The following is a 56,145-nucleotide window of genomic DNA, read 5'->3' on the forward strand; positions in this document are numbered from 1 at the left end:
TAGCAGAAGCATAGGTCAGCGCCACGATCTGTCCTACCCCCGGGGTCGACATCAACAGCCTGGCGTTTGCATTCAAACACGACATCGCGCGCACCCTTTTCTCAAACGTGTGGAACTCACCCCCCGCACGAATTCTGGAGGAATGGATTCCGGGCCTGCGCCTTACGGCGCATCCCGGAATGCCGACGCGAGAGTGTCTGGATCGCTTCGTCGCATTCGCTCCTCGCGATGACGGAGAGGTCCGGCAATGACTGAAAGCTCAATCCACCGAAACGCCCGCAAACTCGACCACCTTGCGCCATTTCTCGGTCTCGTCGGCAATGAGCTTGCCGAATTGCTCCGGCGTCATCGGCTTCGGGATGCCGCCGATGGCCGAAAGCCGCTCGATCAGCTTGGGATCTTTCAGCGCTTCGGCGACGGCCTTGTTGAGCGTCTCCACGATCTCCGGCGGCGTGCCCTTCGGCGCGGAGATGCCGTAGAAGCCGACCGATTCGAATCCCGGCACGGTTTCCGCGATCGCGGGAATATCGGGCAGGCCGAGCCAGCGCTGCGGCGAGGTGACGCCGAGAGCGCGCACCGTGCCGGCGCGCGATTGCTCGAGCCCCGAGGGCATGTTGTCGAAGATCAGCTGTACCTTGTTCGAGATAATGTCGGGAAAGGCGATCGCCGATCCGCGATAGGGCACGTGGACCATGTTGCATCCGGTCATCGCCTTGAACAGCTCGGCCGACATGTGCACCGAAGTGCCGTTACCCGACGACGCGTAGGAGATCTTGCCCGGATTGGCTTTGCAGTAGTCGATGAACTCGGCAACGGTTTTCACCGGCATCGCGTTGGAGATCACCAGCAGGTTGGTCAACTGCATGATGCTGGCGACCGGTACGGTGTCGCGGATAAAATCGTAGGACAGATGTTTGTAGAGCGAGGTCGAGATCGCATTGTTGGGCGCGACAAACAGTATGGTGTAGCCGTCCGGCGGCGAGTTGATAGCGGCGGCGGCCGCGATATTGCCGCCGGAGCCCGCGCGGTTTTCGACGACGAATTGCTGGCCGAGACGCTCCGACAACCATTGGCTCATGATGCGCGCCACCACATCGACCGGGCCGCCGGCGGCAAAACCGATCAGCCAGTGCACCGGGCGGTTCGGATAATCGGCGGCGAAAGCGGGCATTCCATTGGTTGCGAGACCGAGAAGACCAGTCAGGCCGATGACCGCCGCACGCAACCCATTCATGACAGCCACTCCATTCCAACGCTCTCGGAGCTATGCTTTCATACAAAGCGGGATTTGCCTACATTGGCTTTTGACGCACCCTACCGCCGTCGGAGGACGACAAGATGAAAATGACGCTTATGACGTGTGCTGCCTTGCTGCTCGCAGGCGGTGCTGCGGCGCAAGAAAAAACGACACTCATCATGGGTACGGCGACGCAAGGCGGCGGCTTTCCGGTTTATGGAAACGCCTTTGCGGCAGTCATCGCGGAAGCCGATCCGACCTTGTCGATCGAGACGCGCAACACCATGGGCTCCAGCGAGAACATGCCGATGATGGAGAAAGGCCAGCTCGACCTTGGGCTCGTCGCCGGCGAGTCCTTCTATCAAGCCTTGCAAGGTATCGGACGGCCTCCGCTCAAGCTCAGGATTCTGACCGCGATCTACGGCACCGCCGGCATGTTCGCGGTGCGCGGCGACAGCCCCTATCACAGCATTCAGGATCTGGTCGGCAAGACGGTTGCCTTCGGCGCCAAGGGCTCGGGCATTCCGATCCTCGGCCGCTACATGCTCGACGGGATCGAATTGAAGCAGGACGGGGATTTCAAATCGATTCTGCTTGATCACGCCGGCGAAGGGCCGGAGATGGTGCTCGATGGACGGGCTGATGCGATCTGGGGCGCCGGCATCGGCTATCCGGGATTCTTCGAACTTGCGAAGGGTCCATCGGGCGTGCGGTTCATCGCGCCGACAGCGGAAGAGATCACGCGGATGAGCGCGAAATATACGCTTCTGAAGCCGATGACGATTCCGGCCGGAAGCTATCCGGGCCAGACCGCGCCGATCCAATCGCTCGGCTCATGGAGTTTCGTGCTGACGCGGCTCGATCTGCCCGACGATGTCGCCTATCGCCTGGCGAAGGCGCTGCACGGCGCGGAAGGCGCGTTCTGCAAGAAGCTGAAGCAGGCTTGCGAGACCACGGCGGCAAATACGGTCGCGGCCGTTCCCGATATTCAGCTGATTCATCCCGGCGTGATGAAATACTATCGCGAGATCGGCGTAGTGAAGTGACCGCGGGTGTCTCGTGCCCCGGACGCAACGCAGCGAGTTTAGCGTGCGTTGCTGAGCCGGGGCCTAGTTTGTGGGTCCCGGATCTGCATCGCATCATTGCGTGACGCGCCGCGTCCGGGACACGAGGCCGTCACTTCTTCACCATCGGACAGGCCGGGTCCGGCGGCCCGAACGCATCGTCGCCGGAAATGGTCGCCAGCACATTGTAATAATCCCACGCGTATTTGGACTCTTCCGGCGTCTTCACCTGCACCAGCATCAGGTCATGAACCATCAGATTGTCCTCGCGCAAACGGCCGTTGCGGGCGAAAAAATCCTCGACCGGCTTTTCGCGCATTTTCGCCGCGACAGTGAGCGGCTCGTCGGTGCGGCTGGCCTCGATCGCCTTCAGATAATTCATCACCGCCGAATAGACGCCGGCCTGCCACATCGTCGGCATGACTTCCATCTTGGCGAAATAGCGTTTCGACCAGTCGCGCGCCTTGTCGTCCATGTCCCAGTAGAACGACGTCGTCAGCAACAGGCCCTGGGCTGCGGGAAGACCGAGCGCATGAATATCGGTGATCAGCGCGAGCAGGCCGGCCATTTGCTGGCCGCCTTTGAGGATGCCGAATTCGCCGGCGGCCTTGATTTCGCTGATGTTGTTCGGCGGTCCGGCGGCAATCCCGATGATCTTGGCCTTCGAAGCCTGGGCTTGCAGGATGAACGACGACACATCGGCGGCGGCAAAAGGCAGGCGAACCGCGCCGAGCACCTTGCCGTGGTTCTTCGCGATCACGGAGGAAGCGTCTCTTTCCAGCGAGTGGCCGAAGGCAGAGTCGTCGGTCAGGAAAAACCAGCTATCGCCGCCGCGCTTGACCACTTCGTGTGCGGTGCCGGTCGCCAGCGCGCGGGTATCGAACACCCACTGGATCGCGTAGGGCGAACAGTATTTGCCGTGGAAATCGGACGTGCCGGTCGACTGCGTAATGAACAGCCGGTGTTTTTCATTGGCGACGTTCTGGACCGCGAGCCCGACGGCCGACACCGGCACGTCCACGATCAGGTCGACCTGTTCGACGTCGTACCAGCGTCGCGCCAGCGTGGCGCCGACGTCGGGCTTGTTCTGATGATCGGCGGAGATCAGGACGATCGGTTTGCCCGCGACCAGTTTGCCGAAATCGTCAATCGCTATTTGGGCTGCGATCAGAGAGCCCCTGCCGGTCGCCGCCGAAGCCGGACCGTTCATGTCGGTGAGAACGCCGATCTTGACGACGTCGTCCGAGACTTGCGCCGATGCGGGCGCCGCACTCACAACCGCAGCGGCGAGGATCATGCCGGCGAGAATCAAGCTCTTGGCGAACATTGCGTTGTTTCCTTCTCACTTGGCGGCTCGGCCAAAAGGCCTCGTTCACATCCCTTTGGCTTGCATTCATTCGACCATTCCGCCCGCGCCGTCAACGCGAAGCCGTTGCATTTGGAAAGGCAACCCGCATGATGAGGCCGGGCGCGGGGCAAGTGGAATTTGGCATGAGACGGAGCCAATGATGAGCAAGGTAAAACCAGGATGAAGGTTATCGGCGTAGCCGGGTGGAGCGGCGCGGGGAAGACGACCCTGATTTCGCGCGTCATTCCCTATCTGCGTGAGCAGGGATTGCGTGTCTCCGTGATCAAGCACGCTCACCACGATTTCGATGTCGACATGCCGGGCAAGGATTCCTGGGTGCATCGCCAATCGGGTGCCGAGGAGGTACTGGTGTCGTCGGCCAACCGCTGGGCGCTGATGCATGAGTTGCGCGGGGCGGCCGAGCCGCAGTTGGCGGAATTGCTCCGGAAGATGTGGCCGGTCGATCTCGTGGTGATCGAGGGTTTTAAATCGGATCCGCATCGCAAGATCGAGGTGCATCGCAAGGCCAGCGGCAAGCCGCCGTTATTCACCGACGATCCCGCCATCGCCGGCATTGCGACGGATGCGGCCATCAAAACCACGCTTCCCGTCGTCGATCTCGACGACATCCCAGCGGTGGCTGCGATGATGCGGAAGTATGCGATCGCGGTGGAAGACGTGTTCGCCGCAAGCCTCAACAGGGTCTAAAGAGGCGGCATGAAGGCGAACAAGCTCGATCTCACCGGCCTGAAATGCCCATTGACGGCGTTGATGACGGCAAAGGCGCTGAAGGCACTCTCGCCGGGCGAGGTGCTGGAGGTTCATTGCACCGATCCGCTTTCGGTGATCGATATCCCTCACCTGGTTCGTCAGACCGGCGACAAGGTCGAGATCACGGAGCGCAGCGAGCAGCGGATCACCTTCGTGATCGAAAAAACAAATCACTCGATTGAAGATGCCAATCTCCCGCAGGGTCGAGACAATTAATCGCACCTTTCGCGAGACAAAACGGTCTTGCGCGCGAACGGTCTCTACCTTTTTCCTATCGACATTGAGGCAAGCTTCTGCCCCAATCCTTTCGGAGAGCGTGTCATACTTTGGCGGCACACCGCAAAATTGTGCAAAGCACAACGGAAGGCTGGGTGTTTCGCGGGGTTTATAGGGCCAGCAGGAAAAGCGGACATGCCCGGCAAAAGGGCAGCTGCAGGGAGGTTTGAATGACGACAATCAGCAGCGCGGGAACGGCGCCGAGCAACGGATCGGGAATTCTCGATCGCGAGCATACGATCGCCAAGGCCGGCTTCAATCGCTGGATGGTGCCACCGGCTGCACTTTGCATTCATCTGTGCATCGGCATGGCGTATGGGTTTTCCGTGTTCTGGCTGCCGCTGTCGCGCGCCGTCGGTCTCACCGCGCCGAAAGCCTGCCCCGATATTTCGCTGTGGCAAGAACTGGTCACCACGACCTGCGACTGGAAGGTCGCAAGCCTTGGCTGGATGTTCACGCTGTTCTTCGTTGTGCTCGGCGTTTCAGCCGCGATCTGGGGCGGTTGGCTCGAACGTGCCGGTCCACGCAAGGCCGGCGTCGTCGCCGCATTGTGCTGGGGCGGCGGTTTGTTGATCGGCGCGTTCGGCATCTACGTGCACCAGCTCTGGATCATGTGGCTGGGCTCCGGCGTCATCGGCGGCATCGGCCTTGGCCTCGGTTACATCTCGCCGGTCTCCACGCTGATCAAATGGTTCCCGGACCGCCGCGGCATGGCGACCGGATTTGCGATTGCCGGTTTCGGCGGCGGAACGCTGATCGGCGCGCCGCTCGCGAACCTCTTGATCAACTACTTCAAGACCTCGACCGACGTCGGGGTCTGGCAAACCTTTGCTACCATGGGCGTGATCTATTTCACTTTCATGATGATCGGTGCCTTTGCCTATCGCGTGGCTCCCGCCGGATGGCGTCCGGATGGCTGGACGCCGCCGAGCGAAAAGAAGTCGATGATCTCCGAGCATCACGTCCACCTCGACAACGCACACAGGACGCCTCAGTTCTGGCTGATCTGGTGGGTGCTGTGCTTGAACGTGTCCGCGGGCATCGGCGTGATCGGCATGGCTTCGCCGATGTTGCAGGAAATCTTCGCGGGCAAGCTGATCGGATTGCCGGACGTCGGTTTCAATGCGCTGAGCGTCGAGCAGAAGACGATCATCGCAGGCATCGCCGCAGGTTTTGCCGGCCTGATCTCTCTGTTCAACATCGGTGGCCGCGTGTTCTGGGCGTCGCTGTCCGATTTTATCGGCCGCAAGAACACCTATTACTGCTTCTTCCTGCTCGGCATTGTACTATATGCGCTGGCGCCTACATTTGCCACGACTGGCTCGAAAATGTTGTTCGTTGCCGCGTTCTGCGTCATCCTGTCGATGTATGGCGGAGGGTTTGCCACGGTGCCTGCCTATCTCGCCGATATGTTCGGCACGCAGTTCGTCGGCGCGATTCACGGCCGGCTGCTGACGGCTTGGTCGACCGCGGGCATCATCGGTCCGGTGGTGGTCAACTACATCCGCGAATTCCAGCTTGCCGCCGGCGTGCCGCGCGATCAGCTCTACAACACCACCATGTACATCCTGTGCGCGATGCTGTTCGCCGGCTTGATCTGCAATTACCTGATCAGGCCCGTCGATTCGAAATGGCAAATGAGCGAAGCGGAAGTCGCGAAGCTGCAGGAAAAGAATGCCGCCACGGGCGCGACGACGCCTTCAGGTTCGTTCGGCATCGGCAAGGGCGGCCTCGACGCAAGGTCGGCGCTGTTCTGGCTGTTTGTCGGCGTTCCCCTGGCTTGGGGCGTGTGGAAGACGCTGGAAAGCGCGGCGAAAATATTCTGATCGCGTTGCTACTTAGGTCGCGGAACGCCCGTTGGCGTTTCGCGGCGCCTGTCCTCAATCAATAACCAAAGAATTCATCCAGGGGGATTTTCCCATGCTTCGTCTTGCCACCTGCCTCGTCGCAGCTTCTCTGGTCGTAGGCGGCGTTCATCACGCCTCGGCACAGGCCACCGATACCAAGCCTTCCAGGATGAAGCTCACGGTTCAAAAACTGAAAGAGATGAAAGCGAAATGGTTGGCGAACCGGCCGAAGCTCAGGGCGTGCCGCGCCGAGGTAAAGGCCAAGGGGCTGGCCGGCGACGATCGCTGGTTCTACATCGCAGACTGCATGGAGCGGAGTTAGGCTCCGCCATCCGTCGCGCCGTTGCCGGCAGAGGTCACGAGCCGCAGCAGCGGCTTGAGATAATCGACGAACCGGTTGCCCTGATTTTCGACATCGAGCTCGAACCGCTCTGACGGAAAGATCGTCGCGCAGCCCGCTTGCCGGCAAGCCCGTCGCACAAAGGCGAGCGCCGAGCTCTTGAACAGAAAGATGCCGCCGTGCTCGCCTTTGGCATCGCGGGCGAGCCAAAAGCCGTCGCGGTTGCGGCCGACGAAGAAAACCGGAATCGATGCGTTGATGACGGCAGGATCGAGCGGCTGAAAGCATGTCGGCGAAGCCGCGGGGTTTGCGGTCTGCGATTCTGAAAAGCTGACATAGGTAAGCGACATGGCGATCATGGCGTGACCGGTGGCTTGCACGTTCACGAGCGCAAATTAGCATCATGAACTGATGAGACTTCGTCGGAATGATGTGGCCCTGATGGCCGTAGGATTGCGAGAGAGGCGGAGGCAGCCTTTCATAAGAAAGGAATAAAGACCGCGGGTGTTGGTTGTGCGGACCAACGCCGTTCGCCGGCATTTATTGTCCGTCTATGAAAGCGCTCTTGCGTCGGTCTCGAATTCCTATGTGCTTTCCGCGCATGTTCGGTTTCTCACCCAGTTTCGGAGATCACGGAGCAACCGATGCGGCCATTTTCGTTTCTCGTTTCAGCTCTCGCCTCGCGCATCCGCAAGATCGCGGACGCGCTCGGCCCATGGGAAATCAGGAAGTACCGCCCGGAACGCTACTATATGCGTGGTCCCGGGCCGAAATGGCGCGAGAAGCATTCGTCTCGGTCGGTGTGAGGTCATCTTCTCCGATCGCTGTGATCGCGTCTGTAATTCTGGACTTCGCCTGATCCGATAATCCGACAAGAGGCAGGCGGGTGTCGGCACGGATCGCGCCGCGCAGGCTCAGCGCATATTTGATCGCGGCCGGGTTCTCTTCCGCAACAAGAATCGATAGCGGTAAAAGCCGTTGGTGCAGGCGTTGCGCGAACTGTAGTCGGCCCAGCGTGACACTTGAAAAGATGTCCCGGCACATCAAAGGATCGATGTTCGATACAATCGAGATGCAGCCGTCGCCGCCGCCTGTCAGGAAAGCGAGGGCAGTCACATCGTCCCCCGACATCAGGCGGAATGGCGCCGGCGCCATCGAGCGCAGACGCGGCAGACGCGAGAGGTCTGCCGTCGAATCCTTCAGTCCGATGAATTGAGGCTTCTCCGCAAGCTTCAAGAGCGTGTCGTCAGCCATTCCCCGGATCGTTCGTACGGGAATATCATGGAGTATGACGGGCAACGCCGTCGAATTGGCAATCGCGCGGAAGTGAGCGTCAATGCCAGTCTGCATCGGCTTGTTATAGTAGGGCACGACCGACAGGAGAGCATCGGCGCCGGCCAATTCTGCCCGCCGGGCCCGCTCGACCCCCTGACTAGTTGAGTTTGACCCCGCGCCCGCGATGACGCGAACGCGACCATGAGCGATTTCGGCTGCGGTCCGAACGACGGCGTCGCACTCGGCCGAGGTCAGGGTCGAAAATTCGCCGGCGGTCTCGCAGACGACAATTGCCGTGACGCCTGCCTGTATCTGCCGCTCGCAAAGCCAGGCAAAGGCCGTCAGGTCAACCGCGCCAGCCTCATCGAATGGCGTGGGGATATCCGGGATGTAGCCTGTGAGCCACGTCGTCGAATTTGCGAACGGCGTCATTGTACGTCACGCGGCGTTTTCGATCTGATTGAAGCCCTGCCGGCAGGCGGACAGCACGAGCCCCTGATGGCACCTCACGCCCGCCTCAATCCGAAACCCCATCTGTTGGAGTTTTGTGCGAACCTTGAGACTGGAACTGCTCTCGTAGGAATCGATGAGAACTGCAACGGTCGCGTTGGTGCAAAGAAAAGGCGAGAGCTCGGTCAGAGCCTTTTCAAGAGACGTCGGGTTGCGATCGGCGAGCAACCCGATGGCGTGCTGTTTTCGCGGAACCCAGCTCGTCGAAATGGTGGCCACTCGCATGAAGCCGCGGCGCCGAAGCCCAAGGTAAAGTTCCATTCCGCCACTGCCGGCGATGATCGCGCGCTGCAGATGGGAAAGACCCGTAAGCCCGATCATGGTGTCGAGGATTTGTGCCTGATCGGAAGCGGAATGAAGCTGAACCATATTGTTCTCCTGGAGGATGGTGGCCGACGCCTCGTGCGGGCTTTCAAGCCATCCGGCCCGCGCCGTTGGGGTCGAGCTCTATTTCGCGCGCCAGCTCGACAATCGTTTCGGGATGGTACCCGTTTTCGAAGAGAGCGTATTTGAATGCCTGGGCTCGATTGACGAATAGTCCGCCATAAAGGCCATGTTGTTCCTGGGCGACCCAGTTACCGCGACGGTTCTTGCCAATAAACGTAATAGTCGATGCAGAGTTGCACGAGGGAGGTTCGGCGAGTTTCACGTTGGTATTCCTTGTTCATGGTGAGGCAAGTTTGTTCCCGATTGCTTTTTCCGCTCACGCCACCGATGGGAGAAGAGCGTGGGATCAGCAACCGGGGACTGGCTCTACTCGTGCCTCGAATATCTGCGCGAGCGGGTATGAATTCGATTGAGGCAAGCCGGCTATCTCATAAGCGCAGCATAAGACCGGGTGAGGCTTCTCAACTTAGGACATGAAAGTCGAATGAAACGATCAGGCAGCACAAGGCCGCGTAGGCAATCGCCTCGTCCCAGTGATTAAGAACGGATCCAAGCGGTTGCTCGCGCTTAAGCGTTGCCAGCACCGCACTCAGGATGATGGACATCAGCAGCAATAGCATCAGGCTTTGATCAAACCTGATGCTGCTGAACGCCGCGAATACAAGAAGAGTGACCATCCGCAGCCAGAAGCGGACGATGACTCGGATTGTCTGCGCTTCACGCGTCAGATGCGCGTTTGGCTGCTGCGACACGCCGGGCACTTTTTGTGAAAACTTGTCGCGGCAGAACGGCAGGTGTTGAGCGCATCATGCGCGCGCCGGTCCGGATGGGAGAACGCTTGACTCATGCCACCAATATCTTCGGTGGCGGATATGAATTCGAGAGCGGCGAGCCCCCAATTTCATTTGAGCTTCATAAAGCCGCGCGAAGCCGCTTCAGCCGAATGATACGGGAGATTCAAACGTGCAGGCGAGGCAGCACAGCGCTGCAAAGGCCATCGCCTCGTCCCAGTGATTGAGGGCCGCATCCAGCGGCTCCTCGCGATCGAACGCCGCGATGACGCCAGCGAGGATGGTCGACATCCACAGCATCACGGTGAGGCCGCGTTCAAAGCCGATGCCGCCCAATGCCGCGAATGCAAGGACGGCGGTCATGCGCAGACCGAAGCGCAGCATCACTTGCGTCGATTTCGACGCGAGCGTCAGTTGGCGGGCGCGGCTTGCAACAAACGATAGCATGACTCGATTTTCCGAATAGGAGGTTCGCGAACGGTGATCTGGCTTGCAAGGCTCGGGCCAGATGCGAGCTTTCTGATGGCGCCGCCTCGCTACAAGCAGCGGCGGTTCGAATCTGGATAAAAGCTCATTGGAAAACGAGGTTGGCCGGCGGCCGAAAATATAAATTATTCATATACGAAAAAGGCGCTGTCATTCGTCCGCACGCATTGGGCGCGAGACGCGAGCTTCAACGAAACGGATTGGTTTCGGTCAGAATACGGATTTGACGGCTACGCCCGAAGCAAGCTGAAGATGGTTCGGATTGGCCGGATCACACCACAGGCGAAACGCCTGTCCGCGCCGTGGCGGTGGTCCTTGCCATGGCATCCGGTCGTGCAACGTCGTGGTATAGGGGGCGCCGTTTTGTGGCGTGATTTGGAGCGTCACCTTGACGAGCCAGCTGTCGATCGGCGCAAACGGCAACTCTTCGGAATAAACCACGCGCGCGGTGCAGGGCCGTAACGCCTCTCGTGCCCCTTGCGCATGCGCAGCGTCAGTTGCCGATGTCGCGCCCGCGATCACGATGGCCGCAGCAATAACAGACTTCATGGTCATTCCCACTTGCTTGTTCAGCGATCTGGCTTGTTCGTTGATGGGATCAGCGGTGGCATGGAAGCGAGATTGCGGGCGGTGCACGATAAAATCAAGTTACCGGATGCTTACGCAACCTGATTCCCGGACGTTCAGTTCCGGCGGCGGGTGCCGAGCGCGAGAAGAACAAAGCCTGCGATGATCGCAGCAACGATGATCATCCAGTATTGGCCTTCGAAGCCAAAAAAGGAAAAGTGCTCGACCAGAAAGTGCAACGCCCCCGCGCCCCCATTTTCCGCGCAAGACGGAAGATTAAGCGTTTCGGCTTTAAAAATATATTATTTTTATATTTTCATTCAGCCATGGAACAGCCTGTCGCGGCACGCGCCTCGCGCAGCATTCGCCGCAGGCTGAGTCCGCATCGGGATTTAAAGGCTTTGGCGTTGCGGCTCAGTCCGCGGCGATATCTTCGAAGCGGGCCTGAAGGCGGTAGCCGACACCGGATTCGGTCACCAGAAGACGCGGGCGGTTGGGGTCGCTTTCGATTTTCTGGCGCAGCTTGCGCACGAGGATGCGCAAATACTGGATGTTGTCCCGCTGATTGCCGCTCCAGATATCCTTCAATAACTGGTCGTGCGTCACCACAAGTCCGACATGGGTCGCCAGGATATGAAGCAGGCGATATTCTTTCCGGGTCAGCCGGATCGGATGCTTGTTCAACGACACCGTCCGGGTCACGAGGTCGACCGAGAGAGGACCCGCCACCACGACCGGATTTTCGGTGGCGCTCTTGAAATACCGGCGAAGCGCCGCCTCGCTCCGCGCCAGCAGCTCGGCCATCCCGAACGGCTTGACCACGTAATCGTCGGCACCGGCCTGTAGCAGCCGGACTTTCTCGTCCTCGCCCGACACGATCGACAGAATGATGACCGGGACATTCGACCACGAGCGGATCCGCTCAAGCACTTCGGCGCCGTGAATATCCGGGAGGTTCAGATCGAGAATGATGAGATCCGGGGCGCTGAAGGTCGCCGCTTTCAGGCCGTCGGTGGCGTTTTCCGCCTCGATCACCGAATAGCCCTGTAGTTCGAATCCCGCGCGCAGGAAGCGCCTTATCTTGGACTCGTCCTCGATCAGCAGCACATTGTTGGCGGGCCTATTCATGGGATGCGACCGTGATGTCGGATTGTTTCGCCGCGGAGCCGGGCAGGGTGATGGTTGCGGTTGCGCCCAGCCCCTGTCCTGGACTGGCTATGTCGATGCTGCCGCCGTTGGCTCCGACAAAAATGGATGCGATCCAGAAGCCGAGGCCCGATCCTGGGATCGTTGCCTGGTGACGCTGGCTGCGGAACAGCCGGCGGCCCAGTTGAGGCCGCTCGTCGGCGGTGATGCCGACGCCTTGATCGGAAATCGACAGGATGATGTCGTCTTGTTTGGATTTGACGCTGACCAGGATCGTCGAGCCCGAGGGAGAATATTTGGCGGCGTTTTCGAGCAGCTGTCCGCAGGACTCTTCGATCAGACCGGAATCGACATGGGCCAGCGGCAGGTCATCGGCGAATTCGGTTTCGATGTGGTGTGCCGCGAGCCGGCGCGAGCGCGCCTTGATCGCGGCATTGACGATGTCTCTCGGATCGGCCCATTCGAGATGCGGGGTTACGCCGCCGGCGGTGACGCGTGTGGCGTTAAGAAGATTCTGGATGAAACGGTCGAGCTCGGCGACCTCGTCGGATATCGCTTCCACCAGCGAGCGGGCGCGGCTGTCGTTCTGAACGAGCGGAATGGAATCGAGCACGCTGGCCGAGCCGCGAATCGTCGCGAGCGGCGTGCGCAGCTCATGCGACAGCGTGCCATGGAACGCATCCCTCAATAACTGCGCTTGCAGGCGCAGCCGCGCATCTTCCATCGCCTTCTCGATGTCGATCCGCTGCAATGTCAGCGACACTTCCTCAATGATCGCCTCGAGGCGGAGCGTCCTGGCCTCCAGCGTTTCCACTGAGCCCACACCGATATCGACAGCGACGAGCCCCAGGATCGCGGTTTCCGAACTGACCATCCTCAATAGCCAGACATCCTGCGTCGGGGCGTCGATCACGGAACGAACCGATTGGCCGGCTGCGGTGATGGCCAGGGTGGCATGTTCTTTCACCACCTTCGGCACGGATCCGGATCTCGGCGGCTCAAGCTGGCCGTCGTTTTTCGCGGCAAAGAAGACCGCCGGCTGACCGAGCGTTTGCGACAGATAGTTCTCGATCGCGGAGACCAGTTCCGAGACAGTGAAACAGGCGGCAAGACGCCGCGAAAAATCATAGAGGTTGTGAATGTCACGTTCACGCTGGCGCAGCGTCTCGGTTTCCTGGCGCAGGCGGGAGGCGAGATTGCTGCTGACGAGCGCCACCACGAGGAACAGCAACAGGTCGATAACTTCCTGCGGATCCTCAACCTGGAAGCTGAAGATGGGCGGAAAGAAAAAGAAATCCGCTTCCGCCATGCTGACGATGGAGGCGAGCGTCGCCGGCCAGATTCCCCACCGGGTAGCGGCGATGATGACGGGAACGAGATAGGCGATCGGGACGAGGCTGGCGGCGACCGTCTGCTCCAGCAGCAACAACAACGCCGTGACCAGACTGACGCCGCCGAGCGACAGCAACAACGGAACGACGTCTGTTTGCAGGAAGCTTCGCGGCGCCAGGTTGCTGCTCGAAGCGACCGCTATGCCCTGATGCTTGCCGTTGGAAAGCTCTGGCTTGGCGAGCTTGGATGTGATCGGCAGAGGTGAATGCACAAGCGCATGCCCTTGTAGAGGAGTACATCGGTCGATCGTCGCTTTGGCCCAAAGCCTTAAGCTCAAAGGAGCCATCAGCTTAAGGCCGCAGCAAAAATCGTGCCCGGCAGTGAATGATAGTGGTGGCGAAAAAAATCGGCTCGCGAGGTCAAACAATCTCAAGGTGTACGCGACCCGCCTAGGCTCACCGCCCTCAGATCAATTCCTTGCTCCAATGTCGCCAACTACCCAGCAGGTGCAGCATTCTTCATATCGGCGTATAAAATCTATGCCGTTTACCCAGTAAAGAGATATAAAAGTAATATATTTTTGAGAGTGGCCGGCCTGCCGCCGTAATATTGCGCTAAATACAGCTACATCGCCTCGAGATAGCCGATCGCCGTCTGGTTGCAGGCGGTTTCCTCGGTCGGAACGCTGGAAATATCGGCGTCATGGGCGTTTCGAGGCGGCGCAAGGGCCGCGACGGCGGCCGAGTTCAGGTATTTCGGCGGATACAAATAGAACTCGATCAAAGGTGTATGAGGGCCGCGCGCGTTGGCCTTGAGGATGGCCCGCGATCGGGAGGCTTCCCGCGGGTAGATGCTGCTCCAGCCGGCAAAACGGCTCGCCAGGATTTCGAGCGACAGAATTGCCGTCGCGATTTTTACAAAGCCCTCGTTTGATTTCTTGGCGCTTCGGCTGGTCGAAGCCTTCCGGAGCAGTTGTCGAAACTGCCAATGCGTCTCGATAAAGGGCCCGAGTCCCGCCTTCCACAATATATCCGGTAGGCACGGATAGCCATGGATGTCGTGGAAACTCTCGATCAGCACCTGGCATTGCGAGATCAGGCTCTTCGGCAGGAAGGCGAAATCGACCTGTGCGGCCTCGCCGCCATTCGGCGCATGGTCTTTGTCATCTGCGCGCTCTGCTTCAAGGTCCATTGCCGCGCCTCATCGTCAGCGAACAGGCTTTTGCCCAATGCGACGCAGCATAACGATGAGCGACATATATGTTCGATATAGAAGTTGATCGCTCGACATAGAGAAAAGATATCGAATAGCGGTATGTCGATTGACATATATTGCGAAAAAGCAACACAGCACGAAAAACTATTAAAAACGATTGCTGGATATTCGAAATCCTACGCAGATTCCTACGAATTCTGCCGACGATAGCAGCACTGCGCGAGGCATTTGATACGTCAGTGAGCAAATCGCGCGAAAACTGGAAATAGAGATATTATTTTTTAATGAAACGGTGCAGCAAACCCTATCGATTTCATTGTTCCCACAACGAAAGATCAACCCGAGCGCGAATGGTCTCGCAAGGACGCTGGAATGGCGCCCCTTAAACCAACAGCTTGGGGCAAAGAATATGAAAAGACTTCTTTTGGCGGGTGTCGCATTGGCCGCCATGGGTTGGGTCGGCAGTGCGTACGCAGCGGATGCGTCGCTACCGACCAAGACGCCGACCTGTCGGGGCGTCATCGATCCCTACAAGAACTACGCGTGTCTCGATGCCTATCTCGGCACGACCTTCGCCGAGCGCTTCCTGAACTACTATCGGCTCGAGTGGGGTCATGAAGCGCCGCCGTCCGATCCCAAGGCGCCGCCATCGCGCCGCGCCTACTGGCCGGCGACCCCCGAATCGACGCCGCCTTATCCGTTTACGGAGTGGCCCTATGGCGGCACGACCAGCCTCGGCGTGACGCGGCCGAGTTCGATCGATAGTCCTTTGATGGTAGCGCTCAGCAACACCTCCGTCGGTCAGTGGATGAGCGACAACCACCTCCAGGTTTACGGCTGGGTCGATCCGAGCGGAAACCTTTCGACCTCTACCGTCAAGGGCGGAAACTCGCCGGCGGCTTACGCTTACAATCCGAACACCATCCAGCTCGACCAGGCGGTCGTGTACATCGAGCGCCTCCCGGATACGGTTCAGAAGGATCACGTCGACTGGGGCTTCCGCATCGCACCGATCTACGGCGAGAACTATCGCTACACCACGGCCTACGGCTTGTTCTCCAGCCAGTTGTTGAACCAGAACGCCAACAACGGCTTCGACATTCCGATGGCCTACGGCGAAATCTTCATTCCACAGGTGATGGAAGGCCTGATGATCCGGATCGGGCGATACATCTCGATTCCCGATATCGAAGCGCAGCTGGCGCCGAACAACTACATGTCGTCGCACTCGATGACATATACGTTCGACAACTATACCAACACCGGCATCATCGCCAATTTGGCCGTCACCAAGAACTGGATCCTCCAGGCGGGCGTCACCGTCGGCACCGAAGCCATGCCCTGGCACGTCGGAACGACGCTCACCAACCTCGATCCCAACCCGCTATTCCCGGGCAGCACGTTCAAGCAGGATCCCGGCGCCCAGCCAACCGGTACACTGGGCGTGCGCTGGACCAGCGATTCCGGCAACGACGACATCAACGTCGTCGCCAACGGCATCAACAGCGGCACCTGGGGCTACAACAACCTCCAGTGGTTCGGCGGTACATATTACCACAAGTTCAACGACCAGTGGCACATCTCGTTCGAGACCTATAACGAGCATCAGAACAACGTGCCGAACCAGCTCAATCCTCAGGTCATCAACGCGGCCGGCACCGGCTTCTTCCAGCTCGGCGGCACGCCGTTCTCGCCGCAATACATGCCGTTCAACTCGCCTTTCCTGGCGCAGTGTAAGACTCCGACGGAATTGTCCTGTACGGCGTCCTATCAGACCTTCCTCACTTACGTGAACTACCGGGTCACGCCGCTCGATAACATTTCCTATCGCGTGGAATACGTGAACGACTATCAGGGTCAGCGCACCGGCACCAAGACGGCATATTTTGAAACCGGCATCGGCTGGCAGCACTGGTTCTCGCCGCAGATCGAATTCCGGCCCGAGGTCTCTTACTACAAGTCGCTCGATGCGTTCGCGTTCAACGGCAATGCCAACCTCGGCATCGCGCCGAACAGGAACTACGCGATTATCGCGCTATCGGACATCATCATTCACTTCTGAGGCGTGGAAATGCCGCGGCGACGTGTCGCCCGGCCTTTCATCCGAAAAATTCGACAGGGGTTAAAAATGAAACGGATACTTCTTTCCAAGGTCTCGCTCGGGGTGCTCAGCCTGGTGTCTCCGGCCTTCGCCGCCGATCTTCCCTACGCGAAGGCGCCGTCGGCCGCGACCACGGTATATGACTGGACCGGCGTCTATGTCGGTGCGTTCGGTGGTGGCGGTTTCGGCAACCACAACGTCAACAACGCCACCGGTCAGGCCGTGCCGTTCGCGGATTTCACGGCCAACTACTCTTCCACCGGCGGAATAGCCGGCGGCGAGATCGGCTACAACTGGCAGAGCGGCAGCTTCGTCGCCGGCGTCGAGGGCAACCTGTTCTGGTCCGGCATCAAGGGCAACGACGCCGCGCAATTCAACGCAGGCGCGTTTCCCGGAGTCGGCGCGGTGGATGCGGACAACCTTCGCTGGGGCGGGACGCTGCTGGCACGCGCCGGCTACGCTATCGATCGCTGGATGTTCTTCTTCGAAGGTGGTTACGCCTTCGGCAGCATCCAGCATACCAATACCCCGCCCGTCGGGCTTGTCGACAGGTTCAATGTCCAGGCGAACGGCCTGACCGGCGGTGGTGGCGTCGCTTACGCGATCACCAACAACGTCATCGGCAAGTTCGAATATCGCTATACCAACTTCAACGGCTACAGCCGTCCCAATCCTCCGAACGGCCAGATTCCCTACACCACCGAGACCACTTACTCGGTCGTCACGCTCGGGCTCGACTTCAAATTCGGAGTTCCGGTCGTTGCGAAATACTGACGTCACGCTTGAGCCGATGGCCGGAAGTTCGGGAAGCCGAACTCATCCGGTGCGAGGCAAAATCAGGAGGACGATATGGATCGCGTAGCGGTGAGGGGAACACGAATCGGCGCCATTGCGCTGTTGGCTCTCGCTCTCTCTGGTGCAGTCTGCCGGGCGAGCGCCGCAGAGGCCGGTGAACGCAGTCCAAATCCGCCGCATCAGACGGCGGCTCGCAGCCAAAGGCTGGCAACGCCGCCGGTATCGTCCGAGCAGCAGGCCCATCTTGGATCGATGCGCTACTACGGCGGGCCCAAGTCTCCGATGTGGCGCGCGGCGAATTAGGCATTCGCATTCTGCCATCCCCTGGATGACCCACGGCTTTGGCTTGCTGGCCAAGCGATCGAGGACACTTGTGCGTAAGAGTTTGGGAAAGACGATGAAAAGGATGCACCTTGCGGGCCTTTTTCTGATCGCCGGTGGAGTGGCCGATGTCGCATGGGCGGCGGATGCCCCAGTGGCAGGTGGCGCTGCGGCTTGCACCCGGCTGGTCGACCCCTATACGAATTATGCCTGTCTCGAACCCTGGCTCGGCATGAGTTTTGCTGAGCGTCTCTACAACTACTACCGACTCGAATGGGGTCGTGCGGCCGCTCCGGTCGACCCAAAGGCGCCCCCGGCCAGCAGGCCGGAGTGGCCGCCGACCCCGCAAAGCACGCCGCCGATGCCGTTCAGTGAATGGCCCTATGGCGGGACCACCAATCTCGGCGTGACGCGGCCGAGTTCGGTCGACAGCCCGCTGATGGCGGCGCTTAACAATACGACCGCCGGGCAGTGGATGAACGACAACCACATCCAGGTTTACGGCTGGCTCGATCCCGGCGGCAACCTGTCGACCAGTACCGTGAAGGGCGGCAATGCGCCGGCGGCCTACAGCTACAATCCCAACACGGTGCAACTCGATCAGGCGGTGATCTATATCGAGCGGCTGCCGGACACGGTTCAGAAAGATCATGTCGACTGGGGTTTTCGCGTCGCGCCGATTTACGGCGAGAACTACCGCTACACCACCGCTTACGGTCTGTTCTCCAGCCAGTTCCTGAACCAGAATCTCAACAACGGCTTCGACATTCCGATGGCCTATGGCGAGGTGTTCATTCCGCAGGTGATGGAAGGGCTGATGATCCGGTTCGGGCGTTACATCTCGATTCCCGACATCGAAGCGCAACTCGCACCGAACAATTACATGTACTCGCATTCGATGACGTACACGTATGACAACTACACCAACACCGGCATCGGATTGACGCTGGCCGCCTCCAAAAACTGGATCTTCCAGTTGGGGGTCTCGACCGGCACTGAAGCGCTGCCCTGGCACGTCGGCGTGAACATCGCCAATCCCGACCCGAATCCGCTTTATCCAGGCACGACCATGTTGAAAGATCCCGGCGCCACGCCAAGCCTGACCGCGGGCGTGCGCTGGACCTCCAACGATGGCAACGACGACGTCAATGTCGTGGCCAACGGCATCAATGCCGGCCAGTGGGGCTATAACAATCTGCAATGGTATGGCCTGACCTACTATCACAAGTTCAACGATGCCTGGCACATCTCGTTTGAGACCTACAACGAGCACCAGAACAACGTGCCGAACCTGCTTAATCCGCTTGTCACAAACGCGGCCGGCACCGGCTTCTTCAACCTCGGCGGCACACCGTTCTCGCCGCAATACATGCCGTTCAATGCGCCGAGCCTTGCGAATTGCGGCAACACCGCGGTTTTTAGTTGCACCGCCTCGTTCCAAACCTTCCTGTTATATCTCAACGACAAGATAACGCCGCTCGACAACCTCACCTGGCGTGCCGAATTCGTCGACGATTACCAGGGCCAGCGCACTGGCACCAAGACCCGTTACGTCGAAGCCGGCTTTGGCTGGCAGCACTGGTTCTCGCCCCAGATCGAAATCCGGCCCGAAGTCTCCTATTACAGGTCGCTGGATGCACCTGCATTCAACGGCAACGCCAATCTTGGGATAGCGCCCAACAAGAACTTCGCGATTATAGGCGCGGCCGATATGATTATTCACTTCTGAATCGCGGGAATCAGCTGCCGGGAGGTCGCATGGATCGCCGGTGCCGGCGAAATGGCGCGGAACAGGACAAGCACGCCGGCGAATAGAGTTGTGGGTAGCCGGATTCTCCGTTGTTGACATCTTCGGCAATTGCTTGCCCAGGGTCCGGGCAAGCGAAGAATATCTGAGCAAATCGGCGGATAACCCGTTGTTCTGACTATTTTTATTATATGAAACCGTCTTAAAACAATTGTTCAATTCGAACAGTACGTAAGGCTAGTGTAAGCGCGATGCTGTAACGCAACATGATAAGGATGTTGTCACACAGCATCATAAGGGTGCTGTCACAGCATCATAAAAACGGGTGGCGAAGTTGGGGACTTTGGAGTGAGTGCTTTCGGAAAGCTGTCGAGATCCCGTGCGATCCTGCTCGCCGTGATTGTGATCGGCGGCGCCGCGCTGTTCTGGGGCCGGGGTTTCGTCGGACTGGCTGACGGGCAATCCGGCAGCAAGGAACGCGTTGCCTCGATCGAACCCGTCAAGCCTGCGGCAACCGACGAACAGGCCGTCGACCTGACGGACAAGCAGGCGGCCTCGATCAAGGTCGGAGCGATCGCCGCACGCGACTTTGCGCTGTTGAAAACGGCCGTCGGCACCATCGACTTCAACGAGAATCTGCTCGTTCAGGTATTCTCGCAGTATCAGGGCAAAATTCTCAAAGCCTTCTACAACATCGGCGACGAAGTGAAGGCGGGCGACGCGCTGTTCACGATCGACAGCCCCGATCTGCTGCAGGCGGAATCGACATTGCTGGCCGCCGCCGGCGTTCTCGAACTGCAAAAGCGGACGCTCGCGCGCGTGCTCAACCTGCTCAAGGCAGGCGGCAGCGCCCAGAAGGACGTGGACCAGTCGACATCCGATCAGCAGACCGCCGAAGGCAACTTCAAGGCCGCCAAGGACGCGGTGCGCATCTTCGGCAAGACCGACGCCGAAATCGAGCAGATCGTGGTCGACCGCAAGGTCGATTCCACGCTGCTAGTCCCAAGCCCGATTTCAGGGCGGATCGTGGCTCGCAGTGCTGCTCCCGGGTTCCTGGTCCAGCCGGGCAATGCGCCGGCTCCCTATACGGTCGCCGATCTCTCGACGATGTGGATGCTGGCCAATGTCATCGAGACCGATGCGCCGGCCTACAAGCTCGGGCAGCAGGTCCAGGTCACGGTGCCGGCTTATCCGGACAAGATCTTCACCGGCCGTGTGACCGCGCTCGGCGCGATGATCGATCCCAACACCCACCGGCAACTGGTGCGTTCCGAAATCGACGATCCTGAACATCTGCTGCGTTCGGGAATGTTCGCTAGCTTCGTCATTCATGTCGGCGATCCCGTCAGTTCGCTGGCGGTGCCGGCCGAGGGCGTGGTGAGGGAAGGTGACGGCACGATGTCGGTGTGGGCCACCAAGGACAACCGCCATTTCGTCAAGCGAACGGTGAAGACCGGATTGCAGCAGGATGGCTGGACACAGATTTTGACGGGGCTGATGCCCGGCGAGACCGTCGTCATGGATGGTGCGGTGTTCCTGAGCAACAAGCTCCTGTTGGGCGATGCCGGCTAAGCGGACGCTATCGGCTAACCCAAGTACAGATGGCGGTACCAGTTGATTAAGTCCCTGCTAGAGTTCGGCCTGACGCGCAGCGCGATCATCGTGCTGGGTCTCGTGGTGTTTTGCGCCGCCGGGCTTGTCGCGTTTTCAAAGCTGAACATCGAAGCCTATCCCAATCCGGCGCCGGTCATTCTGGAGATCACGGCGCAGGCGGCCGGTCTTTCCGCCGAGGAAATGGAAAAATACTACACGATCCCGATGGAGGTCGGCCTTTACCCGACGCCGGGCGTCGTCAACATCCGCTCGACTTCGTTCTACGGCCTGTCGTTCGTTCGCGTCACCTTCAGGTACGGCACCGACTTTTACTTTGCGCTTACGCAAGCCTCGATCAGCCTGCAGCAGAACGTCAACCTGCCGGGTAATCAGGTCGCGCAAATCCAGCAATCGAGCCTGGTCGGCGAAATCTATCGCTACCAGGTCGTCGGTCCTGCGCATTTCGGCCTGACCAATCTGCGCACGCTTGAGGATTACGTTGTCGCCCGGCGCTTCCTGACGATTCCCGGCGTGGTGCAGATCAATGCCTGGGGCGGCACGACCAAGCAGTTCAATGTCGATGCCGATTTGCAGAAGCTGGAAGCCTACAACATCACGATTCCGCAGCTCGTCACCGCGCTCGGCAACGCCAACATCAATGTCGGCGGACGTGAGATCACGATCGGGCAGCAATCGGTCAATATCCGCGGCGTCGGGCTGGTCGACTCAGGCGGCGCAGACGACGTCACCAAGGGTTACAAGGTCAAGGACATCGAGAATGTGGTCCTGACGCAGGTGAACGGTCTGCCGATCCAGGTCAAGGATATCGCCAGCGTCTCCGTCGGTTTTGTGCCGCGGCTCGGCATCGGCGGCAGAGACCATGACGACGACGTCGCCACCGCGATTGTGGTGATGGGACGAACCCAGCACACCAACGACATCATTCCGCGCGTCCAGGCCGAGGTTGCAAAACTCAACAGCGACGGCAGCCTGCCGCCGGGCGTCAAGATCGTTCCCTATTACGATCGAAGCTCGCTGGTCGGCATTACCACGCACACGGTGCTGCACAACCTTATTTTCGGCTGTCTGTTGGTTTTCATCATTCAATGGGTGTTTCTCGGCGATCTGCGCAGCGCCATTATCGTCAGCGCCAATATCCCGTTCGCGCTGTTCTTCGCCATCATCATTCTGGTGCTGCAAGGCGAAGACGCCAATCTGCTGTCGCTCGGCGCGGTCGACTTCGGCATCATCGTCGATTCCGCCGTCATCATGATGGAAAATATCTACCGGAATTTTCAGTCCTCGCCCGAGAGCCGGCAGACCTTGCTTCAGCATCTCTCGGAAGGTTATTGGGGCGCCGATCCCACGTCCGCACATAATCAGACCTCCGGCACCCCGAAGTGGACCGAGCGGCTGCGCATGATCTTTGTCAGCGCGCTCCAGGTCGACAAGGCCGTGTTCTTCACCGCCGCCATCACCGTCACCGCCTTCGTGCCGCTGTTTACGATGCAAGGGGTCGAGGGTCAGATTTTCGGGCCGATGGCGCGAACCTACGGTTACGCGCTCGCCGGCGCGTTGTTGGCGACCTTCACGGTGACGCCGGTTCTGGCCTCGCTGTTGTTGCCCAAGCACATTGAGGAAACCGAAACCTTCATCGTGCGGCTGCTCCGCAAGAGCTACACGCCGGTGCTGCGCTGGTCGCTGGCCAATCTCAAGGTCTCGGTGACGGTCGGTCTCGTGTTTCTGGGCTTGAGCGTGCTCGCGGCCTCCCGCCTCGGCAGCGAGTTTTTGCCGGCGCTGGAAGAAGGTAACTTCTGGATCCGCGCCGCGATGCCATCGACGATGTCGCTCGATTCCGGCACCGCCGTTACCGGCAAGATGCGCGAGATATTATTGCGCCACCCTGAAGTGGTTACCGTGGTCTCGCAGCACGGCCGTCCCGACAATGGCAGCGATGCTTCGCCGTTTTCCAATGTGGAGCTGTTCGCGCCGCTCAAGCCATTCGACGAGTGGCCGCCCAACCTGACCAAGGAAAAGCTGACGGAAGAGCTGCAGCAGGAATTCGCCGACGAATTGCCCGGCATCGGCTTCAACTTCTCGCAATATATCCAGGACAATGTCGAAGAGGCGTTGTCAGGTGTGAAGGGCGCCAATTCCGTTAAGGTGATCGGCCCTAATCTTGAAGTGCTCGAGAAGCTTGCCACCCAGGTGATGGACGAGATGGCGAAGATCCGCGGCGTCGCCGATCTCGGGATCTTCCATCTGCTCGGTCAGCCCAATCTCAACATCAAGATCGACCGCGAAAAGGCCGCCCGCTATGGGCTCAATACCGGCGACGTCAACACCGTCGTCCAGGCCGCGCTCGGCGGCACCACCGCCACTACGATCCTGGAAGGTGACCGGCAGTTCAATCTTGCCGTCAGGCTCGATCCTAAATACCGCAGCAGCATCGAGGCAGTTCGCAACCTCAAGGTCGCCTATTCGACGCCGTCCGGCACCAACGGCTACGTTCCGCTCAGCGAGCTTGCAGATATTACGCTCGATACCGGGGCTTCCTTCATCTACCGCGAGCGCAGCCAGCGCTACATTCCGATCAAGTTCAGTGTCCGCGGCCGCGATCTCGGCGGCACGGTTGCGGAAGCGCAGGAACGGGTCGGCAAGGCCATCAAGCTTCCGAATGGGTATCAGCTGGTCTGGGCCGGCGAATTCGACAGCCTTCAGGCCGCCAAGCAGCGGCTGGTGATCGTGGTTCCGATCACGCTGCTCCTGATTCTCGTGCTGTTGTACGGGCTGTTCAATTCGCTGCGCGACAGCCTGTTGTCGGTAGCCGGTATTCCCTTTGCGATCGGCGGTGGCCTGATTGCGCTTTATTTCGCCGACCTTGATTTTTCTGTCTCGGCCGCGATCGGCTTCATCTCGCTGTTTGGTGTCGCGGTGATGGACGGCATTCTCAACATCACCTATTTCCGCGAGCTACGCTCGCAGGGCATGGGGATCGCCGAAGCGGTGTTCCACGGCGCCGAGCAGCGCATGCGGCCGATGCTGATGACCGCGCTGTCGGCCGGCGTCGGCCTGTTCCCGGCCGCGATATCCCACGGAATCGGCAGCCAGGTGCAACGGCCGCTGGCAACCGTCGTCGTGGGTGGTATGTTCATCGGGCCGCTGCTTCTATTGGTCGTGGCGCCGGCGCTGCGAAAGATTTTCCTCTCGCGAGACGCCGAAGACGTTGCGATCGCCGGCGACCCGGCCGTAGTCACCGAAGGCAATCCCGATGGCTAGCGGCGTCAGCATGATGCGACAGAAACTCCGGGGCGCCGCAAGCGCGATCGCAATCGGCGCGATGTCGCTCCCCATTTCCGGCTGCGCGGTGGGACCGAACTTCAGCCCGGCGGACAAGCCCGACGTGACCGGCTATGTCAAAGGAAACTTGGCGTCGGCCGATCCCGGAAAGGGACCACCTTCCGTGCCCGGTCAGCGTTTCCTCAGCGGGGTTGACGTGTCGACGCGCTGGTGGGCGGCATTCAAATCGGAGCCGCTGAACCAACTGGTCAGGGAATCGGTCAATCACAATCCCAATCTTCAAGCCGCGGAGGCCGCGATCAAGATCGCGCGCTACAACGCGCTTGCCCAGCGCGGGCTGTTCTTTCCGCAAGTCACCGGCAACTCATCGACCCAGCAGATCCTCGTCGCCAATCCGCAGCAGGTGCCGCCGATCCCGACCGTGGGCCCGCAATCCGAATTTTCGCTGGTGACCAACCAGCTCACGGTGTCGTTTGTGCCGGACATCTGGGGCGGCAACTTCCGCGCCGTCGAGAGCCTGGACGCCACCGCCGAGCAGCAATTGTTCCAGCTCGAGGCCGCCTATCTGACGCTGACCAGCAATGTGGTGACGGCGGCGATACAGGAGGCCTCGCTGCGCGGGCAGATCGAGGCGACCCAGCGCATTATCGCAATCGAGAGACACCTGCTGGACATCCTGAAACGGCAGCAAAGCTTCGGTCAGGCCGCGCAGGCCGACGTGCTGGCGCAGGATGCGGCGCTGGCGCAGGCCGAGCAATTGCTGCCGCCGCTTGAGAAGCAGTTGGCCCAGCAGCGCGACCTCCTGACGGCGCTCGCCGGGCAATATGCGGCCGACGAGACCCGCCAGAAGTTCGATCTGGCGCATCTGAAGCTGCCGACCAATTTGCCGATCAGCCTGCCGGGCAAGCTTGTCGATCAGCGGCCCGACGTGCGCGCGGCGGAAGCCAATATGCATTCGGCGGCTGCACAAATCGGCGTCGCGATCGCGGCCCGCCTGCCCAATATCACGCTGTCCGCCAATGGCGGCTCGGCCGCGTTCAACTGGCCGCAGACGTTCGCGCCGGGCACCGGCTTCTTCACGTTGGGCGCTGCCGCGGCCGCGCCGATCTTCGACGGCCTGACGCTCTACCACAAACAGAAAGCCGCTGAAGCGGCGCTGGAGCAGGCCGAGGCGCAGTATCGCGCCACCGTGATCACCGCTTTCCAGAACGTCGCCGATGCCTTGCGGGCGTTGCAGGCGGACGCCAAGGCGATGCGCGCGGCGCGCCGTGCGGAAGACACCGCCAAGGCCAGCCTCGACATCGTCGAGAAGCAGCTCAACGAAGGCCAGGTCAATCAGCTGGCCGTGCTCAACGCGCAACAAACCTATCTGACGGCGGCCGTGGTGCGGGTGCAGACCGAGGCCAATCGCATCGCGGATACGGCGGCCCTGTTCATGGCGCTCGGCGGCAACTGGCCTTCGAACTGCACCGTGCCGGACTGGCGTACATGCGCGCTGGGTGAAGCGCCTGAGCCTGAGGTGGTTGCGGCTGCCGAAGCGAAATAGCAGGCAGCGGCCGTCAGAGCAAAGACTAAGCCAACGTGATGTCTTCAAATCGTGATTGCAGGCGGTAGCCGACGCCGGACTCCGTGATCAGAAGCCGCGGGTGATTGGGATCGGGCTCGATGATCTGCCGCAAGTCGCGGACCAGGATTCTTAAGTACTGGATGTTTTTCCTGACGCTGCCGCTCCAGATATCGTCCAGCAATTGATCATGCGTGACCACGAGCCCGAGATGGGTCGCGAGCACATGCAGCAGGCGATACTGCTTCCGGGTCAGTTTGATCTGGTTGTTGTTCAACAGCACCGTCCGGTTGACGAGATCGATCGAGAGCGGACCCGTGACCACCACAGGATTTTCCTTCTCGCTCTTGAAATATCGCCGTAGCGCCGCGTGGCTGCGCGCGATCAATTCGGCGATGCCGAACGGTTTGACCACGTAGTCGTCGGCGCCGGCCTCGAGCAGCCGTACCTTTTCTTCCTCGTTGGCCTCGACCGAAAGGACGATAATCGGGACATTGGACCAGGAGCGGACCAGATCGAGCACTTCGGTGCCACGGCGGTCGGGCAACGCCAGATCCAGAATAATAAGGTCAGGCGTGTTGAAGGTGGCGGCGTGCAGCCCTGCCGCGGCATCCTCGGCTTCCTGCACGGTGAAACCTCCGTGAAGCTCGAAGCCGGCGCGAATGAACCGCCGTATCTTCGGTTCGTCGTCGATCAACAACACGAGATTGGTGGGTTTACTCATCGTTTGAACCCACATCGTCCTCGTCGATCACGGCCTCCGGGAGGATAATGGAGACTGTGGTGCCGCGTCCAATACCCCCGCTTTCGATGTCGATCCATCCGTTATTGAAGTTGATGAAGGTGGAAGCGATCCAGAAGCCGAGGCCGGCGCCGGGCACGGTCTCGCGGTGACGCTCACCCCGGAACGATCGGCGGCCGAGTTGAGCGCGTTCTTCCGCCGTGATGCCGGCGCCCTGATCGGCGATCGATACCGTAACGCACGCCGTTCCCGAGCGGACCGTGACCGATATGGTCGAGCCCGGCGGCGAGTATTTCGCCGCGTTCTCCAACAGCTGGCCGCATGCTTCTTCCACCAGCGCGGAATCGACCTCGATCATCGGCAGGTCGTCGTCAAAGTCGACGTTGACCCGGTGGGCCGCCAATTGGCGAGACCTCTGCCGAACGGCCGCGTTGACGACGTCGCGCGGATCGGCGCAGGAAAGATGCGGCCGGATATCGCTGGCGCTGACGCGGGTCGCATGCAGGAGGTTGCCGATGAAACTGTCGAGACGTTCGGCCTCGTCGGTGATGGTCGAAACCAGCGGCAAAGCCTGATTTTCATCCCTGACGGACGGCATGGATTCCAGCACGCTCGCCGATCCCTTGATGGCTGCAAGCGGCGAGCGAAGTTCGTGCGACAGGTTGCCGTGGAACGCATCGCGTAACAGCTGGTCTTTCAAGCGATGCGAGGCTTCCTCCATCGCGCCGCCGATATCAAGCCGCTGAAGCGTTTGGGACGCTTCGCCAAGGATCGACTCAATGCAGCGGGTTTGCTTGTCGATGGCCGCGGACTGTGCCCCGCCGATATCGACGGCAATCACCCCGCGGGGGGTATCCGCCGAGGTGACGGTTCGAAGCAGCCAGATGTTATTTTTCTCCTCGTCCCGAACGATGCGCGAGGGCGCTTCGCCCGGCTTCATCATTGCCGCCACGCTGTTCCGGATGATGGCCGGAACGGTGTCGCCGATGGCCGGCCGGGAGGCCGCTGTCGACGCCGGGATAAAGAAGGCGGCATGGCGGCCGAATGTTTCGGTCAGATAGCCCTGAATGGCTTCAACCAGGTCCGTGACGGTGTGGCAGGCCGCCAGCCGCCGCGAGAAGCCGTAGAGATATTGCAGTTCGTCTTCGCGGCGACGCAGCGCTTCCTTTTCGTGGCGCAGCCGCGATGCAAGGTCGCCGCTGACCAGCGCAACCAGCAGAAACAACGACAGGTCGACGGCGGCCTGGGTGTCGTCGAGCCTGAAGCTGTAATACGGCGGAAAGAAAAAGAAATCCGCCGCCGCGGCGCTGGCGATGGCGGCAACGATCGCCGGCCAGGTGCCCCACCAGCTGGCGGCCACCATGACCGGGATCAGATAGACGATGGTCGCGAGATTGGCCGGAAAGAAGCGGCCGATCAGAAGCAGCCCTATGGTCGCGGCGCCGACCAGCGCAAGCGACATTGCGAGCGGCAAGCCGCCGCCCAGAATCAAGCGCCGCCAGGGCCTTGCGCTGGCGTGCGGAAGTTCGCGTGGGTCGAGCGCAACGCTGGACGTGAAGCGTGCCTCGCCCATGCGTTAGCCCGGCACAGGTGAGGCGGCCATCGGCAGAAGCTCGTTGATTTGCCGGTTCGCCGCGTGCAGGTCATCCGGCGGTAGCGACGGTTTCGACGCTTCGGTCTCGGTAACGTCGTGCTTGCCAGGCAGCGTCAGCGTCGCGATCGCCGCCGAACTCAGATGCTTTGGCGGATACAAATAGGATTCCATCAACGGCGTCGATGAGAAGCGAGCATGCCGTTTCAAAATCGACTTCGACGTGGATGCGGCCTGCGGATAGACCGTGCTCCAGCCGGCAAAATTGCTCGCTAGAATCTCAAGCGAGAGCAGTGTGGTCGCAATTTGCGTGAACCCGTCGTTGGCTTTCTTGGCGCTTCGGGTCGTCGAGGCCTTTTTGAGAATCTGGCGAAACTCACGATGGGTTTCGATGAAGGGGCCAAGCCCCGCTTTCCACAGGATATCCGGCAAGCAGCTATAGCCGTGCAGGCCGTGATAGCTTTCAATCAGGCTTCGGCATTGATTGCGCAGATTTCGAGGGAGAAAGCCGAAGTCAGGACTGCCATTGCTGTCCGAAGGCGTATCGTCAATTGCGCCGCCTGCCTGTGTTGCCCCGTCCATCGATTTGTCCCGCGTCCGGCAATCAACTTTGCTCAACGCGACGCAGCATAGCGAGCCCGGCCATATATCTTCGATGGATAGCGGAGCGCTTTTTTATAGGAAAAAAATAGGCGTAAACTTACTTGCGTCTTACAGTGCGATTGAATGCGACGCGTCTGCCTCGGCGAGTATGGCAAAAAGGTCTCACTGCCAGGAAAACTAACGCAGCGAATCGCCGACTTTAGCCAAAATAGGGCTGTTAGCGCCGGTAGTTTGAGCACGGCTGCAAGCAAGTGGCGCGAGTGTGGGCATTTTTGAGCCAAATCAACTACGCCCCTATTTTATTCCAATTAATTGGCCCGGTTCCCCCAATCGATCTTTGTCAGGAGCCTGTGACAGAAATCATTCGTTAACAACGCGGAACAAGCGCTCGGGGGAGTGCTGCTTCTCGCAACAGTTGGGGCGATTTCGATGAAGAGAGCTTTGCTAACAGGTGTCGCATTTACGGCGATGGGCCTGTTCAATGTTGCGCAAGCAGCCGACGCGAACATGCCGACGAAAGTTCCGGCGTGCAGGGGCACGATCGATCCCTACAAGAACTATGCGTGTCTCGACGCCTATCTCGGCACGACCTTTTTGGAGCGCTTCTTCAACTACTACCGGCTCGAATGGGGCCGTGATGCAGCGCCAGCCGATCCCAAGGCGCCGCCGTCGCGGCGCGCCAATTGGCCGGCGACGCCCGAGACGATTCCGCCCTATCCGTTCACCGAATGGCCGTATGGCGGCTCGACCAGCCTTGGTGTGACGCGGGCAAGTTCGATCGACAGCCCCCTGATGGCGGCGCTCAGCAATACCAGTACCGGAAGCTGGATGAACGATAACCACATCCAGGTCTACGGCTGGGTCAATGCCGGTGGCAACCTCTCGAACAACACCGTCAAGGGCGGCAACGCGCCAGCGGCGTATGACTACAATCCCAACACGGTGCAGCTCGACCAGGCGGTCGTCTATATCGAGCGGCTGCCCGACACCGTACAGAAAGACCACATCGATTGGGGTTTCCGCGTCGCGCCGATCTACGGTGAGAACTATCGTTACACGACGGCCTACGGATTGTTCTCGAGCCAGCTCTTGAATCAGAACCTCAATAACGGCTTCGACATCCCGATGGCCTATGGCGAGGTCTTCATTCCGCAGGTGCTGGACGGCTTGATGATCCGGTTCGGCCGCTACATCTCGATCCCGGACATCGAGGCCCAGCTTGCGCCAAACAACTACATGTATACGCACTCGATGACGTATACCTTCGACAACTACACCAACACCGGCGTCGAGTTCACGCTCGCGGCTACCAAAAACTGGCTGTTCCAGCTTGGCCTTACGGTCGGCACCGAGGCATTGCCCTGGCACGTTGGCCAAAGCATCACCAACCCGGATCCGAACCCGCTCTATCCAAACGCGACAATGCTGAAGGATCCCGGCGCGCAGTTCCCGAGCGTCAGTGTCGGGGTTCGTTACACCACCGATTCCGGCAACGACAACATCAACGTTGTCGCCAACGGCATCAACAGCGGCGTCTGGGGTTACAATAACCTCCAGTGGTTCGGCATGACCTATTATCACAAGTTCAACGACAAATGGCACGTCTCGTTCGAGATGTACGACGAGAGCCAGAAGAACGTTGCCAACGCGCTCAATCCGGCAGTCACCGGTCCGAACGGCTTCTTTACCCTCGGTGGCACGCCGTTCTCGCCGCAATACATGCCGTTCAACGCGCCGTTCCTCGCGCAATGCTCGAATGCGACGATTATTTCCTGTACCGCGGAAGTACGCACCGCCGTGGCCTATCTGAGCTACAAGCCGACCGCGCTCGATAACATCTCCTATCGCATCGAATATTTCGACGATCTGGAGGGGCAGCGGACCGGGACCAAGACCGCGTATTTCGAGACCGGCATCGGCTGGCAGCACTGGTTCTCGCCGCAAGTCGAGATCCGGCCTGAGGTGTCGTTCTACAAATCGCTGAACGGGTTCGCCTTCAACGGTAACTCCAACCTGGGCATCGCGCCGAACAAGAACACCGCTCTGATCGGTTCGGCGGACATCATCGTTCATTTCTGAGGCGTGGAAAGGAGGTGACGGCCAAGGCCGTCACACGTTTCACCAGGAACAATTCGACAGGGGCTAACAATGAAGCGAATTCTTTTCACAGCCGTCTCACTGGGGATGTTGGGGGTGCTGTCACCGTCGCAAGCTGCGGACCTGCCTTATGCCAAAGCGCCGCCGCCATCGGTCTATGACTGGACCGGTGCCTATGTCGGCGTGTTCGGCGGCGGCGGCTTCGGCAACCACAACGTCAACAACACCAATGGCCAGGCAGTGCCGTTTGCGGATTTCACCGCGAATTACAGTTCGCAAGGCGGATTGGCGGGCGGCGAAGCCGGCTATAATTGGCAAAGCGGCAATTACATCGTTGGCGTCGAGGGCGATCTGTTCTGGTCGGGCATCAGGGGCAACGACGCCGCGCAGTTCGCGAACGGTGCGTTCCCCGGTGTAGGCGGGGTCGATGCGGATAGTCTGCGCTGGGGCGGGACATTGCGCGTGCGGGGCGGCTTCACGGTCGACCGCTGGCTGATGTTTTTCACCGGCGGTTACGCCTTCGGCAGCCTTCAGCACACCAACACCCCGCCGGGTGGACCGGTCGATCAGTTCAACGTCCAGGGCAACGGTCTCACCGCCGGCGCCGGCTTCGCCTACGCGATCACCGACAACCTCAGCGCCAAGTTCGAGTACCGTTACTACAATTTCAACGGTTACAACCGCGCAGCTGTTGCCGCCACGGGGCTGACGCTGAACGGGCAAATTCCCTACACCACCGAGACCACCTATTCGGTCGTGACGGTCGGGCTTGATTTCAAGTTCGGCGGTCCGGTGGTTGCGAAATACTAAGCAGCCGCGGAAGCGACAGATTATGGCTTCTATCTGGATCCGAAAACTCGGGACCGCCATCGCCGCCGCAGCATTTTGTGCTGTGGTGGCGGGATATGTCAGCGGCTTGCAAAGCGCGATGCTGAAGAAGAGCTTCAGCCAGTTGCGTTACTACGGTGGACCGAAGTCCCCGATGTGGCGCGGCTGAGCGTTGAGAGCGACTCGTTGGTTCGCAAACAGATCGTCGATAATTGTTGCTTCCTCTCAATTAAGAATGCCCGCCGCGATATGATTCATTCTGGCGCGAGCAATGTTCGTGTCTTGCTTCCCCGTCGCTATCGTGTGGAACCATTTTCGGCTGCTCGCTGCATGGTGCAGTGACAGGTTGAGCGTTGGTCGGGCCGCCGCGCTGGTAATCTGTGCCGTACGCCGATGACCGAGAAGAAGCCCCCAAACCCAGTCGAGCTAAAAGATATCAAGCAGCGCACTGACGGTAGCGACTGGACACTCACAATATTTCTGGAGCGACGTCGCGCGCCCACTGGATGGGTCGCTCGCGATGCGGCGTGGCCGTTGGTAACTCAGATTGTTCAGGAAACGCTCAATCGACTTCCATCCGCGAGGGTCTATTTAGACTGTCGGTTCCCCGACAGCACGACTTCCCGCCGAGAGTTGTGAATATGATCCTGCTGCTACAAACAGCTTCGAGATGACGCCCAGCGCGGCGATGGCCTTCAGGAGGGCGCAAATGCGCGGCGAGCGTGAGAGCAGGAGCAGCATGGACTACAGAATCTTTTTGTTTCTAATCGTCGCAACGGCGCTGGAAACATTTGGTGATGCGGTCGTACGCATCGGAATTGGCCAAACCGCATGGCTGCCGCGTAGCGGCTTATTTCTCACCGGAGCGGTTCTTCTGTTTGGTTACGGCGTTTCACTCAACCTTGCGCCGATCGAATTCAACCGCGTGGTCGGACTCTATATCGCGATCCTTTTCGTCACTTGGCAGGTGGTCAATTTGATCGTGTTTCGCAGTCCGCCCGGCGTGCCGGTTGTGTTGGGCGGCTTGCTGATCGTCGCGGGCGGACTGATCGTCACGTTCTGGGAATAGGCCAATCAGGATACCGCAAGGCACGTGCTTGGGCAGCACCGCTGAATACCGACCGTTCCGATCAGCTTACAAAAACAAGCTTTGAAGAGTTTACCAGACCACGTAGGCGCACAGCGCTCCGAGCGGCAACAGCGCAAGGCCCATATACATCCAGGTGCGATAGGCGCCGGCATCCTTGGGCAGTTTGAAAACGTTGACGACAAACCATGCGCAAACGCCAACGCCCATCAGTACGCGAATGAGATCGCCGGGTGTCTCATAGATCGAGGAAAGCCGTTCGATCTGCGGGCTTGCCACGCGTGCGGTGAGAGCGATGAGCACGATCAGAAAAATCGTGCGAACCGCAACGCCACCAGCCCAGATGTGGGAAGGCAGTTTTGTGACTTCGGCCCTACGCGCTTGTGTTCCTGGCGAATCTGTTTCGGTGCGCATCGCACAATCCTGCATCAAACCGCTTAAAACGATATCTCTTATCGCGTTGCAGCGGCAAGTAGCTATTTTTCATATATAAACAGCAACAAACGACAGTAATACTGACGCTTTTTTGGTGCATCGCGTCGAAGCCCTTTCCAAGGCCTCAAGCCGACCTGTGGTCTTCAGGCAGGCCAGATTGAAGTGTCTTCGTTGATAAATCTGGAGTTCAATGCTGTTGGTGCAAGGGAGGAGACGACGCATGGCAGGCAGGCTGAAAACGGCTGGAATCACGCTAACCGCGGCGGCGACGCTGCTGATTCTCGTTCCCGCAGCCCACGCCCAAATGGGCAAGAAGGGCAGCCATGCGGCGCCCAGCACCGACACCAAGCCAAGGGTGGATGAGAAGGCCTACAAGGCCGCGCTCGACCGCATTCCGACACCGAAAAAGCCGTACGACCCCTGGGGCCAGGTCCACGATTCCGAGCCGGCAGCGAAATCGTCAGGCAAACCGAACTAGGATTTCGGCCTTCCTCCAGCCGAATCAGCGCGCGGTGACTCTGGCGTTCACCGCATCTCAAATCTCGATCACCTCTGGACTGCCCAAAGCTGCGGCAGCGGCAGTCACGCGCGAGCGTAGCCGCGATCTGGCGTGATCCTCGTTCGCCGTTTCGCATTAACCTAAAGGTGACGTATCTTTCAGCGGCGCCTCTGGCGTGCTGATCTTTTATGCATCTGCCGAATGTTTATTGCGCGCGACGAAGCTCGGTATCATGATCTTGCAACGAGACAACAAGGCGCCGTTCAGGCGTTGAGCCGAATGATCGGTCAGGAAACGCTCAACCAGGCTCCGTTGTCTTGGAAGTTCTCTTGGGATCATTGGAGGAAACCATGACCACACGCCTCGCAGCCATCGTACTTACCCTGCTGTTTGCCGCTGTCAGCTTGACCGGCCGCGCTGAAGCCGGCGCTTCGGCGAGCGCGCCGTCGAAAAATACCCGTGCGAGCCAGTTGGCCGCGCAACAGTCGAGCCAACACACGGCGAAGAACGATTTCGGGATCACCGAATACTCGTCGTCGTCGTCGCGAAATCGCTCGCACTGATTGATTAGCGACGAGCTAGTTGCGATTGACCTGATGATCTTCTGATTCGGCGCGCCGCGGCGGGTTGATGTCGTGCACCCATGTTCGCGCGCTCGACAGAATGTCGGGCCAAACGGCATCGACCTCGTCCTTGGTCATGCCGGGCCTGATCCGCGGGTCGTAGAGAATATTGAGAAGATACTGATCGTAGACGTCGAAGAAACCCATCTGGACGTCGTCGTTGAACATCGTCCACGGCACGGAAGCATCGTCGTTGATGGCGCCGAGCGCCTGTAGCAGCTCTTCATAGGCGCAATCGAAGAACGTGAAATCCCCGGCATCGATCGGCAGGATCACCTCGGCGCGGCGAATCCGAAAACGTTCGTCCTTGCCGATCCCCGACAGGCATTCCGGGTTGAGCGCCTGCTGGATTCGCTTCGCCTTGTCGTTGCCGTACAGCGCGCGGATGGTCGGTTTCAGCTTGCGCTCGGGAACCAGCCGCACCACCAGATTGGCGGCGCGGCGATCGTTGGTGACGTCGATGTCGAGATGATTCACCCGCGTGCGAATATCGGCCACGACGTTGGCAAGCTCATTGCGCCGGTCCGCGCTTGCCGTTTCCACGAAGATCCTCACCGGCTCGTCGAACTTGCGGACGCGGCCGGCCGGCTTGTCGAGTTGCAGCTCGGCGCCGAACGCGATCTTGAAAAAACCCTCCCTGATTTCGTCGTTGGAAAAATCAGTTCGCTCGGCGGCGCGGCGGCTTGCGATGTCGGGATTTTCTGCATGCGCTGAGATGCCGCCCGCTCCCGTGAATGCGGCCGTGACAACAGCCGAAACCGTCAGCGCGCGCCACCCTTTCGTCACGGCGTTGCGTGCGAGCAAGGAGAAAACGCTGGAAAGATTGATCGGCATATCTGTCTGTCGCTTCCTGGATAAAAAAATAATATCTTTTCTCTCAGCAAGTTAGCTTCGATTCAGGAGCAAGATTCATACCGCGCATGGACGCGGTCGATCGTGCGTGCGGCACCGAATGCGTTTCCGCAATCAACGTAGCGATGTCCGCATAGGATATCGGGATGACGCGCAGCGCTTCGTTATAGGGATGTTGTGGGATGTGAGCGGGAGCGCCGGTCTTTATGAGATTCTTATAACGTCGCGATCCCGCTCGCCTCGAAAACCTATGCAGTGGATGGCACTTCAACCGGCGAAAGAGTCGGCAGGTCTTATGTTCATACGGTTTGATCTGCCGCAACCCGGCTGTTCGCGTCTGCGCCAGATTGCGCACGCGAGCAGGCACCGTCAGGAGAACTCCATGTTGGACATAATTGTGCTGGCCCTCGGCCTTGGCTTCTTCGCCGCGGCGATCGGCTACACCTACGCCTGCGAACGGCTTTGAAGGCCTTGTCGAATGGATGATCCGAAGCACTTCAAAGGAAGATGACCATGATGTTCGATTACGCGCTCGCGGGCCTCGTCTCCGCAGGCCTGCTGTTTTACCTGACCTACGCGCTGCTGCGCCCCGAACGCTTCTGATTGCCGCATAAGGCCTTCGCGTCAACGCCGCCGCGATTCCAAAACTTCAAACTTCAGTTCAAAGGCATCCCTGCCATGACCGCCATCGGATGGATTCAAATTTTTCTGTTTTGCGCCGTTATCGTCGCGCTGACCAAACCGCTTGGCTGGTACATGACGCGCGTGTTCAATGGCGAGCGGACGTTATTGTCGCCGCTGCTTCGGCCGATCGAGGTCGCGATCTACTGGGTCGGCGGAGTCGATGAGAAGCGCGAGCAGCATTGGGTCACTTATACGCTCGCGATGCTGTTCTTCCATGTCGGCGGCTTTCTCATCCTTTATGCGGTGATGCGGCTGCAGACCGCACTTCCGTTCAACCCGGCGGGCCAATCGGCGGTCGCTGAAGACCTCGCTTTCAACACCGCGATCAGCTTCATCACCAACACCAACTGGCAGAACTACGGCGGCGAAAGCACGATGTCCTATCTCGTGCAGATGCTCGGCCTGACGCATCAGAATTTCCTGTCGGCCGCGACCGGCATTGCGCTCGCGGTCGCCTTGATCCGCGGCTTTTCCCGCGCCTCGGTGCGCACCGTCGGCAATTTCTGGGTCGACGTCACCCGCACCACGCTCTATGTGCTGCTGCCGATCTGCATCGTCTACACGCTGTTTCTGGTCTGGCAGGGCATGCCGCAGACGCTCGGGCCCTATATCGAGGCCACGACGCTGGAGGGGGCAAAGCAGACGATTGCAGTCGGGCCGGTGGCCTCGCAGGTCGCGATCAAGATGCTCGGCACCAATGGCGGCGGCTTCTTCAATGCCAACGCGGCGCATCCGTTCGAAAACCCGACCGCGCTCTCGAATTTCGTGCAGATGCTGTCGATCTTCCTGATCGGCGCGGCGCTGACCAACGTGTTCGGCCGCATGGTCGGCAATCAGCGGCAGGGCTGGGCGATCCTGGGCGTGATGGGCGTGCTGTTCGTCGCGGGCGTTGCCGTCACCTATTGGGCGGAAGCCAACGGCACCGCGGCGCTCGACGCGCTGGGGCTGACCGGCGGCAACATGGAAGGCAAGGAAGTCCGCTTCGGCATTATCGCCTCGAGCCTGTTTGCGGTGGTCACGACGGCGGCGTCCTGCGGCGCGGTCAATGCGATGCATGACAGCTTTACTGCGCTCGGCGGCATGATCCCTCTCATCAACATGCAGCTCGGCGAAATCATCGTCGGCGGCGTCGGCGCCGGCCTCTATGGCATGCTGCTGTTCGTCGTGCTGGCGATCTTCGTCGCCGGATTGATGGTCGGACGCACGCCGGAATATGTTGGCAAGAAGATCGAGGCGCGCGAGGTCAAGATGGCGATGCTTGCCATTCTCGTGCTGCCTCTGATGTATCTCGGCTGGACCGCGGTTGCCGTGGTGTTGCCGTCGACGGTTGCGGCCATGAACAATGCCGGCCCGCACGGCTTTACGGAGGTGCTCTACGCCTACACGTCGGCGACCGGCAATAACGGCTCGGCGTTTGGCGGGCTATCCGGCAATACGTTCTTCTATAATCTGACACTCGCAAGCGCGATGTTCGTCGGCCGCTTCTTCATGATCATTCCGGCGATGGCGATGGCGGGCTCGCTCGCAGCCAAGAAATCGATTCCACCCTCGGCCGGAACGCTGCCGACAACCGGCGGTTTGTTCGTGGGTCTCGTCGTCGGCGTCATCCTCATCATCGGCGGTCTCACTTTCTTCCCGGCGCTCGCGCTCGGCCCGATCGTCGAGCACCTGGCGATGAACGCCAACACCCTGTTCTGACCGGTCACTCTCGGAGTTACGTCCATGGAAGTCGTACAAAAAGCCAACAAGCGGATGCCGGTTGCGACCATGCTCGATCCGAAGATCGTGTGGCCCGCGATCGGCTCGGCCTTCGTCAAGCTCGATCCGAGGGCAATGGCCAGGAATCCCGTGATGTTCGTGGTCGAAGTCGTCGCCACGCTGACGACCGTGATTTTTGTGCGCGATCTCATCACCGGCGCCCCCGACCTCGGTTTTGCCTTTCAGATCATCCTGTGGCTGTGGTTCACGGTGCTGTTCGCCAATTTCGCCGAAGCCGTCGCCGAAGGCCGCGGCAAGGCGCAAGCCGAATCGCTGCGCAAAACCCGCACTGAAAGCCAGGCCAAACTTCTGGCCGGATCGGGCAGGGACTATCGCCTCGTGCCGGGCACCAGCCTGAAGGTCGGCGATATCGTGCTGGTCGAGGCCGGCGACAACATTCCCTCCGACGGCGAAATCATCGAAGGCGTGGCCTCGGTGAATGAAGCCGCGATCACCGGCGAATCCGCGCCCGTGATCCGGGAATCCGGCGGCGACCGTTCGGCGGTGACCGGCGGCACGCAAGTATTATCGGACTGGATCCGCGTGCGCATCACGGCGGCGCAGGGCTCGACCTTTATCGATCGCATGATCAAGCTGGTCGAGGGCGCCGAGCGGCAGAAGACGCCGAACGAAATCGCGCTCAATATCCTGCTGGCGGGCCTCACCATCATCTTCGTGTTCGCGACGGTGACGATCCCGAGTTACGCCGCTTATGCCGGCGGGCAGATTTCGGTGATCATCCTGGTGGCGTTGTTCGTCACGCTGATTCCGACCACCATCGGTGCGTTGCTGTCGGCGATCGGCATTGCCGGCATGGACCGGCTGGTACGCTTCAATGTGCTCGCGATGTCGGGCCGCGCGGTCGAAGCCGCCGGCGACGTCGATACACTTCTGCTCGACAAGACGGGCACCATCACGCTCGGTAATCGCCAGGCGACGGCATTTCGTCCGATTCGCGGCGTTTCCGAACAGGAATTGGCGGATGCGGCGCAACTCGCTTCGCTCGCGGATGAGACCCCGGAAGGCCGCTCGATCGTGGTGCTGGCCAAGGAGAAATATGGCATCCGCGGCCGCGACATGGCCGAATTGTCGGCGACCTTCGTTCCGTTCACGGCGCAGACCCGCATGAGCGGCATCGATGCCGGCGGCTCCTCGGTCCGCAAAGGCGCGGTCGAAGCGATCCTGAATTATGTCGGCGGCGGAGTGGCCCAGGTCGCAGCCGGCAACACGGTTCGCGCTTTGCAGCCATCCTTGAACTCCGACGCCGCGCGCGAAATCGCCGCTATCTCCGACGAAATCTCCAAATCCGGTGGCACGCCGCTCGCCGTTGCGAGGGACGGTCGTCTGCTTGGCGTCATTCACCTGAAGGACATCGTCAAGGGCGGCATCCGCGAGCGCTTTGCGGAGCTGCGTCGCATGGGCATCCGAACCGTGATGATCACAGGCGATAATCCGATGACGGCAGCCGCGATCGCCGCGGAAGCCGGTGTCGATGATTTTCTGGCTCAGGCAACCCCCGAAGATAAACTGAAGTTGATCCGCGACGAGCAGGCTAACGGCAAGCTGGTGGCGATGTGCGGCGACGGCACCAACGATGCACCCGCGCTGGCGCAGGCTGACGTCGGCGTTGCCATGAATACCGGCACCCAGGCCGCGCGCGAAGCCGGCAACATGGTCGATCTCGACTCCAACCCGACCAAGCTGATCGAGGTTGTCGAGATCGGCAAGCAGTTGTTGATGACGCGGGGCGCGCTCACGACGTTCTCGATCGCCAACGACGTCGCCAAATATTTCGCGATCATCCCCGCGATGTTCCTGGCGTTCTACCCGCAACTGGCGGTGCTCAACGTCATGCATCTGGCGAGCCCGCAAAGTGCGATTCTGTCGGCGATCATCTTCAACGCGCTGATTATCGTGGCGCTGATTCCGCTGGCGCTGAAAGGCGTCGCCTATCGTCCCATTGGCGCCGGTGCGCTGCTGCGCCGTAACCTGCTGGTCTATGGGCTGGGCGGCATCATCATTCCCTTTATCGGCATCAAGGCGATCGACCTCGTCGTCGCCGCCTTGCATTTGGCCTAACTTCATCAGGAGAACGACTATGCTTAGAGAAATCCGCCCGGCGATCCTGATCTTGCTGCTGCTGACGCTGATCACGGGTCTCGCCTATCCGCTCGCGATGACGGAAGTTGCAGGCGCGATCTTTCCGACACAAGCGCAAGGCAGCCTGATCGAGCGCGACGGCAAGGTGGTCGGCTCCGCGCTGATCGGGCAGGAATTCAAGGACGACAAATATTTCCATGGCCGTCTGTCGGCAACGACCGCGCCGGACCCGGCCGATTCGAGCAAGACGGTGCCTGCGCCCTATAATGCCGCGAATTCCGGCGCCTCGAATCTGGGCCCGACAAGCAAGGCGCTCAGCGATCGGATCAAGGAAGACGTCGACAAATTGAAAGCGGAAAATCCGTCCGCCAGCGTCCCGATTGATCTCGTCACGACGTCGGCGAGCGGGCTCGATCCCGATATCTCGCCGGAAGGCGCGCTATTCCAGGTGCCGCGCGTGGCGAAGGTGAGGGGTATGGGGGAGGATCGCGTCCGTCAGCTGGTCGCCGAAAACACCTCCGGGCGTCTGATCGGCCTGTTCGGCGAGCCCAGGGTTAACGTTCTGGCGCTTAACCTTGCGCTGGACGCGGCTGCCAAGCCTTAGCTCCACTAGGCTAGGTGCGGCGTGAGGACTATATTATTGCTATGGTTCAGCAGCCGCGCCGTGATCCCGAACAACGCCCTTCGCCGGAAGCCCTGCTGGAAGCAGCGCGGCGCGAGAACAGCGAGGCCGGGCGGCTGAAGATCTTCGTCGGCGCCGCTCCAGGCGTCGGCAAGACCTACGAAATGCTGCAAAGCGCCCACGCCCGGCAGAAGGCTGGCGTCGATGTCGTGGTCGGCATCGTCGAGACCCACGGGCGGGTCGAGACCGAGGCGCTTTTGCACGGGCTCGAGGTGATTCCGCGCAAACGCATTGCCTACAAGGATCAGGTCATCGAGGAAATGGACCTCGATGCGCTGATCGCGCGCCGGCCGCGGCTCGCGCTGGTCGATGAGCTCGCCCACACCAACGCGCCGGGCAGCCGTCACCCCAAGCGCTATCTCGATGTCGAGGAGCTGTTGTCGCGCGGCATCGATGTCTACACCGCGGTCAACATCCAGCACATCGAAAGCCTCAACGACGTGGTCGCGCAGATCACGCATGTCCGGGTGCGCGAAACCGTGCCGGATTCGGTCTTCGACCGCGCCGACGGCATCGAGCTGATCGACCTCACGCCCGACGATCTCATCCAACGGCTGAAGGAAGGCAAGGTCTACGTTCCGAAACAGGCCGAGCGGGCGCTGGAGCATTATTTCTCGCCGGGCAATCTCACCGCGCTGCGTGAGCTGGCGCTGCGGCGGACCGCCGAACGCGTCGACGAGCAACTCCTCAACCACATGCAGGCCAATGCCATCGCCGGTCCCTGGGCGGCCGGTGAACGCATTCTCGTCTGTATCAGCGAGGACCCGCGCTCGGCCGGCCTTGTGCGCTACACCAAGCGGCTCGCCGACCGGCTGCACGCGCCTTGGACGGCCATGAACATCGAGACACGGCGCTCGTTGCGCCTCGGCGACGTGGAGCGCGACCGTTTGGCCGATACGTTGCGGCTGGCGGAAGCGCTCGGTGGCGAGGCGCTGACGATTCCGGCTGTCGGCCGGCGGATCGCTGACGACGTCATCGGCTTTGCCCAGACCAACAATATCACCCAGATCATCATCGGAAAGGCGTCACGGAGCTGGTGGTTCGAGTTGTCGCGGGGATCGGTCGTGCACGATCTGGTCCGCCGCGCCGGCAATATCAGCGTCAATGTAATCGCAGGCGAGGAGCTTGCCGCCGATCCGGTGCCGAAAAAGACCGTGCGCACGGCGGAGCGGCACGAGCCGTTCAACCCAATGCCGTATCTGATGTCGCTCCTGATCGTCGGCGTCGGCCTTGCCGCGGCTGAATTCATTCAGCCGATGTTCGGGATCGAGAATGTCGATCTGGTGTTTCTCACCGCGGTGGTGGGCGTTGCGGTTCGCTTCGGGCTGTGGCCGTCGCTGCTCGCCAGTGTCGCGGCCTCGCTTTGCTATAATTTCTTCTTTCTGCCGCCGATCTACACCTTCACCATCACCGATCCCACCAACGTCGCGGCGTTCTTCTTCTTCATGCTGATCGCCATTCTCGTCTCCAACGTTGCCGCGCGCGTGCGCACGCAGGCAGACTCCGCAATCGGCAGGATACGAACGACCGAACTGCTGTACGCCTTCAGCCGCAAGCTGGCCAGTACCGCCACGCTCGACGACGTGCTGTGGGCGAGCGCCTATCAGACCGCCCTGATGCTGAAGGTGCGCGTGGTGCTGCTGTTGCCGGAGAACGGCGTGCTGACGGTGAAGGCGGGCTATCCGCCCGAGGATCAGCTCGACAAGGCCGATCTCGCCGCCGCCAACTGGGCCTGGGGCAACGACCGGCCCGCGGGGCGCGGCTCGGATACGTTGCCCGGCGCCAAGCGGCTGTTTCTGCCGATGCGAACCGGGCGCGGGTTGATCGGCGTGATCGGTATCGACGACGACAAGGCCGGCCCGCTGCTGACGCCGGATCAACGCCGGCTGCTCGACGCGCTGGTCGATCAAAGCGCGCTTGCGATCGAACGTGTTTTGCTGGTCGAGGACATGGACCGTGTCAAACGCACCGTGGAATCGGATCGCCTGCGCTCGGCGCTATTGACCTCGATTTCGCACGATCTGAAAACGCCGCTGGCTTCGGTGCTTGGCGCGGCCTCCACCATGCGCGATCTCGCCGGCGGGCTTAACGAGGCCGAGAAGCGCGATCTGCTGGCGACCGTGATCGACGAATCCGAGCGGCTCAATCGTTTTATCGCCAATCTGCTCGACATGACCAAGCTCGAATCCGGCGCCATCAAGCCGAATACCGCGCGGCACGATATCGGCGAAATCGTCGGCAGCGCTCTGCGGCGCGCCAGCAAGATTCTCGTCCACCATAAAGTATCGCTCGAACTTGAGGCCGATCTGCCTATGCTCGAACTCGACGCCGTGCTGTTCGAACAGGCGTTGTTCAATTTGCTGGACAACGCCGCGAAATATGCGCCGCCCGAAACCACGGTCTCGATCAAGGGATGGCGGGACAGGAATTTTGTCACGCTTCAGATCCTCGACGAAGGCGATGGCATTCCGCAAAACGAACTGGAAAGTGTGTTCGATAAATTCTACCGCGCCCAGAAGGGCGATCACGTCCGCCCCGGCACCGGGCTGGGATTGGCGATTTCCCGCGGCTTCATCGAGGCGATGGGCGGCATGATCGCCGCCGACAATCGCCGCGATCGCAGCGGCGCCGTGTTGACGATCCGCCTGCCTGTACCGTCTTCGGCCTCAAACGTACTGGATACCGCCGCATGAGCGCGCCCCTCATCAAAGTCCTTGTCATCGACGACGAGCCGCCGATCCGCAAATTGCTCCGGATGGGGCTGAGTACGCAGGGCTACGAAATCCTGGAGGCCCCGAACGGCAAGACCGGACTTGAGCTGCTCGCCGAGGACCCGGCCTTGATCATTCTCGATCTCGGCCTGCCCGACATCCAGGGACATGACCTGTTGCGGATGATCCGCGGCCGCAACGACAGCGTTCCGATCGTGGTGCTGTCGAGCCGCGGTGATGAGGCGGGCAAGGTTCAGGCGCTCGATCTCGGCGCCGACGACTACCTGACCAAGCCGTTCGGCATGGATGAATTGCTGGCCCGCATGCGCGCGGCATTGCGTCATCAGTTGCAGGTCCATGGTGAACGCCCGGTATTTCGCAGCGGCGATCTCTCCGTCGATCTGGTGCGCCGCATCGTGAAGGTCGGCGAGCGCGAGGTCAAGCTATCGCCGAAGGAATACGATCTGCTGCGGGTCATGGTGCAGCATGCCGGCAAGGTGTTGACCCACCGGCTCTTGCTTAAGGAATTATGGGACGAGATGACGGACGCGCAATATCTGCGCGTCTATGTGCGGCAACTCCGGCAGAAGATCGAGACCGATCCCGAGCGTCCGCAATTCGTGCTGACCGAAACCGGCATCGGCTATCGCCTGCGGGCGCAGGATTGAACGCGGATTATCCGAGCCGCTATCGCCGGCTTTCGGCGACCCGGACAAGGCTGCGAACCCCGCCTTCTACGCCAAGGCACAGAATCCAGTAAAACAGGATCGCGCAGATGAAGCTCGCGAACGGTACGTAAAAGGTCGCCTGAATCTCGTTCGCGGCGTAAGTCAGTTCCTGCACCGTGATGATCACCAGGAACGCGCTGTCCTTGATGACCTGGATCATCTGGTTGCCGAGCATCGGCACCGCATCGAGGAAAACCGGCGGCAGAATGATGCGCGTCACCAGCTTCCAGCCATGAAATCCCAGGGCGCGCGCGGCCTCGTTCGCCTCAGCAGGCTGCGCCTTCCAGGATCCCCGCAGAAGCTCGGCGACATAGGCGGCGTTGTAGATGGTCAACGCGGTAACCCCGGCCGTCATGTTGCTGAAAGTGACGCCGAGCGACGGCAGACCATAATAAATCAGATAGCAGAGCAGCATGAAGGGGACCGCACGGATGAGATCGATAGCCGTCTTCATCGGACGGACGACGGAGCTTCGACCCTGAACCAGAAGCCAGAATGCGGCGAACCCCACTATGCCCGCGAGTACCGATGAAATGACGACGATCTGAAGCGTGAGCGCCAATCCGCTCAGCATCTGATCGCGCTGCGACCACACGATCTCGAAACCGTGGAAATTCATGCCGCGTTCCCGGCGAGTTGGCGATTCTCAAAGAGCCGCTGAGCCAGAACGAGGGCTCCGATGATGGCGAGGTAGATCAGAAGCGCGACCGTGAACGGCGGCAGCGGTTGATAGGTGCTGGCTCCGATGCGCACTGCCGCGCGCGTCACGTCCGCCACCCCGATCACCGCAATGGCGGGGCTGACCTTGATCAACAGGGTCATCTCGTTGACCAGTGCCGGCAGTGCCGATCGCACGAGCTGCGGCAGGATGATGTGCTGAAGACGCAGGTTGCGCCGCATCCCGAAAGCCTTTGCGGCATCAAGCTGGTCTTTCGGGAACGTTAGCAAAGCTCCGCGCCAGATCTCGCAATTGTAGGCCATCGAACCGAGCGCAAGGGTGGACACGGCTGCGACCACCCTCGGAAGTTCAATCCCCAAAACCGGCAGGGCAAAGTAAACAAGCAGCATCAGCGTCACGGATGGCGTGGCGCGCAGCAGGCTCACGAGAATTGCAACCAGCCCGTCGAGGCCTGGCACCTTGGCCCATCGGATAAGTGCCAGCATAAGCCCAAGCGGGCTGCCGAGAACGATCGCGATCGCCGAGATCGCGATCGTATTGCCCGCGCCGGCAAGCAGCGCGAGATAATCGACGGTCGTCATCAGATATTGGCTACAGGTGTTTCCGACATGCTTTCGAACGTCGTATCGAACCACTTTTTCTGGAGCGCATACATCGAGCCGTCTTTGCGTGCGCCAAGCAGGAAGTCGTTGAACACCTTCAGAAGGTCCGTATTGCCCTTTTGCACGGCCCAGGCGATGTAAGTGGGCTTGGAAACCGCCTCGCCGAGTTCGAAGACTGTCGGCCGCTCTTTCGCAACCGTCGCCAGACTGAGGAATGTGTTGACCACATAGTCGATGCGGCCGATCGAGAGGTCCTGATAGGCTTCGGGATAGCCTTGGTAAGTCACGATCTTGCCGAGCTTGCCGCCGGTTGTCTTCAGCATATCCTCAAGCTGCGGCAGCAGCTTCAGCATGGCGCTTCCGGCTTCGACGCCGAGCGGCTTGCCATCGAGATCCTTGATCGACGTGATCTTGGGGTCGCCCTTGCGCTTGAGATAGAAATCGACCGAGGCAGCGACCGGACTCGTGAAATCGAGGGCCTGGATGCGCTCGGGAGTGACAAGGATCGCGGTCACGGCCGCATCGTATTTCCCGTTGGTGACGCCCGGCAGAATGCCGGTCCACGGGATGATGTCCTGTCGGATTTCGAACCCGACCTTCTTCTTCAGCATCTCGAGCAGCTCTTGGTCATAGCCGGTCGCCACGCCATCCTTCATGAATTCGAAAGGCCGGTAGTCATCCTCGGTGGCGACCGTCATGAAGCCGCGCTTGGTGATGCCTGCAAGGGTTTCGGCGTGGCTCAAACGAGGCAGGCCAATGGCTGCGGCGGCCGAAGCGGCGGCCGTCAGTACGTGACGTCTGGTCAGGCCGGAATCGATCTTCGAAGGCATATTGATCTCCTATGACTAACGTTATGAACCACTCAAATCAGGCAAGGAATGTGCCATCTATGCCGCTGGCGCTCTCGCCGCCTTCGCTTGCACCATCGACGACCTCCCCGGCGCGATACCCTTCAGACGGCGGACTGAGTTGCAGCTTGGCGCGCAGCCTGGATCGTGGCCGCTTGATCGCGGTATCGCGCCCAGATCGAATCCAGATACTCCATCGAGACCGGATCGAGGTCCGTTTGAGGCTCGGGATCTCGACTCCAATGGCTATAGGTGTCGACGCCGGCGACCGGCATGGCTGAGCGGGGACCAAGTGTCGAGCGGACGTGGGCGGCCATGTAGAAGAACGCCACTCCGATGCGCCGGTCGTCCGAGCGGTTTGGCAGCGAGTCATGCGCGGTGCGTTCGTGGTGTAATGAGAACTGTCCGGGCCTAAGCGGCATTTCAACCGCGAGGCTGTCGTCAATTCCACGCAGCGACTGGCCCCGCGCCAGTAGATTATTGGCATCGTAGGTTTCGTCGTGGACCAGATCCGGGCCGGTGTGACTTCCAGGTAGGACCCGCAGGCAGCCGCTTTCGGAAGTTGCCGGCGACAATGCTACCCATGCCGTGACGCTGTCGTGAGGGTCGAGTCCGTAATAGGCCGAGTCCTGATGCCAGGAGACGAAGCGTATGTCGTGCGCATTCTTGGCGAAGGCCGACGATCCGAACAGCAGCAGGTCGGGCCCAAGAAGCGACTGCACGGCCTTGACGATGGCCAGATGGCGGGCAAGCTCGCACATCCAGGGGAAAGCCAGGTGGGCCTTGATCTTGAGACGCTTGTTGACCTCCTCGCCGGACTGGGTCTCGTAAGCTTCGATCCGCGTGCGCAGCGCTGCGGCGTCAGTGGCGGAAATTGCGTCGAGCGGAAAGAGGTAGCCATTGGTTCGGAAAAAATCGACTTGTTGCTGCGTCAGTTGCGAACCCATCCGTCGCTCCCCTATTTCGATACTGCGCGTATCGTTTCTATGATAACAGCGGCTGTCAATGTCGAATTTTGTGCAGATTCCAGTTCCGGGGGACGTCAGGTCCGATGATTGATTTTGCGAAGAAAAAGCGGGCGGCGGCGAAGCCCGTGACCCGCGCACGCATCGGAAGGCCGCGCGATGAAGCAGCGCGTGCCGCAATCTTGAGGTCGGCCAACGCCATTCTCGAAAAGAAGGGGATCGCCGGCTTCACCATCGAAGCGGTCGCCGCGCGTGCAGGGGTTGCCAAAACCACAATCTACCGTTGGTGGCCCAGCAAGGGGTCGCTCGCGATGGCGGGCTTTCTGGCCGAGACGGCGCCGAAGATCTCTTACCCAAACAGCGGCTCGGCGGTGGCCGACCTGACCAGCCAATTGCGGCGGGTCGCAGCCGTCTACGGCGGCAAGACCGGGCGTGTGCTAGCAGCGATCCTTGCTGAGGGTCAACGCGACCCGAATACGATGGCGGCCTTTATCGAGGGCTATGCACGCCCGCGCCGTGAGGAGGCCAAAGCCATCTTGAGGGCCGGGGTTGAGCGCGGCGAACTGCGGGCGGAGATCGACCTTGAAGCGACACTCGATGCGCTTTACGGACCGATCTATTATCGCCTGCTCGTTCCGCTAACGCCACTCGAGCCCGAATGGGTTGAGAAGATGGCGACCCATGTCTTTTTCGGACTTCTGACCTCGAAGCGGCGTCAGCAGCGGGCTTCCAGCTAATTCGATACGAGCGATTTGCCGCAATCTCTCGTATTAGGCTCCTCGGAACAGACATGAGCAGTAGGAACCTATCCTAACTTGACGAGGTGTTTTGCCGCGCGTGCTGCAGCATCGATGTAGTTCCGACCGCCATGGATCAGCGTCAGCGACATCGCGCCTTCCGTCAACAAGACGATTTCCCGCGCGTGCTGCTGGGGCTTTGGTACCCGCGCCTTCGCCAGCTTGGCGGCCAACCACGCTTCGGTTTCGGCCTTGGCTTGCTTTGCAATCGCGCGGGCCGGGTGACCGGGCAGATCGGCAAGCTCAACGACGAGCCGGGTGAATCCCGATCCCGACCAACGCGGCGTCGTGCTTGCCCATCCGACGAGTTGCCCAAAGTAGGAATCGATCAGTCCGTCCCGGTCGGCAGGCATCCGATCGCCGATGCGTTTGAGTCTTTCGGCGGCGAGTTCACGATAATGAACCAGCACCGCGGCAAGCAGATCGTCCTTGCTGCGGAAGTGGGCGTAAACCGTCCGCTTCGTCACCTCAGCGCGTTCGGCGATACCATCAATGCTGGTGCGGGTGAACCCGGAGCGCCAGAAAGATTGATAGGCAGCATCGACTATCCGGCTCCGCGTCTCAGTGCTTTTTAGCCGCATGTTTGGCCGCCATCCCTAAAGTATACTGGGCAGTACGTTTACAGGTTTCGTTCAACCTGAAAAAGTCTTCGCCTGCGATTAACCTGTTTGCGCTGGGCCACCGCGCGAACCAGAGCTATCCGAAATGACCGGTACCTTTGCCTCAAAGCGCAACCGCAATTCTGTTCGCAGGCTAAATCAGAGCAAGGTACCGCCTGCCGCCGCCATCCGTGAGGCACTGATCGGTGTTCTCACATATGGAGCCCATCAATGAAAAGCGCCACCTGCATTGCGGAATTGCGCGATATTGCCTCACGCAAGGTACCGCGAGCGTTTTTCGATTATGTCTGCGCAGGCTCCTACGAAGAAGAGACGCTCCGGGAAAACGTAGACGATCTGCGGAAGATCAAGCTTCGTCAGCGCGTGCTGGTTGACATGAGCGGTCGGGATCTTACCACCACAGCTCTCGGTAAAAAAATCTCCTTGCCGATCGCGCTGGCGCCGGTGGCGTTGACCGGGCTGCAATACGGTAACGGAGAAATCCTTGCCGCACAGGCAGCGCACGAGGCCGGCATACCTTTTACGCTGAGTACGATGTCAATATGCTCGATCGAGCAGGTAGCCAAAGCGACCGGAAAGCCGTTCTGGTTTCAGCTCTATATGATGCGGGATCGTGGCTTCATCGCGGAATTGATTGGCCGTGCCAAGGCCGCCGGCTGCAGCGCGCTGGTCCTTACCGTCGATCTTCAGGTTCTGGGTCAACGGCATTGTGACGTACGGAATGGCTTGTCCGTTCCACCTGAACTCAGGCTCAGCAACGTTCTCGACATGGCGACCAAGCCGGCGTGGATTCTGAGTATGCTGAAGAGCAAGAGTAGAACATTTGGCAATCTTGCAGGTCACGTGAAGGGTATGCAGGATGTCAAATCCCTGGCGGAGTGGACGGCAACTCAGTTCGATCAGGCACTGAGCTGGAACGACATCGAGTGGGTCAAGGGTCAGTGGCCCGGGAAACTTATCCTGAAGGGAATTCTCGATATTCAAGACGCCAAGCTTGCGGTTAAATCCGGGGCCGACGCAATCGTGGTCTCCAACCATGGAGGCCGGCAGCTCGACGGAGCTTCATCGTCGATCTCGATTCTCCCTGCGATAGTCGATGCCGTAGGGTCCGGGATCGAGACCATGTTTGACGGAGGGATCCGAACCGGCATGGACATCATGCGTGCACTCGCGCTGGGCGCGAAGATTTGCCTGGTAGGCCGGTCGTATGCATGGGGTGTGGGAGCGGGCGGCAAAGAGGGTGCCACCAAAGCCATCGACATTCTTGCCAAGGAGTTGGACGTAACGATGGCTCTTTGCGGCTACAAGCGTGTGGTCGATGTCGATCGGCATGCGGTCGAACGCTTCAGTCATGGCCAACCGCCCGGAACGTGGACATGATGCGCATCGCATTCACGCTTGCCTTGAGCCTTTTGGTGGCTCCAGTAGTTTGCAGCAATACCCCGACTGCCCAAGAGGTTAAAGCGCCATCGCCCAGTGTCTGTGGCGCACCCCAAGCTCTCGATGACGGGTGGCAGACCGACGCGCCGGAGTCGCAAGGTTTTGATGGCTCGCGCCTGTGTGTGGTGGCTGACAGGCTAGAGGAAGCAGATGACGTGCACGGCATTGTCGTCGCGCGCCATGGCGTTGCCGCGCTCAACATGCGCTGCAGCGCGCGAATAGCTTTTACGTGCGAGGCTGCGGGTGCGTCAGACGCCCGGATTCGAATTAGCCGATGTCCAGATAGTGTGTCGCGAGACGCAATCTGTAGTATAAGGGTTATCTCTATTAAACTGTCATACCTGTCGTGTGGAGGAAATAGGGATGCCGCGCATGCGTACCGTGATCGCTATCGTTCTCCTTGGCGGGCTTCAATGTTTGATCGCCCCTGCGGGATTTGCAGCGGACGGAGAATCGGGGGAGGCGGCCTGGCCCACCAAGGCGTGGTCGGTTTCGACTCCCGAAGAGCAGGGGATGCAATCCGGCGCGCTGGCCCGGCTGGTGGAAACCGTCGGAAGCTATCCGCAGGACAGTTTGCTGATCGTTCGTCACGGCAAGATCGTGCTCGATGCCTATTATGCGCCCTATCAGCCCAACGTCACGCATGACCTGAGGTCGGTGACGAAGAGTGTCGTCAGCACGCTCACGGCCATCGAAATCAGGAACGGTCAACTCGAAAGCGTAGATCATCCCGTGATCGATCTGTTCCCCGACAAGCCGATTCAAAACATCGATGAGAACAAGAAAGCGATGACCGTGCAGCATCTGCTGGACATGACCTCGGGCATCGAGTGGACGGAGAAGGCCTACACGCCGGACGAAGCGGTGATGCGGATGTATCAGGCGCCGGACCGTACCGCATTCGTGCTGAACCAGCCGATGTCGAGTACTCCGGGCGCCAAATTTTACTACAACAGCGGCAATCCGTATGTGCTGTCGGCCTTGATTACCGCGAAGACCGGGCAAAACGCGCTGGATTTTGCAAAGAAGGAATTGTTTGGCCCATTGGGAATTACGAGCGCCAGGTGGGGCGGGGTCGATGCCCAGGGCGTGACGGATGGCGAAGCCGGGCTCTCGCTGGCGCCACACGATATGGCGAGATTTGGCTATCTCTACCTTCATAACGGGATGTGGGAAGGCAAGCAGATCATCCCGTCCTCTTGGGTGGATCGGGCGCGGTTGGGGAAGGTTGCTGCGACCTTCGGATTTCGATATGCGAATTTGTGGTGGTCGTTGCCCGAAAAGGGAGCCTACATGGGCCTTGGCCGCCATTCCCAGCTGATCATGGTGCTTCCAAAATTGGATATCGTTGTCGCCATGACCGGCGTCCTGCGGGACGACCAGCACTATCCGACGAGCCGGTTGATCGATGACATCGTGGGCGCAGTCAAATCCGACCAGCCGCTGCCTCCCGACCCGATCGCGCAGTCTCTCCTGACGGCCTCGATTGGTCAGGCAGCAACCGAGCGGCCATCGCCGCTTGGCGAAGCGCCCGAACTGGCAAAGCAAATTTCTGGAAAGACCTATCAGTTGGATAGCAACACCCTGAAGGTAAAGACCTTCAGCTTGAACCTGACCGATCCGGATCCCTCGTGGGTCATCACGACCGAAACCGGCAAGCCGGAGCGGCCCACGGCGCAATTTTCAGGGCTGCTTGGACTTGACGGAGTCTTTCGCAAAAGCCCGCCGGCGGCGTACGGCATCAACGCCACCAAAGGGCGTTGGGTGAATGAGCGCGCCTTTATGATCGAGCGCCGGATATTGGGATTTAGCCAGATGCAGTTTTGGACGCTCACCTTTGATGCCAACCAGGTCGACATTCATTTTGAAAACACCGACGGCACCAGGGCAGAGTTGCACGGGGAAACCAAGGACTGAAAAGAGGACTGATCGAACCGCTCGCTATCGAGCGGGAACCATCTTCCTCGGCGCCGATTAGTTCCGTGCCAGTGTGGCGGTTCAGAAGTCCGCATCGGTGGCGCCGCGAGTTGGACATGCGGACTTCTGAACCAAGGCCATACTAGATCTAAAAATTAGCTAGTGTCCCTTCGATTCCGAAGTTCGAAACAGGGCTCTGCAAAATACGACGAACTTCGGAATCGAGGCACTCGTGGGAGAAAAATCATGGCACGCAAAGCACGGAAGTATTCGAAGAAGGCGTCAAGCACGGTCGAACGCGCAATGAAAAAGCGCAAGGCCGGCACCTTGAAGAGCGGCCGCTCCGGCCGCACGGTCAAGAGCCGCAAGCAGGCGATCGCGATCGGCCTTTCCGAGGCGCGGGCCGCGGGCGCGAAGGTGCCGAAGAAAAGTGCGAAGCGAGGACGGAAAGCCAAGAAGCGAAAGGCGAGACGATAGGCGATGGCATCCGTCCGTCGTGTCCAAAACTCAGTTTGCCTTGCTATGCCGCGCCGGTGATCGGTGCGGCTTCTTTTTTGGAGCGCGCCGTGACGTCGCGTGGCGTGAGTGGGATGCAGCCGCTCGTCTGACGGCAGGGCCGTTTTTCAGGCTTTGCTTCAATGCATCCATCAGATTGACGACATTGTCGCGCGTTTCTTCCTTATCCGCCGGCCTGATCGGCTTGCCGGCGGCTTTGCGCCGGACCAGCGCCTTCAGCGCGTCCTCATATTCATCCTTGTATTTTGCAGGGTCAAAATGACCGGCCTTGGTTTGCAGAATATGGCCCGCTAGCTCAACCATATCTTTGGTGATTTTCGGGTTTCGAATGTCTTCAAAATACGTCTCCTCATCGCGCACCTCGTAGTCGAAGCGCAGCGTCGTGCCAAGGAGACCCTTGCCGAGCGGTTCGATGGCGATGATGTGCTCCCGATTGGTGAGCACGATGCGGGCGAGCGCGACGCGGCCTTGCTTCTTCATGGCATCGCGGATCACGACAAAGGCGTCAGCTCCCACCTTGCCATCCGGTACGATGTAGTAAGGATGGTTGAAATAGCGCTTGTCGATTTCCTCGGTAGGCACAAAACTGTCAATGTCGATCGTGTGGTTGCTCTCGATCCGGACCGCTTCGAGTTCTTCCTTTTCGATCTCGACATACTTCCCCTTTTTCAGCTCAAAGCCGCGGGCCTTCTGACCATTCTCGACGAGCTCGCCGGTTTCGGAATCGACCATCTGCTGCTTCAGCCGGTTGCCCGTCTCCTTGTTGATCATGTGGAAACTGGTTTTATCGGCGGTCGTGGAGGCGGGATAAAGCGCCACGGGGCAGCTGACGAGGGAAAGCTTCAGCGACCCTTTCCAATAGGCGCGCGCGACCATTACAATCTCTCCGTTGGTCCAATCTCTGGTTCGTCTTAGGCTCGCGGGAATGGACGGAACTTCAACGGGGTCAGCTGGTTTCGGTTCCGGATAGCTGGTTTGGCACCGTTGTTCGAATTTGAGGGTTTGCCGTGTCCCTGAAGAACCTTTCTACCTACCGGAAGAAGCGGGATTTCGACAAGACGACGGAGCCGAGCGGCGACGTGCCGGTCAAGCCGTCCCAACAGCGGCGCTTCGTGATCCAGAAGCACGATGCGACACGGCTGCATTACGATTTCAGGCTCGAATTTGACGGGGTCTTCAAGTCGTGGGCGGTCACACGCGGGCCGTCACTCGATCCGCACGACAAGCGCCTGGCGGTCGAGGTGGAAGATCATCCGCTCGACTACGGCGATTTCGAAGGCACGATTCCGAAAGGGCAATATGGCGGCGGCACCGTGCAGCTCTGGGATCGGGGCACCTGGGAATCGGACGATCCGGACAAAGGCTTCAAGAAGGGCGATCTCAAATTCACGCTGCACGGCGACAAGCTGCATGGCAGCTGGGTACTGGTGCGGATGCGGCACGACCGTAGCGGCGGCAAGCGCACCAACTGGCTTCTGATCAAGCATCGCGATGACTATGCGCGCGAAGGGAATGAAAATGATCTTCTCGAAGAAGATCGTTCGGTCGCCTCGGGCCGCACGATGGCGCAGATCGAGGCCGGCAAGGGCAAGGCGCCGACGCCGTTCATGACGAAAGCGGCCGGCCGCGGCAAGGCGGATGCGGTCTGGCATTCGAACCGGGGAGAGGCGGCGGAGGCGCGCGCACGGCCTAAGAAAGCGGCGGCGCCTGCGAAGGCGACAAAGGTAGACGAAATGCCTGAGTTCGTCGCCTTTGAATTGTGCACGTCAGTCGAAACGCCGCCGTCCGGGGAAGGCTGGAGCCACGAGATCAAATTCGACGGCTATCGCGTGCAGATGCGGGTCGAAGACGGCAAAGCGGTTTTAAGAACGCGCAAGGGCCTCGACTGGACCGACAAGTTCGAGGCGATTGCCAAAGCGGGCACAGCGCTACCCGATGCGATGATCGATGGCGAGATCGTTGCGCTCGATCATGAGGGTCACCCGAATTTTTCCGCGTTGCAGGCCGCGATTTCCGACGGCAAGACGGATCGCCTGATCTTCTACGCCTTCGATCTGTTATTTGCTGAAGGCGAAGACCTCCGCCGTCTACCGCTGGAGCAGCGAAAGGCGCGGCTGAAGCAAATGCTGAAGAGGGAGAAAAAGAAGACGGCTTCGATCCGTTATGTCGAGCATTTCGAGGCCAATGGCGAGGACGTTCTCGAATCGGCGAAGAAGCTAAAGCTCGAAGGTATCGTTTCCAAGAAGCTCAGTGCGCCCTATCGCTCCGGGCGCTCGGAAAGCTGGACCAAGACAAAATCCCGTGCCGGGCAGGAAGTCGTGCTCGGCGGCTGGAAGGCGACGCAAGGCAAATTCCGCTCGCTGATGGCCGGCGTCTATCGCGGCGATCATCTGGTCTTTGTCGGCATCATCGGAACCGGTTTCGGGCAGGACACGGTTCGGCGCATCATGCCCGCCTTGAAAAAGGCCGAGGCTGACCAAAGCCCGTTCGGCGGCAAGGACGCGCCGCGCAAAACCCGCGACATCCACTGGCTGAAGCCGGAGCTGGTCGCCGAAATTGAATTTGCCGGCTTTACCGAGGGCGGCAATATCCGGCAGGCCGCGTTCAAGGGCCTGCGCCAGGACAAGCCGGCAAGCGAAGTCGTCGCGGAGAAACCGGCCATGGTGAATGTCATCAGAACCTCGCCGAAAGCGTCCAGTAAATCCACCGAGGTCATGGGCGTGGTGATTTCGAAGCCGGACAAGGAGCTGTGGCCGGATGCCGGCGACGGCAAAGGCGTCACCAAGCTCGATCTCGCGCGCTATTTCGAGGTAGTCGGCGACTGGACGATGCCGCATCTGAAGGGCCGGCCGTGCTCGGTCGTACGCGCGCCCGATGGGATCAAAGGCGAGCAATTTTTTCAGCGCCACGCCATGCCGAGCACCTCGAACCTGCTTACGCTCGTCAAGGTCTCGGGCGATCGAAAACCCTATCTGCAGGTCGATCGGGTCGAGGGGCTGGCGGCCGTGGCGCAGTCCGGCGGGCTCGAACTGCATCCGTGGAATTGCGCGCCGGACGCGACTGATATTCCCGGCCGGCTGGTGTTCGATCTCGATCCGGCGCCGAATGTCGACTTTTCTGAAGTGATCGAGGCCGCCAAAGAGATGCGGCAGCGTCTTGAGGCGCTCGGGCTTGAAAGCTTCTGCAAGACCACCGGCGGCAAAGGGCTGCACGTTGTGGCGCCGCTGACCTACGGCGCCAGGGACAAAGTGACCTGGAAGGAAGCCAAGGCCTTTGCGCAAGGCGCCTGCCAGTGGATGGCCAACGACCATCCCGGGCAATATCTGCTCAACATGTCAAAGAAATTGCGCAAGGGAAAAATCTTCCTCGACTATTTGCGCAACGATCGCCTCGCCACCGCGGTTGCGGTGCTTTCGCCGCGGGCGCGCGATGGCGCTACGGTCTCGATGCCGCTGACCTGGACGCAGGTGCGCGGTGATCTCGATCCGAAGCGCTACACCGTTCGCAGCGTCCCGGCCTTGCTCGCGAAGAGCAAGGCCTGGGACGGCTACGACGATGCAGCATCATCGATCAAAAGCGCGATCAAGAGGTTGGCTGATAAATTATAGTCGAGCCTCAGAGTCGTCCGAGCAGCAGCAAGATCAGCAGGATTACGACAATGAGCCCGAGGCCGCCGCCGCCGTAATAGCCGGTGCCGTAGAACGGACCGCCGCCGATGCCACTAAAAC

General features: G+C 60.1%; 54 protein-coding genes (1 of these 54 only partly in view). 30 read left to right on the plus strand and 24 right to left on the minus strand.

What is annotated here, in order from left to right:
* Positions 1-259: 259 nt before the first annotated feature.
* Positions 260-1,234 carry a Bug family tripartite tricarboxylate transporter substrate binding protein gene (locus ABSE61_RS11925; RefSeq protein ID WP_423871309.1) on the minus strand — a complete coding sequence of 325 codons (975 nt, stop codon included), beginning with the start codon at positions 1,232-1,234 and terminating at the stop codon, positions 260-262.
* Between the two features lie 104 nt (positions 1,235-1,338).
* Between ABSE61_RS11925 and ABSE61_RS11930 the strand changes: the two genes are divergently transcribed.
* On the plus strand, positions 1,339-2,283 hold the full coding sequence (locus ABSE61_RS11930) for a TAXI family TRAP transporter solute-binding subunit (protein ID WP_423871310.1): 945 nt from the start codon (positions 1,339-1,341) through the stop codon (positions 2,281-2,283).
* A gap of 130 nt (positions 2,284-2,413) precedes the next feature.
* Here the strand turns inward: ABSE61_RS11930 and ABSE61_RS11935 are convergent, their stop codons facing one another.
* Positions 2,414-3,628: an ABC transporter substrate-binding protein gene (locus ABSE61_RS11935; RefSeq protein ID WP_423871311.1), complete on the minus strand. Its 1,215-nt coding sequence runs from the start codon at positions 3,626-3,628 to the stop codon at positions 2,414-2,416.
* Between the two features lie 201 nt (positions 3,629-3,829).
* Between ABSE61_RS11935 and mobB the strand changes: the two genes are divergently transcribed.
* From mobB to ABSE61_RS11955, 4 genes are all read left to right on the plus strand, one after another.
* Positions 3,830-4,357 (plus strand): molybdopterin-guanine dinucleotide biosynthesis protein B, encoded by a 528-nt coding sequence (mobB, locus tag ABSE61_RS11940; RefSeq protein WP_423871312.1) that lies wholly within the window; start codon positions 3,830-3,832, stop codon positions 4,355-4,357.
* Between the two features lie 9 nt (positions 4,358-4,366).
* Positions 4,367-4,636 (plus strand): sulfurtransferase TusA family protein, encoded by a 270-nt coding sequence (locus tag ABSE61_RS11945; protein WP_423871313.1) that lies wholly within the window; start codon positions 4,367-4,369, stop codon positions 4,634-4,636.
* A gap of 230 nt (positions 4,637-4,866) precedes the next feature.
* Positions 4,867-6,522 (plus strand): OFA family MFS transporter, encoded by a 1,656-nt coding sequence (locus tag ABSE61_RS11950; RefSeq protein ID WP_423871314.1) that lies wholly within the window; start codon positions 4,867-4,869, stop codon positions 6,520-6,522.
* 94 nt (positions 6,523-6,616) lie between these two features.
* Complete coding sequence (locus tag ABSE61_RS11955) at positions 6,617-6,865, plus strand: hypothetical protein (protein WP_423871315.1); 249 nt, start codon at positions 6,617-6,619, stop codon at positions 6,863-6,865.
* Here the strand turns inward: ABSE61_RS11955 and ABSE61_RS11960 are convergent.
* The 10 genes from ABSE61_RS11960 to ABSE61_RS12005 all read right to left on the minus strand — a co-directional run bounded on the left by ABSE61_RS11960 (position 6,862) and on the right by ABSE61_RS12005 (position 14,568).
* Positions 6,862-7,269, minus strand: coding sequence for a hypothetical protein (locus ABSE61_RS11960; protein WP_423871316.1), 408 nt, complete (start codon positions 7,267-7,269; stop codon positions 6,862-6,864). The genes ABSE61_RS11955 and ABSE61_RS11960 overlap by 4 nt on opposite strands.
* A gap of 337 nt (positions 7,270-7,606) precedes the next feature.
* The gene (gene dapA, locus ABSE61_RS11965) at positions 7,607-8,590 is read right to left on the minus strand and encodes a 4-hydroxy-tetrahydrodipicolinate synthase (RefSeq protein ID WP_423871317.1); all 984 of its coding nucleotides are present in this window, start codon (positions 8,588-8,590) and stop codon (positions 7,607-7,609) included.
* Between the two features lie 6 nt (positions 8,591-8,596).
* A complete protein-coding gene (locus ABSE61_RS11970) occupies positions 8,597-9,037 on the minus strand; it encodes a hypothetical protein (RefSeq protein ID WP_423871318.1) in 441 nt (146 codons plus the stop codon).
* A 43-nt stretch (positions 9,038-9,080) separates the two neighbouring features.
* Positions 9,081-9,317 (minus strand): hypothetical protein, encoded by a 237-nt coding sequence (locus ABSE61_RS11975; RefSeq protein WP_423871319.1) that lies wholly within the window; start codon positions 9,315-9,317, stop codon positions 9,081-9,083.
* A gap of 199 nt (positions 9,318-9,516) precedes the next feature.
* Entirely contained in the window at positions 9,517-9,807 is a 291-nt protein-coding gene (locus ABSE61_RS11980; protein ID WP_423871320.1) for a hypothetical protein, read from the minus strand.
* A 183-nt stretch (positions 9,808-9,990) separates the two neighbouring features.
* Positions 9,991-10,293 (minus strand): hypothetical protein, encoded by a 303-nt coding sequence (locus tag ABSE61_RS11985; RefSeq protein WP_423871321.1) that lies wholly within the window; start codon positions 10,291-10,293, stop codon positions 9,991-9,993.
* A gap of 249 nt (positions 10,294-10,542) precedes the next feature.
* A complete protein-coding gene (locus tag ABSE61_RS11990) occupies positions 10,543-10,881 on the minus strand; it encodes a hypothetical protein (protein ID WP_423871322.1) in 339 nt (112 codons plus the stop codon).
* A gap of 432 nt (positions 10,882-11,313) precedes the next feature.
* Positions 11,314-12,027 (minus strand): response regulator, encoded by a 714-nt coding sequence (locus tag ABSE61_RS11995; protein WP_423871323.1) that lies wholly within the window; start codon positions 12,025-12,027, stop codon positions 11,314-11,316.
* Positions 12,020-13,648 (minus strand): sensor histidine kinase, encoded by a 1,629-nt coding sequence (locus tag ABSE61_RS12000; protein WP_423871324.1) that lies wholly within the window; start codon positions 13,646-13,648, stop codon positions 12,020-12,022. The genes ABSE61_RS11995 and ABSE61_RS12000 overlap by 8 nt, the downstream gene beginning before the upstream one ends.
* Before the next feature lie 353 nt (positions 13,649-14,001).
* Positions 14,002-14,568, minus strand: coding sequence for a hypothetical protein (locus ABSE61_RS12005; protein ID WP_423871325.1), 567 nt, complete (start codon positions 14,566-14,568; stop codon positions 14,002-14,004).
* 433 nt (positions 14,569-15,001) lie between these two features.
* Between ABSE61_RS12005 and ABSE61_RS12010 the strand changes: the two genes are divergently transcribed.
* The 7 genes from ABSE61_RS12010 (at position 15,002) to ABSE61_RS12040 (ending at position 25,995) form a co-directional block, all read left to right on the plus strand.
* On the plus strand, positions 15,002-16,654 hold the full coding sequence (locus ABSE61_RS12010; protein ID WP_423871326.1) for an outer membrane beta-barrel protein: 1,653 nt from the start codon (positions 15,002-15,004) through the stop codon (positions 16,652-16,654).
* 66 nt (positions 16,655-16,720) lie between these two features.
* Complete coding sequence (locus tag ABSE61_RS12015) at positions 16,721-17,467, plus strand: outer membrane protein (RefSeq protein WP_423871327.1); 747 nt, start codon at positions 16,721-16,723, stop codon at positions 17,465-17,467.
* 75 nt (positions 17,468-17,542) lie between these two features.
* Entirely contained in the window at positions 17,543-17,791 is a 249-nt protein-coding gene (locus ABSE61_RS12020) for a hypothetical protein (protein WP_423871328.1), read from the plus strand.
* A 94-nt stretch (positions 17,792-17,885) separates the two neighbouring features.
* Complete coding sequence (locus ABSE61_RS12025) at positions 17,886-19,538, plus strand: outer membrane beta-barrel protein (protein WP_423871329.1); 1,653 nt, start codon at positions 17,886-17,888, stop codon at positions 19,536-19,538.
* A gap of 366 nt (positions 19,539-19,904) precedes the next feature.
* Positions 19,905-21,128, plus strand: a complete 1,224-nt coding sequence (locus ABSE61_RS12030; RefSeq protein WP_423871330.1) for an efflux RND transporter periplasmic adaptor subunit — start codon at positions 19,905-19,907, stop codon at positions 21,126-21,128.
* A gap of 42 nt (positions 21,129-21,170) precedes the next feature.
* On the plus strand, positions 21,171-24,428 hold the full coding sequence (locus tag ABSE61_RS12035; protein WP_423871331.1) for an efflux RND transporter permease subunit: 3,258 nt from the start codon (positions 21,171-21,173) through the stop codon (positions 24,426-24,428).
* Positions 24,421-25,995, plus strand: a complete 1,575-nt coding sequence (locus ABSE61_RS12040; protein WP_423871332.1) for an efflux transporter outer membrane subunit — start codon at positions 24,421-24,423, stop codon at positions 25,993-25,995. Before ABSE61_RS12035 ends, ABSE61_RS12040 begins: the two co-directional genes overlap by 8 nt.
* Before the next feature lie 25 nt (positions 25,996-26,020).
* On the opposite strand, the gene ABSE61_RS12045 is transcribed toward ABSE61_RS12040, so the two are convergent.
* Genes ABSE61_RS12045 through ABSE61_RS12055 form a run of 3 tightly spaced genes read right to left on the minus strand, consistent with a single transcriptional unit; the run spans position 26,021 to position 28,928 of the window.
* Positions 26,021-26,737 carry a response regulator gene (locus ABSE61_RS12045; protein ID WP_423871333.1) on the minus strand — a complete coding sequence of 239 codons (717 nt, stop codon included), beginning with the start codon at positions 26,735-26,737 and terminating at the stop codon, positions 26,021-26,023.
* Positions 26,730-28,328 (minus strand): DUF4118 domain-containing protein, encoded by a 1,599-nt coding sequence (locus tag ABSE61_RS12050; RefSeq protein WP_423871334.1) that lies wholly within the window; start codon positions 28,326-28,328, stop codon positions 26,730-26,732. Before ABSE61_RS12050 ends, ABSE61_RS12045 begins: the two co-directional genes overlap by 8 nt.
* A 3-nt stretch (positions 28,329-28,331) precedes the next feature.
* Positions 28,332-28,928, minus strand: a complete 597-nt coding sequence (locus tag ABSE61_RS12055; protein ID WP_423871335.1) for a hypothetical protein — start codon at positions 28,926-28,928, stop codon at positions 28,332-28,334.
* Between the two features lie 450 nt (positions 28,929-29,378).
* Here ABSE61_RS12055 and ABSE61_RS12060 point away from each other — a divergent pair, with 450 nt between their 5' ends.
* From ABSE61_RS12060 to ABSE61_RS12075, 4 genes are all read left to right on the plus strand, one after another.
* Positions 29,379-31,028: an outer membrane beta-barrel protein gene (locus ABSE61_RS12060; protein ID WP_423871336.1), complete on the plus strand. Its 1,650-nt coding sequence runs from the start codon at positions 29,379-29,381 to the stop codon at positions 31,026-31,028.
* Between the two features lie 69 nt (positions 31,029-31,097).
* Positions 31,098-31,856 carry an outer membrane protein gene (locus ABSE61_RS12065; RefSeq protein ID WP_423871337.1) on the plus strand — a complete coding sequence of 253 codons (759 nt, stop codon included), beginning with the start codon at positions 31,098-31,100 and terminating at the stop codon, positions 31,854-31,856.
* A 22-nt stretch (positions 31,857-31,878) separates the two neighbouring features.
* Entirely contained in the window at positions 31,879-32,043 is a 165-nt protein-coding gene (locus ABSE61_RS12070; protein WP_423871338.1) for a hypothetical protein, read from the plus strand.
* Between the two features lie 570 nt (positions 32,044-32,613).
* Positions 32,614-32,943, plus strand: a complete 330-nt coding sequence (locus tag ABSE61_RS12075) for a hypothetical protein (RefSeq protein WP_423871339.1) — start codon at positions 32,614-32,616, stop codon at positions 32,941-32,943.
* A gap of 90 nt (positions 32,944-33,033) precedes the next feature.
* Here the strand turns inward: ABSE61_RS12075 and ABSE61_RS12080 are convergent, their stop codons facing one another.
* Positions 33,034-33,375 carry a hypothetical protein gene (locus tag ABSE61_RS12080; protein WP_423871340.1) on the minus strand — a complete coding sequence of 114 codons (342 nt, stop codon included), beginning with the start codon at positions 33,373-33,375 and terminating at the stop codon, positions 33,034-33,036.
* 241 nt (positions 33,376-33,616) lie between these two features.
* On the opposite strand from ABSE61_RS12080, the gene ABSE61_RS12085 reads away from it, so the two are divergent.
* Positions 33,617-33,874 (plus strand): hypothetical protein, encoded by a 258-nt coding sequence (locus ABSE61_RS12085; protein ID WP_423871341.1) that lies wholly within the window; start codon positions 33,617-33,619, stop codon positions 33,872-33,874.
* Positions 33,875-34,245: 371 nt separating this feature from the next.
* Positions 34,246-34,458, plus strand: a complete 213-nt coding sequence (locus ABSE61_RS12090) for a hypothetical protein (protein WP_423871342.1) — start codon at positions 34,246-34,248, stop codon at positions 34,456-34,458.
* A 15-nt stretch (positions 34,459-34,473) separates the two neighbouring features.
* Here the strand turns inward: ABSE61_RS12090 and ABSE61_RS12095 are convergent, their stop codons facing one another.
* Positions 34,474-35,352, minus strand: coding sequence for a DUF2927 domain-containing protein (locus ABSE61_RS12095; protein WP_423871343.1), 879 nt, complete (start codon positions 35,350-35,352; stop codon positions 34,474-34,476).
* 268 nt (positions 35,353-35,620) lie between these two features.
* Between ABSE61_RS12095 and ABSE61_RS12100 the strand changes: the two genes are divergently transcribed.
* From ABSE61_RS12100 to ABSE61_RS12130, 7 genes are all read left to right on the plus strand, one after another.
* A complete protein-coding gene (locus ABSE61_RS12100; RefSeq protein ID WP_423871344.1) occupies positions 35,621-35,836 on the plus strand; it encodes a hypothetical protein in 216 nt (71 codons plus the stop codon).
* A 47-nt stretch (positions 35,837-35,883) separates the two neighbouring features.
* Positions 35,884-35,973 (plus strand): K(+)-transporting ATPase subunit F, encoded by a 90-nt coding sequence (locus ABSE61_RS12105; protein WP_325012551.1) that lies wholly within the window; start codon positions 35,884-35,886, stop codon positions 35,971-35,973.
* 75 nt (positions 35,974-36,048) lie between these two features.
* Positions 36,049-37,752 (plus strand): potassium-transporting ATPase subunit KdpA, encoded by a 1,704-nt coding sequence (kdpA, locus tag ABSE61_RS12110; protein ID WP_423871345.1) that lies wholly within the window; start codon positions 36,049-36,051, stop codon positions 37,750-37,752.
* A 24-nt stretch (positions 37,753-37,776) separates the two neighbouring features.
* Entirely contained in the window at positions 37,777-39,891 is a 2,115-nt protein-coding gene (gene kdpB, locus ABSE61_RS12115; protein ID WP_423871346.1) for a potassium-transporting ATPase subunit KdpB, read from the plus strand.
* A gap of 19 nt (positions 39,892-39,910) precedes the next feature.
* Positions 39,911-40,516: a K(+)-transporting ATPase subunit C gene (locus ABSE61_RS12120; protein WP_423871347.1), complete on the plus strand. Its 606-nt coding sequence runs from the start codon at positions 39,911-39,913 to the stop codon at positions 40,514-40,516.
* 41 nt (positions 40,517-40,557) lie between these two features.
* Positions 40,558-43,287 (plus strand): DUF4118 domain-containing protein, encoded by a 2,730-nt coding sequence (locus tag ABSE61_RS12125; protein ID WP_423871348.1) that lies wholly within the window; start codon positions 40,558-40,560, stop codon positions 43,285-43,287.
* Complete coding sequence (locus ABSE61_RS12130) at positions 43,284-43,973, plus strand: response regulator (protein ID WP_423871349.1); 690 nt, start codon at positions 43,284-43,286, stop codon at positions 43,971-43,973. Before ABSE61_RS12125 ends, ABSE61_RS12130 begins: the two co-directional genes overlap by 4 nt.
* Positions 43,974-43,992: 19 nt before the next feature.
* On the opposite strand, the gene ABSE61_RS12135 is transcribed toward ABSE61_RS12130, so the two are convergent.
* The 4 genes from ABSE61_RS12135 to ABSE61_RS12150 form a co-directional block, all read right to left on the minus strand.
* On the minus strand, positions 43,993-44,652 hold the full coding sequence (locus tag ABSE61_RS12135) for an amino acid ABC transporter permease (protein WP_423871350.1): 660 nt from the start codon (positions 44,650-44,652) through the stop codon (positions 43,993-43,995).
* Positions 44,649-45,293: an amino acid ABC transporter permease gene (locus ABSE61_RS12140; protein WP_423871351.1), complete on the minus strand. Its 645-nt coding sequence runs from the start codon at positions 45,291-45,293 to the stop codon at positions 44,649-44,651. The genes ABSE61_RS12135 and ABSE61_RS12140 overlap by 4 nt, the downstream gene beginning before the upstream one ends.
* A complete protein-coding gene (locus ABSE61_RS12145) occupies positions 45,293-46,144 on the minus strand; it encodes a transporter substrate-binding domain-containing protein (RefSeq protein ID WP_423871352.1) in 852 nt (283 codons plus the stop codon). The genes ABSE61_RS12140 and ABSE61_RS12145 overlap by 1 nt, the downstream gene beginning before the upstream one ends.
* A 122-nt stretch (positions 46,145-46,266) precedes the next feature.
* Complete coding sequence (locus tag ABSE61_RS12150) at positions 46,267-47,109, minus strand: phytanoyl-CoA dioxygenase family protein (protein WP_423871353.1); 843 nt, start codon at positions 47,107-47,109, stop codon at positions 46,267-46,269.
* A gap of 104 nt (positions 47,110-47,213) precedes the next feature.
* On the opposite strand from ABSE61_RS12150, the gene ABSE61_RS12155 reads away from it, so the two are divergent.
* A complete protein-coding gene (locus ABSE61_RS12155; RefSeq protein WP_423871354.1) occupies positions 47,214-47,864 on the plus strand; it encodes a TetR/AcrR family transcriptional regulator in 651 nt (216 codons plus the stop codon).
* Between the two features lie 68 nt (positions 47,865-47,932).
* On the opposite strand, the gene ABSE61_RS12160 is transcribed toward ABSE61_RS12155, so the two are convergent.
* Positions 47,933-48,505, minus strand: a complete 573-nt coding sequence (locus tag ABSE61_RS12160) for a TetR/AcrR family transcriptional regulator (RefSeq protein ID WP_423871355.1) — start codon at positions 48,503-48,505, stop codon at positions 47,933-47,935.
* Positions 48,506-48,754: 249 nt separating this feature from the next.
* On the opposite strand from ABSE61_RS12160, the gene ABSE61_RS12165 reads away from it, so the two are divergent.
* From ABSE61_RS12165 to ABSE61_RS12175, 3 genes are all read left to right on the plus strand, one after another.
* Positions 48,755-49,924, plus strand: coding sequence for an alpha-hydroxy acid oxidase (locus ABSE61_RS12165; RefSeq protein WP_423871356.1), 1,170 nt, complete (start codon positions 48,755-48,757; stop codon positions 49,922-49,924).
* Between the two features lie 423 nt (positions 49,925-50,347).
* Positions 50,348-51,901, plus strand: a complete 1,554-nt coding sequence (locus ABSE61_RS12170) for a serine hydrolase domain-containing protein (protein WP_423871357.1) — start codon at positions 50,348-50,350, stop codon at positions 51,899-51,901.
* Positions 51,902-52,147: 246 nt separating this feature from the next.
* Positions 52,148-52,378: a DUF6496 domain-containing protein gene (locus ABSE61_RS12175; RefSeq protein WP_423871358.1), complete on the plus strand. Its 231-nt coding sequence runs from the start codon at positions 52,148-52,150 to the stop codon at positions 52,376-52,378.
* A 30-nt stretch (positions 52,379-52,408) separates the two neighbouring features.
* Here ABSE61_RS12175 and ku read toward each other — a convergent pair whose 3' ends face one another.
* Positions 52,409-53,293, minus strand: coding sequence for a non-homologous end joining protein Ku (gene ku / locus ABSE61_RS12180; protein ID WP_423871359.1), 885 nt, complete (start codon positions 53,291-53,293; stop codon positions 52,409-52,411).
* Positions 53,294-53,424: 131 nt separating this feature from the next.
* Between ku and ligD the strand changes: the two genes are divergently transcribed.
* On the plus strand, positions 53,425-56,025 hold the full coding sequence (gene ligD / locus ABSE61_RS12185) for a DNA ligase D (protein ID WP_423871360.1): 2,601 nt from the start codon (positions 53,425-53,427) through the stop codon (positions 56,023-56,025).
* Between the two features lie 7 nt (positions 56,026-56,032).
* On the opposite strand, the gene ABSE61_RS12190 is transcribed toward ligD, so the two are convergent.
* Positions 56,033-56,145 carry the 3' portion of a DUF3309 family protein gene (locus ABSE61_RS12190; RefSeq protein WP_423871361.1) on the minus strand. Its footprint extends 52 nt past the window's final position, so 113 of the gene's 165 nt are visible here — the last part of the coding sequence; its start codon lies off the right edge, out of view; the stop codon is at positions 56,033-56,035.

The sequence above is a fragment of the Bradyrhizobium sp. genome (genome assembly GCF_049519115.1).
Taxonomy (GTDB): Bacteria; Pseudomonadota; Alphaproteobacteria; order Rhizobiales; family Xanthobacteraceae; genus Bradyrhizobium.

What these genes read in the sequence shown, in the direction of transcription:
- ABSE61_RS12105 (WP_325012551.1), top strand. Translation starts at nt 35,884, where the DNA reads ATGATGTTCGATTACGCGCTCGCGGGCCTCGTCTCCGCAGGCCTGCTG.
- ABSE61_RS11955 (WP_423871315.1), top strand. Translation starts at nt 6,617, where the DNA reads ATGCTTCGTCTTGCCACCTGCCTCGTCGCAGCTTCTCTGGTCGTAGGC.
- ABSE61_RS12085 (WP_423871341.1), top strand. Translation starts at nt 33,617, where the DNA reads ATGGCAGGCAGGCTGAAAACGGCTGGAATCACGCTAACCGCGGCGGCG.
- ABSE61_RS12020 (WP_423871328.1), top strand. Translation starts at nt 17,543, where the DNA reads ATGGATCGCGTAGCGGTGAGGGGAACACGAATCGGCGCCATTGCGCTG.
- ABSE61_RS12060 (WP_423871336.1), top strand. Translation starts at nt 29,379, where the DNA reads ATGAAGAGAGCTTTGCTAACAGGTGTCGCATTTACGGCGATGGGCCTG.
- ABSE61_RS12090 (WP_423871342.1), top strand. Translation starts at nt 34,246, where the DNA reads ATGACCACACGCCTCGCAGCCATCGTACTTACCCTGCTGTTTGCCGCT.
- ABSE61_RS12125 (WP_423871348.1), top strand. Translation starts at nt 40,558, where the DNA reads ATGGTTCAGCAGCCGCGCCGTGATCCCGAACAACGCCCTTCGCCGGAA.
- ABSE61_RS12160 (WP_423871355.1), bottom strand. Translation starts at nt 48,505, where the DNA reads ATGCGGCTAAAAAGCACTGAGACGCGGAGCCGGATAGTCGATGCTGCC.
- ABSE61_RS12080 (WP_423871340.1), bottom strand. Translation starts at nt 33,375, where the DNA reads ATGCGCACCGAAACAGATTCGCCAGGAACACAAGCGCGTAGGGCCGAA.
- ABSE61_RS12140 (WP_423871351.1), bottom strand. Translation starts at nt 45,293, where the DNA reads ATGACGACCGTCGATTATCTCGCGCTGCTTGCCGGCGCGGGCAATACG.
- ABSE61_RS11945 (WP_423871313.1), top strand. Translation starts at nt 4,367, where the DNA reads ATGAAGGCGAACAAGCTCGATCTCACCGGCCTGAAATGCCCATTGACG.
- ABSE61_RS12155 (WP_423871354.1), top strand. Translation starts at nt 47,214, where the DNA reads ATGATTGATTTTGCGAAGAAAAAGCGGGCGGCGGCGAAGCCCGTGACC.
- kdpB (WP_423871346.1), top strand. Translation starts at nt 37,777, where the DNA reads ATGGAAGTCGTACAAAAAGCCAACAAGCGGATGCCGGTTGCGACCATG.
- ABSE61_RS12070 (WP_423871338.1), top strand. Translation starts at nt 31,879, where the DNA reads ATGGCTTCTATCTGGATCCGAAAACTCGGGACCGCCATCGCCGCCGCA.
- ABSE61_RS11985 (WP_423871321.1), bottom strand. Translation starts at nt 10,293, where the DNA reads ATGCTATCGTTTGTTGCAAGCCGCGCCCGCCAACTGACGCTCGCGTCG.
- ABSE61_RS12095 (WP_423871343.1), bottom strand. Translation starts at nt 35,352, where the DNA reads ATGCCGATCAATCTTTCCAGCGTTTTCTCCTTGCTCGCACGCAACGCC.
- ABSE61_RS12050 (WP_423871334.1), bottom strand. Translation starts at nt 28,328, where the DNA reads ATGGGCGAGGCACGCTTCACGTCCAGCGTTGCGCTCGACCCACGCGAA.
- kdpA (WP_423871345.1), top strand. Translation starts at nt 36,049, where the DNA reads ATGACCGCCATCGGATGGATTCAAATTTTTCTGTTTTGCGCCGTTATC.
- ABSE61_RS11930 (WP_423871310.1), top strand. Translation starts at nt 1,339, where the DNA reads ATGAAAATGACGCTTATGACGTGTGCTGCCTTGCTGCTCGCAGGCGGT.
- ABSE61_RS12130 (WP_423871349.1), top strand. Translation starts at nt 43,284, where the DNA reads ATGAGCGCGCCCCTCATCAAAGTCCTTGTCATCGACGACGAGCCGCCG.
- ABSE61_RS12175 (WP_423871358.1), top strand. Translation starts at nt 52,148, where the DNA reads ATGGCACGCAAAGCACGGAAGTATTCGAAGAAGGCGTCAAGCACGGTC.
- ABSE61_RS11925 (WP_423871309.1), bottom strand. Translation starts at nt 1,234, where the DNA reads ATGAATGGGTTGCGTGCGGCGGTCATCGGCCTGACTGGTCTTCTCGGT.
- dapA (WP_423871317.1), bottom strand. Translation starts at nt 8,590, where the DNA reads ATGACGCCGTTCGCAAATTCGACGACGTGGCTCACAGGCTACATCCCG.
- ABSE61_RS12025 (WP_423871329.1), top strand. Translation starts at nt 17,886, where the DNA reads ATGAAAAGGATGCACCTTGCGGGCCTTTTTCTGATCGCCGGTGGAGTG.
- ABSE61_RS12145 (WP_423871352.1), bottom strand. Translation starts at nt 46,144, where the DNA reads ATGCCTTCGAAGATCGATTCCGGCCTGACCAGACGTCACGTACTGACG.
- ABSE61_RS11950 (WP_423871314.1), top strand. Translation starts at nt 4,867, where the DNA reads ATGACGACAATCAGCAGCGCGGGAACGGCGCCGAGCAACGGATCGGGA.
- ABSE61_RS11990 (WP_423871322.1), bottom strand. Translation starts at nt 10,881, where the DNA reads ATGAAGTCTGTTATTGCTGCGGCCATCGTGATCGCGGGCGCGACATCG.
- ABSE61_RS11995 (WP_423871323.1), bottom strand. Translation starts at nt 12,027, where the DNA reads ATGAATAGGCCCGCCAACAATGTGCTGCTGATCGAGGACGAGTCCAAG.
- ABSE61_RS12055 (WP_423871335.1), bottom strand. Translation starts at nt 28,928, where the DNA reads ATGGACGGGGCAACACAGGCAGGCGGCGCAATTGACGATACGCCTTCG.
- ABSE61_RS12150 (WP_423871353.1), bottom strand. Translation starts at nt 47,109, where the DNA reads ATGGGTTCGCAACTGACGCAGCAACAAGTCGATTTTTTCCGAACCAAT.
- ABSE61_RS12100 (WP_423871344.1), top strand. Translation starts at nt 35,621, where the DNA reads ATGCAGTGGATGGCACTTCAACCGGCGAAAGAGTCGGCAGGTCTTATG.
- ABSE61_RS12010 (WP_423871326.1), top strand. Translation starts at nt 15,002, where the DNA reads ATGAAAAGACTTCTTTTGGCGGGTGTCGCATTGGCCGCCATGGGTTGG.
- ABSE61_RS12045 (WP_423871333.1), bottom strand. Translation starts at nt 26,737, where the DNA reads ATGAGTAAACCCACCAATCTCGTGTTGTTGATCGACGACGAACCGAAG.
- ABSE61_RS12040 (WP_423871332.1), top strand. Translation starts at nt 24,421, where the DNA reads ATGGCTAGCGGCGTCAGCATGATGCGACAGAAACTCCGGGGCGCCGCA.
- ABSE61_RS12065 (WP_423871337.1), top strand. Translation starts at nt 31,098, where the DNA reads ATGAAGCGAATTCTTTTCACAGCCGTCTCACTGGGGATGTTGGGGGTG.
- ABSE61_RS12170 (WP_423871357.1), top strand. Translation starts at nt 50,348, where the DNA reads ATGCCGCGCATGCGTACCGTGATCGCTATCGTTCTCCTTGGCGGGCTT.
- ABSE61_RS11935 (WP_423871311.1), bottom strand. Translation starts at nt 3,628, where the DNA reads ATGTTCGCCAAGAGCTTGATTCTCGCCGGCATGATCCTCGCCGCTGCG.
- ABSE61_RS12120 (WP_423871347.1), top strand. Translation starts at nt 39,911, where the DNA reads ATGCTTAGAGAAATCCGCCCGGCGATCCTGATCTTGCTGCTGCTGACG.
- ABSE61_RS12005 (WP_423871325.1), bottom strand. Translation starts at nt 14,568, where the DNA reads ATGGACCTTGAAGCAGAGCGCGCAGATGACAAAGACCATGCGCCGAAT.
- ABSE61_RS12075 (WP_423871339.1), top strand. Translation starts at nt 32,614, where the DNA reads ATGGACTACAGAATCTTTTTGTTTCTAATCGTCGCAACGGCGCTGGAA.
- ABSE61_RS12165 (WP_423871356.1), top strand. Translation starts at nt 48,755, where the DNA reads ATGAAAAGCGCCACCTGCATTGCGGAATTGCGCGATATTGCCTCACGC.
- ku (WP_423871359.1), bottom strand. Translation starts at nt 53,293, where the DNA reads ATGGTCGCGCGCGCCTATTGGAAAGGGTCGCTGAAGCTTTCCCTCGTC.
- ABSE61_RS12015 (WP_423871327.1), top strand. Translation starts at nt 16,721, where the DNA reads ATGAAACGGATACTTCTTTCCAAGGTCTCGCTCGGGGTGCTCAGCCTG.
- ABSE61_RS11970 (WP_423871318.1), bottom strand. Translation starts at nt 9,037, where the DNA reads ATGGTTCAGCTTCATTCCGCTTCCGATCAGGCACAAATCCTCGACACC.
- ABSE61_RS12135 (WP_423871350.1), bottom strand. Translation starts at nt 44,652, where the DNA reads ATGAATTTCCACGGTTTCGAGATCGTGTGGTCGCAGCGCGATCAGATG.
- mobB (WP_423871312.1), top strand. Translation starts at nt 3,830, where the DNA reads ATGAAGGTTATCGGCGTAGCCGGGTGGAGCGGCGCGGGGAAGACGACC.